The sequence below is a fragment of the Streptomyces sp. NPDC005878 genome, from assembly GCF_040629815.1.
Taxonomy (GTDB): Bacteria; Actinomycetota; Actinomycetes; order Streptomycetales; family Streptomycetaceae; genus Streptomyces.
Genome location: NZ_JBEXWK010000009.1, coordinates 1 through 57,134, shown reverse-complemented (window position 1 = coordinate 57,134; position 57,134 = coordinate 1). Strand labels below are relative to the sequence as shown.

Genomic DNA, 57,134 nt, shown 5'->3' with positions numbered 1-57,134 from the left:
GGGGTCGCGCCGGGGGTCGCCGTACGTGGCGAGCTGCTCCAGATGGGCACCGTTGCCCGGGGCCGGGGCGGTGGCCGCCGGGTCCTGGGCGCAGAGTCCGGTCTCCTCGGTCAGCTCGCGGGCCGCCGCCGCCGACAGGTCCTCGTCGCCCCGGACGAAGCCGCCGGGCAGCGCCCACCGCCCCTGGAACGGCGGCTCCCCGCGACGGACGACCAGCGCGCACAGGGCGTGGCGGCGCACGGTGAGCACGACCAGGTCGACGGTCACGGCGAAGGGCGGGTAGGCCGACGGGTCGTAGGGAGACATGGAGCGATCATAGTCGTCTCCCTGACGATAAACACGCCCTCGGGCACGGCCGGTCGTACCTTCTTCCCCGGCCGCCCCACGCGCTCCCGCCGGGTCGGCCCCGCCACGGTTCCTCACCGCGTCGGGCCCCGCTCCCCCGACGCCCTCCGCCCGCGTCTCGACGGCCGGCGCGGCCTCCCGCCCGGTCCCGGATTCACCCAGCACTCCGTTCAGCCTCCCAACTGGAGCCGGTCGGCGGCCTGCTCGACCATGCCGACGCCGAGCCTGCTGACCCGTACGGCGAAGGGCTCCCCCGCCACGCTCAGCCCCGACAGCCGCACCGCGCCGAGCGGCGCCGACCGGACGGGGCAGAGGGCGACCGTGCCCGCCGGTGCGTCCGGACGGATGCCCGCGAGCGTGGTGAGCAGCTGGAGCGCCGAGGCGGCGGCGACGGCTGCCGGGCGGCACGCCGCCGGGTGCGGCAGCGGAGCGCTGTTCGCGGTGCGGTGCTCCCCCGCGAACATCTCGGGCAGCCGGTAGCCGAACGCCTCGGCCGCGTCCAGGAGTCCGCGCAGCAGGCCGCTCGCCTCCTTCTCGTACCCGGCGGCCGCGAGGCCCGCCACGGCGACGGCCGTGTCGTACACCCGCACCGCGCCCGCGCGGTGGCCGAACGGGTTGTAGCCCGCCTCCTTGGCACCCAGGCCGCGCAGCCCCCAGCCGGAGTCCATGGCCGGGCCGCCCAGGAGCCGGGCGAGCTGTTCCGTCTGCACCTTGTCGAGCAGCCCCGGGGCGAGCCGTCCCGCGCCGAGCAGGCCGGTGTCCAGGAGGTGGGCGGCGCCCGCGCCGAGCGGGGGCAGCCGACGGCCGTCGGCGGTGCGGGCGGCGGCGGGGCGCCCGCCCGCCAGGTCCTCGATCCAGAACTCCTCCCGGAACCGCTCCCGCAGCCCCGCAGCCCAGGCGGCGCACTCCTCGGCCCCCGGTCTGCCGCACTCGCGCAGCAGCTCGGCGCCCAGGACGGCGGCGCGGTGGGCGTGGGCCTGGGTCTCGGCCCGCGCGAGCCCCACCGCCGGGCCGGGCTCGCCCAGATACCCGTCGTCACCGGTGCACGCCCGCAGCCAGCGCAGACACCGCTCGGCCGTCGGCAGCAGCTCGGCCACCTCGGTCTCGGCCAGCCCCCAGCGCCGGGCCTCGGCGAGCACCACCGGGAACGCGAGGGTGGCCTCCACTCCGGTGCAGCTGGGCGGCAGATGCGGCCCCGCGTCCCGCAACGGCCCCGGGATACGGCCGAACTCCCCTACTGGCCCCTCCAGTTGGGTACGGGCAACGGCCCGCAGGGTCGCCGCCGCAAGCCGGGTGGAGAGCGGCAGGGCCATCCGGGCGGCCCAGAGCGCCTCGGCCGGGGCCGGGCCGGTGCGCCAGGGGACGCCCGCCGCCACGTGCACGTCCAGCGGGTGCGCCGGGTCCCGTACGAGCAGGGCCCGCAGGTCGTCCAGGCCACTCTGGAGCAGCGGACCGACCCGGGGGTCGTCGCCCTCCGCCTCGGCCTGCGGCAGCGAGTGGGTCGCGGCCTGGCCGGGCGGCCGGGCGGGGCGGTCGGTGCGGATGTGCAGCTCGATCGTGTACGAACCGCCCGGGGGCAGCTCCACGTCCCAGCGCAGGACGCCCGCCGAGGCGAGCGCGTCGGCCGGGGAGGGGTGGGCGCTCACCACGGCGTGCGCGTCCGCCGTGGTCCAGCGCATGCCCGAGTCGTGGACGCTGCCCGGCAGTTCGGGGCCGCCCCGGCCCGCCGCGACCGCGCCCAGTTCGGCCAGGTCGGTGCCGAGCTCGATCTCCACGGGGAGCCGCAGGGGGCGGGGCGAGGAGCTGCGCAGGGTGATCCGCTCGCTGCCCTCGGCCTGGCGCAGCCGCTCGACGGTGATCTCGGGGTCGGGACCGCTGTCGGCCGGGGTGCGCACCACCGCGAAGAAGCGGGCGCGGTCGGCCGATATGGGTCTGCCCTGAAGGGCGATCGGCTCCCGCCCGGCCACCTTCAGCTGACAGCGCGCGAGCAGCCGGCGCCCGTGCCGGTAGAACCCCTCAAGTCCGTGCCCGGTGAGCTGGCCGTGCTCGGCCGAGACGACGAGACCGGGGAGGGCGACGGAGATCAGGGCGGCGTGGAGCGGCGGAAGTCCGGCGAACCCGGGGCCGGGGGGCGCCCCGGGGGGCCGGGTGGTGGGCGTGGGTGCCGATGCCGCTGCCGGGCGCCGCCTCGGACCTGGGGAGGGCACGGGCCCGGCCCCGCGCCGCGTTTCGGGCGGACCGCTTGGGGCGGGGGCGCGAAGGGGGACGGTACCGGGGGTGGGGGCGCTGACTCGGGGAGGCGTGACTGCCCCGGGGACGCTGGCGCTCCTGGGAAAGGCATGGGCGCGAGCAGGGTGATCGGGTTGGCCATCACTCCCGGGAGGGGCGTCTCTCGGCACATCGGCGCAGGCTGACGCATCAGCGCGGGAAGACCCACCGGTGTCGGGAAGCGCGTCGCCCCAGGGAAGGGGCGCGTCCCCCGGTGGCTCGTCGGCCCGGGAGAGGGGGTTCGCCCGGGACGGGGCATTGGCCCGGGGAGGGACATTGAACGCCATACCTTGCCTTCCGAGCGCTCCGGCCGCATGCGTGGATCGGGCGGACCGCCCTCGCGCGGTGCCCTCCTCGTGAACGCGGCGGGCCGTGCACGGGTCACGGAGCGACACGGCGTGGCGTCGGCCCGGCCTCATTGGTCCGTCCCGTCCCGCCGCCCCGTCCGGCTGATGCGCCTGGCCCCGCGCCGGGCGGACCCAGCCGTCGTGGACCCGTTGCCATCGGGAAGGGTGGATGCGGGCATCCCGCCCTTCCGGTTGACCGGAGATTTCCCCGAAGCCTTGCGGCGCGGCCTGAACCGGCGCGGGGGCACGGCGGCGTCCGGATCGAGCGAGGAGACCGGTACCGGGGCGCCGGGCCCGGAGGCCGGTACCGCCTCGGCTCCCGCGCCGAGCGCGGCAGACGACCCCGCTGCACCAGGCCCGCACTCCGCCCCCGCCCCCGCACCGCTCGACGCACCGGCCACCGAACCCGAAAACGGACCTGGACCTGGACCTGGGCCGGGAGAACCAGGCCCGTTCCCTGGGGCCGCCCCCGCGTCCGCCCGCGCGATCGACCCCGGAACGCCGCCTCCGGGCTCCCACCCCGCCTCAACCCCCGTCCCCAGCTCGGGAATCCACCCCGAGGCACCCGCCCCGTACACCCGAGCCATTCCCGCGTCGGCTCCCCGCCCCGGTTCCGGGGTGCCGGGCGCCCAGACCGCGCCGTCCTCCGTCAGGGGCGCTCCCTCCCGCTCCCGCCTCTCCTCGCGCAGGCACCTGCGCAGCGCTTCCGGGTCCAGGCCCTGGTTGCAGGCCTGGTGGAGGAGTTGGGCGAACTGGTAGTCCGGGTCCGCGCGCAGGGCCAGGCCGAGGGCGACCCGGGCGGCGGGCTCGTCGCCCGTCGACCAGGCCACCCAGCCCGCCAGCGTGAGCGGGGCCGCCGCGTGCTCCCCGTAGCGGCCCACGCAGCGGCGGGCCAGGGCGCGCCACAGGCGCAGGGCCGGGGCCGCGTCCGGGCCCTCCATCCATTCGGCCGCGCGGTCCCGGGTGGTGCGGTCCTGCAGGCCGAGGAGCAGGGCCGCCGCTTCCTCGTGGGTGATCAGGGCGTCGTCCAGCGCGTCCGCGTCTGTGCGGCCCGTGGCCGGGGGCGCGCCGGAGAGGCGGCGCATCACGCGGCCCGCGAGGTCGAGGGTGTTCCGGCCGACCCGCAGCCGTTCCTCCTCGTCCAGAACGCGGGGCACCAGCGCCGCCTCCTCGGCCGCGAGCGCCCGCTCCTGGTCGACCGCCGCCGGGCGCCGCCACGGGGCGAGGCGTGCCTCCATCTCCCGCAGCGAGCCCCGGACCTGGAGGCCCGCGAAGGTCGCGGCCGCCGCCAGCACAGACGTACCGGGCAGTGCCAGTACGTTCCCCTCCGGCGGGCAGCAGCGCGCGTCCGGGCAGCAGTACGACCAGTACCTCCCGTCCGAGATGCACAGCGCCTCCAGGACCGGGACGTCCAGGGCGCCGCACGCCGTCCGCAGCAGTTGCGCCAGCGGGCGGAGCCTCTCCATGACGTGACCAGCCGTCGTGTCCCCGAGCGGGTCCGGGTCCTGGCAGAGGAACACGATGATCCCGTCCGGGCGCGGCCCCCGCCGCTCGCTCCCCGCCACCAGGCACTCGGCCAACTGCTCGGCGACATGCGGCCATTCGCCCGGCGCACGCGGGATGCCGAGCCGGAGCCGCCCGCCGAAGCGGCCCCGGCGACCGTGGAGGGCGACCATCACGATGGAGTCGGTCGGATGGAATCCCATCAAATACGGGAGGGCGTCGGCCAGATCGGCCGGGTTGCGCAAGGTGAGCTGCGGGTCGTCTTCGGGCAGGCCGTGGGAGCCGTGCGGTTCGCGGTGCTTGTTCATGCCCCGACGGTCCCGCGCCGGGCCACCCCTCACCAGCCCTGTGGATAACCTTGTCCACAGGCGAGAACAAGCCACCGGGAAACCCTTCACACTGAGGGGCGGTGGGGTTGTCGCGTCTCGTCGCGCGACCGCCGCACCGCCCCCTCGGTCCAGCTCCGCGGCCGAAGCCGCAGCCACGACTGCCCGGTCCCGCGGGGCCGTGCCGCACACCCCGCTAGACCGCGCCTACCACTTCTGGCCGGCCTGCTGCTTCGTCGTGGCGTTGAGCCGGTTGAACAGGTTGCTGACGGCGATGTGCAGCACGAGCGACGCCAGCTCCTGCTCGTTGAAGTGCTTGGCCGCCTCGTTCCACACCGCGTCCGGGACCGGGTCCTCGCGGTCGTTCAGGCGCGTGACGTGCTCGGTGAGCGCCAGCGCGGCGCGCTCGGAGTCGGTGTAGAACGGGGTCTCGCGCCAGGCGCCGACGGAGAAGATCTTCTCGTCGCTCTCGCCCGCCTTGCGCGCCTGGCCGGACGCGGACTCCACACAGGGGCTGCAGCCGTTGATCTGGCTCGCGCGCAGGTGGCTGAGCGCCAGCAGACCCGCCGGGACACCGCCCGCGTACGTGGCCTTGTACAGGCTCTGGATGGCCTGCATCGCGTCCGGGAGGACCATCGCCGGGTTCTGCATGCGTGCTTCCATGACTGCTCTCCTTCAGAGATCTCCAGCGATCGTCCTGCGGCGATCGCTCAGCGGTGACACCGGCTCGATCCCGTCGGTCGGAATCCCGTGTCACAGAACTGACGGGTCCCGCCTCAGGAGTGTGACCGCGGAACGGGAAGAATTTTTTCCGCGACCTTGTCCCCATCCCTCCCGCGGCCTTGCCCCCACCCCTCCCGCGGCCTTGTCCCCATCCCTCGCGCACCCCTCGCCCCGCCCCTCCCGCGGCCTTCCCGCGCGGACGACGAAGCGGCCCCGCAAGGCGTCAGGTGCCTTGCGGGGCCGCACGTCGCACACCGGCCGGAACCGACCGGCCGGCGCCGCTCCCGGCGTCAGGACCGGGACCGGAGTAGGACTACTACGGGGTGACCTTGATCAGCTGGCCCTCGGTGCCGACCGAGTTGTTGGTCACGTAGATCTCGTTGTTCGGACCCACGGCCAGACCGGTGGACATCGCCAGCTTGCCGTCGGTCGGGATCTCGGTGACGGCCTTGGTCTTGAGGTCGATCCGGTTCAGCTTGCCCGGCAGCGGCGGGCCCTGCTGCTGGAAGCCGCCGGTCAGCGTCAGCGCGATCAGGTTGCCGTTCTTGTCCGCCGCGAGGTCGGTGACCGCGGTCAGACCGCTGGCGAAGACCTCGGCGCGGTGACCCGGCACCAGGCGCCAGATGCGCGAACCGCCGGGGCGCAGACCGCCCATGTCGGCGATGTAGAACGCGCCGTCCGCACCCTTGACGATGCCGCTGGGCACCGCCTGGACCTTGACCGTGCCGTCGGCGGCGACCGTCTTGGTCTGCGGGGCGAGCGACTCCAGGACCTTCTTCTCCTTGGCCGACGGGGCCGCGCCGGCGCCCGGGGCGGGGAGCTCGTTGTCCGGGAAGATCGCCTCGGTGGTGGTGCGGCCGCCGAAGCCGACGCCGACCAGGTCGTTGGCACCGGCGTCCGTGACCAGGAAGCCGCGGCCGTTGCGGGCGAAGCGCCAGGCGTTGCTGTGGACCGACGCCTCCTCCGGGTTGGCCGGGTGGCCCAGCACCCAGTCGGGGTCGAGCAGCGTCTCGTGCTTGACCGGGTCGCCGACGACCCAGCCGCTGCCCGTCTGCAACGTGCCGAGCTTGGCCGCGTCCGCGCCCAGCTTGGCGCGGTCGTCGGTGCTGCCGCCGAAGCCGCTGAGGACGAGGTAACCCGACCCGTTGGCCTCCACGTCGTTGGGGCCGGCGGCCGAGATCGGCTCGTACGGGTTGGTCGGGGCCACCGCGGCGGAGGCCAGGCCGGTGACGACGCGGCCCTGCTGGGTGCCCTTGACACGGTAGACGGAACCGGTCAGTCCGACGCACTTGGTGCCCGGCGCGCAGCCCGGCTTGCCCACGCCCGACTCGGCGATCAGGATCGTCCCGTCCGCCTGGACGGAGAGGCCGCGGGGGTTGTTGAGCTTGCTCGCGATGACCTCGATGGACGCGGCAGCGGCCTTGGCCTCCTTCGGCGAGGACGGCGAGGCCTGTGCCGGGCCGGGGATCAGCGTGACGGCCAGGGTGCCCACGGCCGCCGCCGCCACGAAGGCCCCACTCCAAGACCTGCGTATTCTCGACATGTCTCTCCCTCATCATGGCGTGCCCCCGTCATTGGGAGCCGTCTCAACGGGCGCCACGATAGACGCTTCTACCTCAACCGTCCTGTATTCGCAGGTAAGTTGTAAGCCTGTCCGACTGCGATCCATCCGCAGTTGCACACTTGATTCGCACTCGGAATTCACTGGGGTCGAACTCGTGCGGGCAATTTCGGCCAACCGGCCCCCGGTTTTCGCGCGTTGAGTGGTTGTTCGGCGCGGTGCGCGGCTCTAGAGTCTGCCGGGCGACGCCCATAGTCGGCGACATAGTCGACGCCGTAGTTTCCGGTATCCCGGTAATTGAGACTCTTGATACCGCTGCGCAACCGCCCACGGAGGATACGCATGCCCCCAATTCCGCCCGCCCGAGTCGTCCGCATCGTCGAAGGGGTGCGCGCGCGGGTGCAGCGCCTCGCCCAGCTGATGGTGCCCGCGCCGATCGCCGTCCTCGAACTGGCCCAGGGTGCCTGGGTGTCCCAGGCGATCTACGTGGCGGCCGAGCTCAGGATCGCCGACCAGCTCGCCGACGGCCCGCTGTCCTCGGAGGAGATCGCCCGGCGGATCGAGGCCGACCCGGACGCGGTCCACCGCCTGCTGCGCGCCCTCGCCAGTTACCGCATATTCAGCGAGCAGAGCGACGGCCGGTTCAAGCTGACGCCGATGGCCGACGCGCTGCGTACCGGTACGCCGATGTCGATGCGCGACATGGCCCTGTTGACAGGCCACCCCGCGAGCTGGGAGGACTGGGGTGCGCTCATCCACACGGTGCGCACGGGCCAGCCGAGCCTGGAGAAGAACCGCGGGATGCACGCGTACGAGTACCTGGGCCAGAACCCGGAATTCGCGGAGATCTTCCTCAACGGCATGGGCACGCTCTCGAATATGGAGACCGAGCCCATTCTCGCCGCGTACGACTTCTCCAAGTACAAGACCCTCGTGGACGTCTTCGGCGGCCGTGGCGGTCTGCTCTCGGCGATCCTGAAGAAGACGCCCCAGTCGAAGGGCATCCTCTTCGATTCCCGGGCGGACGAGCTGGGCGCCCACGCGTTTCTTTCGGACGAGGGCGTCGTCGACCGGGTGGAGATCGACAAGGGTGATCTCTTCGGTCCGCTGCCGGCCGGCGCTGACGCCTATCTGCTGAAGCACATTCTGCATGAATGGCCGGAGCCGAAGGCGCTGGAGATCCTCAAGAACACACGTGAGGCAATCAGCCCCGACGGCCGGCTGCTCGTCATGGAATTCGTTCCTCCGGAGGGCAACGCGGCGCACCCCGCCAAGCTCGTCGACCTGTGGCTGATGATCCTGGTCGGCGGCAAGGAGCGCACCGCCCGCCAGTACGCGGAGATCCTGCGGGCCACCGGCTTCCAGCTCGACCGGGTGGTGCAGACCGCCGCGGGCGTCTCGATCGTCGAGGCGCGCCCGGTCTGACCGGCCCCGGGCTCTCGCCGCCCGTACGAAGAGGCTCCCGGCGGATCGTTTCCGCCGGGAGCCTCTTCCGTCTTCCGTCTTCCGTCTTCCGTCTCCCGTGCCGGAAGCTTCTTCCGTCACGGGCGCGCGCGTTACCCCAGCCCCGCCAGCCTCAGCAGCAGCCCCTTCACCTCGGTGGCCGCCACCTCCTCGCCCACCGCGTCCGGAGCCGAGCACAGCAGCAGCGGCCCGTCCCGCGGGTCGTCGGGCAGCCGCCCGTGGCTGCCGCGCACCGGTGAGGGGTCCAGCGGGACGACCGCCATCCGGTAGCGCATCCCGAGCTTCTTGCGGGCCAGCGCCTTCGCGGCCTTGACCTTCACATACGGGTCGAGGGGGTCCATGAACAGCTCGACCGGGTCGTATCCGGGCTTGCGGTGGATCTCGACGAGCTGGGCGAAGTCCGGGGCCCGGTCGTCGTCGAGCCAGTAGTAGTAGGTGAACCAGGCGTCCGGCTCGGCGACCGCGACCAGTTCGCCCGAGCGCGGGTGGTCGAGGCCGGAGCTCTTCTTGCCCTCGTCGTCGAGGAGCCGCTCGATTCCGGGGACGTCCGCGAGGGCCTCGCGCACGGCGTCGAGGTCCTCGGGGCTGCGGACGTAGACGTGCGCGAGCTGGTGGTCGGCCACCGCGAAGGCGCGGGAGGCCATCGGGTCCAGGTACTCCATGCCGTCCTGGGTGTGCACCTCCAGCAGACCGGCGCGGCGCAGGACGCGGTTGATGTCGACGGGCCGGCTGACACGGGTGATGCCGTACTCCGACAGCGCCACCACCGTGCGCCCGGCCGCCTCGGCGTCGTCGAGCAGCGGTGCCATGGCGGCGTCCAGGTCGGCGGCGGCGCGGTAGGAGCGCGGGTCGTCGGGACCGTACCGCTGGAGGTCGTAGTCCAGGTGCGGCAGGTAGCACAGCGCGAGGTCGGGGGCGCGGGTCGCCAGGATGTGGCGGGTGGCGTCGATGATCCACTGGGAGGAGACGAGATCGGCGCCGGGGCCCCAGAAGTGGAAGAGGGGGAACGTGCCGAACTTTTCGTGGAGTTCGTCGTGCAGGGCCGGCGGCCGGGTGTAGCAGTCGGGCTCCTTGCGGCCGTCGGCGTAGTAGACCGGGCGGGGGGTGACCGTGATGTCGGTGTCCGCGCCCATCGCGTACCACCAGCAGATGTTGGCGACCGTGTAACCGGGGTGGGCGCGCCGCGCCGCGTCCCACAGCTTGTCGCCCTGGACCAGGCCGTTGTGCTGGCGCCAGAGCAGGACCTCGCCGAGGTCGCGGAAGTACCAGCCGTTGCCGACGACGCCGTGCTCGGCGGGGAGCGTGCCGGTGAGGAAGGTCGACTGGGCCGCGCAGGTCACGGCGGGCAGCACCGTGCCGAGCCGGGCCAGGGAGCCCGAGCGGCCGAGCGCCCTGAGCCGGGGCATGTGCTCCAGCAGCTTGGGGGTGAGGCCGACGACGTCCAGGACGAGGAGCGGGGTGGGCGCGGGGGCGTCGGTCATGGCAGTTCCTTGAGGCCGAGGTCGGTCAACAGGTCCCGGGCGAGGCCGATTTCGGCGGCGATGCCGTCGGCGAGCTGGTCCCGGTCACGCGGGCGCAGCTCGGCGGGCAGGGCCTGCCAGGTGTACGTCTCGACCTCCAGGTGCCGGGTGCGCGCGACCGGGCCGCCGACCAGGACGGCCAGGGCCTCGCGCAGGACGGGCAGCGTGGAGGTCAGCGGCGCCGCGGGCCGCGCGTGCAGCGGTACGTGGAAGTGGGAGCGCCAGGGGGCGGTGTCGGGCAGGGCCCGGCCGGTGAGCGCCTCGTCGAGGTCGTCGGTGCCCAGGAGCGCGGCGCCGCCGCGGGTGCGGGTCTGGTGCAGGAAGCGCGGTTCGGCGAACTGGGCCAGCGCGGCGCGCACGTCGGGCCTGCCGGGCTCCTCGGCGTGCAGCGCGGCCGACAGCTGGGCCTTGGGGACGGTGATCCCGGCGGCGTGCAGCGCGTCCAGCGCCGGGCCCGGGTCCTCGAAGGAGGTCGCCAGATGGCAGGTGTCGACGCAGACGCCGATCCTGGGCGAGCCGATCGCGGTGAGCGGGGCGATGGCGTCGGCGGTGGTCTCGACCGTGCAGCCGGGCTCCGGTTCCAGGCCGATCCGGACGGACTTTCCGGTCTCCTCCTCCAGCGCGTCGAGGCGCGCGGCCAGCGTGCGCAGCGCGGTGTGCGCCGCCTCGGCCGCGGCGCCGTCGAAGCCGGTGCGCCAGGCGAGCGGGAGGGTGGAGATGGTGCCCTCGGTGACGTCGTCGGGGAGCAGTGCGGCGAGCAGCCTGGCCAGGCCGGTCGTGTACGCGAGCCGTTCGGGGTCGGTCCAGTCCGGCTTGTAGACGCGGTACTTGACCTCCTCGGCGCCGAACCCCTCGTACGGGAAGCCGTTGAGAGTGACGACCTCCAGGCCGCGGGTGTCGAGGGCGCGGCGCAGGCCGCGCAGCGCGGCCTGGTCGGCGTTCAGCTCGCGGGCGGCGTCCCGGGCCAGCCAGAGTCCGATGCCGAGCCGGTCGGTGCCCAGCCGTCGGCGGACCGGCTCGCAGTGGTCGCGCAGTTGCGCGAGGATCCCGTCGAGGGTCTCGGCGGGGTGGACGTTGGTGCAGTACGCGAGGTGGAGCGTGGAGCCGTCGGGGTGGCGCAGTCGCATGGGCTACTCGCCGCCGCGCAGGATGGAGTTGCCCTCGTGCAAGGCCTCCGGCGCCGCCACCGACAGGTCGAGGCGGCCGCTCAGCCCGTAGAAGGCGACCGGGTTGCGCCACAGCACCAGGTCCACCGCGTCCTCGTCGAACCCGGCCTTCAGCATGGCGTCCGCGACCTTGCGGGTCTTCAGCGGATCGCTCCTGCCCCAGTCGGCGGCCGAGTTGACCAGCACCTTCTCCGGGCCGTACTCGTCGAGGATCGCGACCATCCGGTCCTCGTCCATCTTGGTGTCCGGGTAGACGGAGAAGCCGAGCCAGGCGCCGCTGTCCTTGGCCTCGCGCACGGTCGTCTCGTTGAGGTGGTCGAGCAGCACCCGGTCGGGGGCGAGCGCCGACTCGCGGACGACGGCGACGGTGCGGCGCAGACCGGTGAGCTTGTCGCGGTGCGGGGTGTGCACCATCGCGGGCAGGCCGTGCTCGGCGGCGAGCTGGAGCTGTACGGCCAGGGCGTGGTCCTCGGCGGGCGTCATCGAGTCGTAGCCGATCTCGCCGACGGCGACCACGCCGTCCTTGACCAGATAGCGGGGCAGCTCGTCGAGGACGGGCGTGCAGCGCGGGTCGTTCGCCTCCTTGGGGTTGAGGGCGATCGTGCAGTGGTGGGCGATGCCGTACTGCGCGGCCCGGAACGGCTCCCAGCCGAGCAGCGCGTCGAAGTAGTCGAAGAAGCTCGCGGGCGAGGTACGGGGCTGGCCCAGCCAGAAGGCGGGCTCGACGACCGCGCGCACGCCCGCCGCGTACATCGCCTCGTAGTCGTCGGTGGTGCGGGACGTCATGTGGATGTGCGGGTCGAAGATACGCATGGTCAGGACTCCTCGGCCCCGGTGAGGGCCAGTACGCGGTGCAGGTCGTCGGGGACGGGGCGGCCGGCGGCGGCGCGCTCCTCGGCGTAGTCGCGGAGCATCCGGGCGAGTTCCGTGTCGCCGTGGGCGCGCTCGCGCAGGGAGGCGACGGCGGCCACGGGCACGGCGGTGAACAGGCACTTCAGTACGGCGTGCCGCCAGGCGTGCGGGTCCAGGTGGGCCGCCGCGTAGGGGCCGACGGCCGCCGCCACCAGCCGGGTGTCGTTGGCCCGCAGCGCGTCCTCGACGAGCGGCACCCCGGCCGCCGGATCGATGCCGAGGCCGGGCAGGGCCAGCAGCACCGCGCGGCGCTCGGCGGCGCTGCCCTGCTGGTAGATCCGGGTCGCGGTGGCCGCGTCCACCCGGGCGGTGCGCAGCAGCAGGACGCGGGCCTCGTCGACGGCGTCGGCGCCGAGGTGGCGTCCGGCCGAGGCGAACCGCAGCTCCCAGGGGGCGGTGCCGTATCCGGCGGAGGGGCGCTCGGCGGTGTGGGCCGCCTCGGCGAGCGCCTCGTCGAGCCAGGCGCGGGCGGCGCCGCCCAAGCGCGCGTCGAGTTCCGCACGAGACATCACGGCTAGGCTCCCTTCGGGGCCGAGGCGGCACCGGCGGTCAGCGGGCGCAGGAACTCCATGGAGCGGCGGGCCTGTTCGGGGCCCGCGTGGGAGTGGCGGGGCAGCTCGACGACGGTCAGACCGTCGTATCCGGTGGCGGCCAGCGCCGCCAGGACGGGCGGGAAGTCGATCTCTCCGTCCCCGAACGGCAGGTGCTCGTGGACCCCGCGCCGCATGTCCTCGATCTGGACGTGCCGCAGCCAGGGCGCGGCGGCACGCACGCACTCCGCGGGCGACTGCGGCTCCAAGCACTGGCAGTGGCCGATGTCGAGGGTCAGCCCCAGCGGTTCCGGGTCGCCCAACTGCTCGCGCAGCCGGTGGAAGTCGGCCACGGTGGCCAGGAGATGACCGGGCTCGGGCTCGATCGCCAGCGCCACACCCGCCTCCGCGGCGGCGTCGACGACCGGGCCGAGCGCCTCGCCCAGAAGCTTCCAGGCGGTGTCGTCGTCGGTGCCCTCGGGCGTGATGCCGCTGAAGCAGTGCACGGCGTGCGCGCCGAGGTCGGCGGCGACGCGGACGGCCGTCACCAGCAGTCCGGTGCGGCGGGCCCGGGCGTCCGGGTCGGGGTCGAGCAGGGACGGCCCGTGCTTGCGCCGGGGGTCCAGGACGTACCGGGCGCCCGTCTCCACGGTCACGCCGAGGCCGAGCTCGTCGAGGCGGCGGGCCACCGCCCGGGTGCGCGCGGCCAGTCCGGGCGCGAGCGGGTCGAGGTGCATGTGGTCGAGGGTGAGCCCCACGCCCTCGTACCCGAGGTCCGCGAGGAGGGCGAGGGCGTCGTCGAGGCGCAGGTCGGTGAGGCCGTTGGTGCCGTAGCCGAGGCGGAGGCTCATGTGGGGCTGACCTTTCGTGCGAGCGTGCGGGCCACGGGGATGAGCCCGGCCAGCGCGGCGGCGGTACGCACCGAGCCCGCCCGCGCCGCGAGGGCCGCCTGGAGCGGGATCATCGCCTTGATCCCGCCGCCGACCGCCCGCTGGGTGAGCGGGGGCGAGGGGTTGAGGACGGCGTGGAGGAGGGGCCTCGCGGCGGTGGCGGCGTAGGTCGCGGCCAGGCCCGCCCGCGCCAGGTCGGCGGGTGCGGGGCGGGACCCCGGCGACGGCACGGGCCGGGCCGTGAGCGCCCCCAGGGTGAGCGCTCCGGCCAGGGCCGCCAGCGGCGCGGCCACCGCGCCCCCTTGCGTCTCGTGCCGGGAGACGGAGGTGACCGCGTAGGTGTGCGCGCCCAGCGCCGCGGCGGGGAGCAGGGAGGGCCTCGCCACCGTGCCGCCGGTGGCCGTCGCGCCCAGGAGGAGGTCGAGGGAGCGGGCCGCGGCCATCGCCGCCGGGCCCGCCGCGGTGTGCTTCAGACGCAGGTCGTACGCCCACACCGTGCTCGCGAGCGCGGTGGCCACCAGACCGGCGGGGCGTCCCGCGCGGTGGGCGAGCGCCAGGCCGGCGGCGGTGAGGCCGGCCGCCGCCGCCAGGGCCGCGGCGGGCTTGACGCGGCCGGACGGGATGGGCCGGTGCGGGCGGTCGACGGCGTCCTCGGCGCGGTCCGCCCAGTCGTTCAGGGCCATGCCCGCCTCGTACAGGCACAGCGAGGAGCCCACGGCGAGCGCGGTGCGGCGGTCGGGGCGCAGCCCGGCGGACGCCGCCCCCGCGAGGGCGTCTCCGGGAACGGTGAACAGGGCGGAGATACGCAGGAGTTCGGCCCAGTCGCGCAAGCCCTGCCTCACCGGGCCTCCCGCAGCCGCTCGGCGAACGCCAGCAGGGCGCCGTACTGCTCGGCGAGGGCCGAGGAGCCGCCGTCCGGGTCCTTGAAGTAGAAGCCCAGCTCGGGGCGGGGGCCGGTGAGGCCGGCCTCGTGGGCGCGGGCGGTGAGGCGGGCCAGGTCCAGGACGAGCGGCGCGGCGAGCGCCGAGTCGCAGCCCTGCCAGATCGTCTGGAGGACCATCCGCGAGCCGAGGAAGCCCTCGAAGGCGATGTGGTCCCAGGCGGTCTTCCAGTCCCCGAGCGCGGGCACGTCGTCGATGTGCACCTCCCCCTCGGGCAGCGTGCCGAGGTTGTCCTCCAGGACACGGTTCTTGCCCGCGTTCTTGGCGGCGGCCGCCGCCGGGTCGGCGAGCGAGGCCCCGTCTCCGCCGCCGAGCAGATTGCTGCCCGACCAGGCCCGTACGGCCAGGGCGCGCTGGCGGAACATCGGCGCGAGCACCGCGCGGAGCAGGGTCTGGCCGGTCTTGCCGTCGCGGCCCGCGTACGGGACGCCGGCCGCCTCGGCGGCGCTCTCCAGGGCCGGGTGGCGCAGTCCGGTCGACGGGGTGAAGTTGACGTACGCGCATCCGGCGCGCAGGGCCGCCGCCGCGTAGAGCGAGGAGGCGGGCAGCCGGGGGTCGCCCTCGGCGGGCGCGGGCTCGGTGGAGGAGACGTTGACGACGACGGTGCGGGCGACGCCCGTACGACGGGCGAAGTCCGTGAGGTCGGCCGCGAACGCGGCGATGAGCTCCTCGTCGTCGCGGGTGTCGCCGGGCAGCGGGCCGCCCATGCGTATCTCCTCGTCCGCGGCGGCGAGTTCGGCGCGCACGGCGGCGGGCAGGGTGTGCGGGAGGACTCCCCCCGCGGCCAGTTCCTCGGCGCGCTTGGGCAGCGGGCTGCTGGCCACGTCGTGGCCGCCGAAGACGAAGGACGACAGCTCGGGAAGGCCGGCGCCGGCGAAGTCGGGGCTCTCGGTGACCAGGCCGGTGGCGGGCTGGAGTCCGGCGGCGACGGCGGCGCAGCCGGCGACCGCCGTGGTGGCGACGGAGCCGCGGGCTCCGATGAACCAGACCCCCGTCCTGGGGCCGTTGTCGCGGGTATCTGCGTAAGGGGACACGGACAGCCTCCTGGTTACGTCAGCGCGTTGAAGCCTTTCCAACCTGACGGTGGTGGCGGCTGGTTGGGCAGCTGTTCGAACGTATCGATGATCCGCCCGCCGGCGGACGGATGCGGGTGTGCCGCAGTTGCACGGACCAACGCGAGGAGTGCCGGTGCGGGCGTTCCTCCCGCGACCAGCACTCCTCCTCGTCGTTCCGCACGTGTACGCGGTGTTCAGCGCGTGGCGGCGCTGCCACGGCCGGTGCCCGGCCGGCTCACTCGGCCCGCTGCTGGAGCTGCTCGGCAAGGGTCTGCCAGGCGGCGGCGCAGCTGCGTGCGAGGTCGGCGACCTCCGGTGCCCAGTGGCCGGGCAGACCGCGGCCGAGGGTCTCCATGCCCTCGCCGTCCACCGTGTAGTGGTGGAGCCAGCGCAGGGTGCGCCGGCCGGCCTCGTTGAGCCGCAGCGAGGGGTCCTCGCTCAGCTTGGCGAGCAGCTTCTGCCGGTCGACGGTGATCTCCCGCCGCTCGCTGCGGGCGCTCACCGCCCGCTGCGTCTGCCGGGGCACCACGGGCGTGCCCGGCGCCGGGCTCTGGCCCGCGGCCGTGCGGTAGCGGCCCGGTACGGGGTCCTCGCCCCGGTCGATGCGCTGGCGCACGTCCCGCACGGTGGCCGGGGAGAGGCCGGTCGCCCGGGCCACCTCGCGCAGCCCCGCGTCGGGCCGCTCGTGGATCATCGCGGCGGCCTGCTGGCGGCGGTATCCGCTGTCCAGCGGGCGCAGCCGGCCGTCGCGGCCCAGGCGCGCGTTCGACTGCGGAGCGTCCGCCGAGGAGCGGGACCGGATCCGGGAGATCGTCTTGTCGGAGAGGCCCACCGCGGCGGCGACGGCCCGGTCGGACCACTGCGGGTGGGTCATGATGATGCGCGCGGCGGCGACCGAGCGGTCGGAGCGCGACAGCGGCAGACCGTGGGTGACGTTGGCCTTGACCGCCAGGACGTAGGCGGCGCCCTCGTCGCAGTCGACCATCCGGGCCTGGATGGTGGTCCGGCCGTTGAGGAGCGCGGCGCGCACCCGGTGGGTGCCGTCGATGACGCGCATCGACGAGCGGTGGACGGTGATCGGCGGCAGCGAGTCGCCGGCTTCGGCGAGCACGCGCACGTGGTCCTCGTCCGCACCGCCGAGACGGGGCGAGTCCTCGAAGACCAGGGAGTCGATGCGTACTTCACCGGCGGGATGCGACTCGATCCAGACCATGGAGGTCACGACCTCGTCGAGGTCCGCCGCGTGGATCTTCAGTAACTGATCGTCAATTGATTGCTCGGCCAGACTCACTTTGCGCCCCCTCGCAATGAATCGGAACCGGAATCCACTTCCGGTGTGCGAAATGAAAGGCGACGGGAGAAGCCTTGTCAACCACCCCGGAGCCGGTTCGCCGGGCGCCCGATTCCCTTGTGGGACAAGGCTGTTCACGCGCGCGCAAGGCGTGGACCGGGCAGCCCGAAGGGCCCCCGGAGGAGCGCGGAGGGCCTCGCTGTACGGGGGCAAACGGCGGACGAACAGAGCGGAAGTTCAGGTTCCGTCAAGTGCGGACAACCTTCTGTACCGTCGGAGGTGAACAGTCGGGGGAATCGATCCACCGAGGAGGACCGGACGTCAGGGAGCGTCAGAAGCCGGGCCGGAATCGCACATTCCGGGGTGGTGATCCGCTTCGCACTCGTGATGCGGCCGGTCCGCTTCCCCGCCGCCGGGGTCGGCGCCGCTCGCGTTCCCGTCCCGCGGCGACGACCCGGCTGACGCCAAGTGGCGTGAACTTGGCCGGTTTTATGGCCGAGAACAGACCCGGAACCCGTCACATCGGCGTGACGGGCCCCGGGCCCGTGCGGCGTCACTCGCCGCAGATGCCCTCGACCGCGACCTTCTCGTACAGATGGGGCGAGACCGTGCAGCCCTCCGGGTACCCCGAACCGCCGGGACGGGCCTGGAGGTTGCCGTGCGCCGCCGCCAGATGGGCGGCGGACTGCCAGACCGCGATGTTCACCAGGTTGCGGCTGCCGGCGATGCCCCGGTGCATCTGCGTGGAGACGAAGCCGGGCTGCCGCGTGAAGTATGCGGCGTCCTCGCGCCAGAGCGCCAGGAACTCCTCGGTCCTGCCCCGCGGAACGGTGAACGTGTTGACCAGCACCACCTGGCCGGTCCGTTCCCGGAGTTGCTCCGTATAAGGAGTGGTCTCGTCTGCCTCCACGAATTCGATCACAAGGCCTCCTGCGGGTGGGCGGGTCGAGCCGGAGCGCCGCCTCAGCGCGGCGAGCCGAACCAGCGCGCGAGCGCGTCGAGCAGCTCACCGCCGTCCGGGGCGACCCAGGCTACGTGCCCGTCGGGACGCAGGAGGACGGCGTCCGGCGTCGTCCCCTCCGCCGTGTCGGCCGGGACCCAGCCGTCCGGGACGATGTCCACCCGGTCCGACCAGCTCGCCCCGGTGACGATGTCGATCCGGTCGGACCAGCCCTCGGCGAGCCGGGCCGGCTCCGTGCTGCCGTCCGCGACGACCAGCACACCGCGCGCCCGGTGCAGCAGCTCCGAGACCCGGGTGGTGGAGCCGTCCCCGAGCTTGACCTCGCGGTCGGGCATGCGCAGCCCGAGCAGCGGATGCCCCGCGGCCCCGCCCATGTCGTACCGGATGCCGAGGCCGCTGACGTGCCCGGCCAGGCGCCGCGCGGCGTCCGGCGACTGCACCAGCTCGCGCATCACCTCGCGCATCGGCTCCATCTCGTCGCCGGTGAGATAGAGGGAGGCCTGGGCGAGGGTGTTGCGCAGCAGCTTCTCGCCCACCGGGTGCCGTTCGGCGTGGTAGGTGTCGAGCAGTCCCTCGGGCGCCCAGCCGTTCACGGTGGCGGCCAGCTTCCAGCCGAGGTTCACCGCGTCCTGGACGCCGACGCTCAGCCCCTGGGCGCCGGCCGGGATGTGGATGTGGGTGGAGTCGCCGGAGAGCAGCACCCGGCCGCGCCGGTACTCGGCGGCCTGGCGCGTGGCGTTGGTGAACGCGCTGACCCACTTCGTCTCGGCCCCGTGCAGCGACTGCCCGGTGAGCTCCTGCCAGGAGTCCGCGATCTCGGTGAAGGTCACCTTGCTGCTGTCGCGGGGAGTGAGCTTCGCCGGGTGGATGATGATCCGGGTCACCCCCTCCTCCAGGCGGATCGCCATCACCATGCCGCCGTCGACCCGTTCGCCGATCACCCGCGGCTTGATGTCGGGGCGGTCCACGACGTCCGCCACGTACATCCCGCGGGTGGCCTCGCGTCCGGGGAAGTCGATGCCGGCCAGCTTGCGGATCCGGGAGCGCCCGCCGTCGCAGCCCACCAGGTACCGCGCGGTGTGCTCGGCGCGGCCGTCCGGCCCGTCCACCACCACGGTGATGTCGTCCGGCCCCTCCCGGTAGTCGACCACCTCGTATCCGCGGCGCACGTCCGCGCCCAGGTCCGTGGCCCACGCCTCCAGGATCTCCTCGATGCGGTACTGGGGCACTCCGCGGATGCCGAAGTGGTTGTCCTCCAGGGCGGTGAAGTCGATGCGCACACCGCCGAAATGGCCCTCGTTGCCGATCTCGATGTTCCCGAAGCGGGCCAGCAGTCCGCGCTGGTGGAAGACCTCCGCGGCCCGCCGGGTGAACCCGACTCCGCGCGACTCCCCGCTCGGGGTGGCTCTCTGCTCGTAGACGACGACGTCGACGCCGTTCAGCCGCAGTTCGCCGGCCAGCATCAGCCCGACGGGTCCGGCACCGGCAATGATCACGCCAGTTCCCATGGTTCGTCCTCCTGGATGAGATATGCGAGATCGAATTCAGCGGTTCGGGAATCCACTCGCAACGCCCCGCGACGGCGCTCAATCGGCCTGTCGAGATCGAAAACGGAGCGTTGAATGTGATCATGCTCAGCGGCTCCCACCAAAGACCTTTCGGGCCGCCGAAGAAGTCTGCAACTCGTCGATCAGGGGCGTCAAGGGGAATGGGTCCTGCTGTTTTCCATGGCCCCGGTGAACGCCTCTCCGGCCCCTTTCGTCAACCTTCTTGAAATACGCCCCGGGACTCCCGGTGATCCTTTTCCGCCCTTCGGAAGGGGAGTGATAAACGGAATAGGAATGACGTATTCAACAGACCGAAGTGCCTTGTTCCGGATACGCGCCCCGAGATCAAGATCCAATGGGCCGCTCGACCTCGACTTTCCGCGGTTGCCCTCTTGACTCGGAGAAATGGATGTTGGAATGGTGATCCACGCAGAACACCAGACTTAATAAGGAGAGCGATGTCCTCCGCAGTCACGCAGAAGCTCACGGTTTTTCTGGCGTTCCCGCAGGATGCCGAGGAGGCGGTGACCTTCTACACGTCCCTCTTCGACGGCTCAGAGGTGATCAACACCATTCGCGCCCGGGCCGGTGAGCCGGGCTGGGTGGAGGGAACCCTGCAACACGCGGTCTTCACCCTGGCCGGCCAGCAGTTCATGTGCATCAACATTCCGCCGGAGGGCGCCCGGGGCTCCGACCACGCCCCGTGGGACACGTACGCGTTCTCCCCCGCGATGGCGGTGTACGTGCAGTGCGACTCGGACGAGGAGTTCGACCGGGTCTTCGAGGGCCTCTCCGAGAAGGGTGAGGTGATCATGCCGGTCGGCACCTACGGGTTCAGCGCCAAGTTCGCCTGGGTCAACGACCGCTTCGGCGTCTCCTGGCGGATCAACCTCTCCGAGAGCAAGACCGCGTAACCGCACGTCCCCGCTCCACCGTCGGCCATGAGGCACTGCCGCCTCATGGCCGACGCTTCCCTGCGGAAACGTTTTTTCAATGGCCGCCTACTTACCGGTCGGTCACGTGTTCGCGGAACTCTCCGCACGGCGATCCGCAGCGCCGCCCTCCACCGCTCACCCGCCCCACACGGCACGGCTCTTCGCCGCCCTTTTCACCCTCCGCGCGCTTTTCCCTGCCCGGATTACGCGCGACTGGATCACCTGGGGCCGGAATACCCGTGCCCGTATGCGTTGCCCTCGCGAGATGCACGACATCCCTCGGACGTCCCCCTTGACCACGGGAGAAGACATGATCTTGGTAACCGGCGCGACCGGGAACGTCGGCAGAAACATCGTCGACGAGCTGCTGAAATCGGGAGAGCGGGTGCGGGCCATCGCCCGCGACCCCGCCAAGTGCACCCTGCCGGGCGACGTGGAGGTACTGGCCGCCGACCTGAGCCGGCCCGAGACCCTGGGCCGGGCACTGCGGGGAGTTGAACGGCTCTATCTGTGGCCGGTGTTCGGCGAGCTCCAGGGAGCGGTCGACGCCATCGCCCGGGCCGGGGTGCAACATGTGGTCATGCTGTCTTCCGAGGCGGTCACCTATGCTGCCGAAGAGCCGCACATCGCGTGCGAGAAGGCAGTCGTCGAGTCGGGAATGTCATGGACGTTCCTGCGGCCGAGCGCGTTCATGTCCAACGATCTCCTCTGGATACCCCAGATCGCCAAAGACGGAGTGGTGCACGGTGTGTACGGAAGTTCCGCGATGGCGCCGATCCATGAGCGCGACATCGCGGCGGTCGCGGTGAAGTCCCTGCTCGCGGCGGAATCCGGCACGATCCACGCGATCACCGGGCCCCAGTCGCTCAGCCAGGAGGAACGGGTGCGCCTCCTCGGCGCCGCGCTCGGCATCCCCACCCGCTTCCAGGAGGTGCCGCGCGAACGCGTCCGCGCCGCGATGGTCAACTACCTCTCCGGGTACGTGGCCGACCAACTCCTGGACCGGCGCGCGAAGTTGCTGGGCATGGAGGCGGAGGTCCTGCCCACCGTCGAGCTCGTCACCGGCCGCCCCGCCTACACGTACGCCGAGTGGATCACCCACCACGAGGCGGAGTTCCGCCCCGTACTCAAGATCTGACCCTTTGTGAGGTGCACTGTGCATTCCGCCGTCAACGAGACCCTGAGCTCGCTGGACCGCACACGCCGGCCCGTCATCGGCATCACGGCCGTCGTGACCCAGATCAAGTTCGCGATCTTCGAGATGGACGCGACGTTCGTTCCGCAGACGTTCGTCCAGAAGGTCGCCGACGCCGGTTGCATACCGGTGCTGCTGGCTCCGCAGCCGGGTGTGGAGCAGACCATCGGCGGGCTCGACGGTCTGCTGCTGCTCGCGGGTCCCGACGCGGACCCGGCGCTGTACGGGCAGGACAAGCACGAGAAGACCGGTTGGAACGACACCACCCGCGACCGGGCCGAACTCGCCCTGATCGAGGCCGCGTTGGCGGACGACCTGCCCACGCTCGGCATCTGCCGCGGTGAGCAGCTCATCAACATCCTGCGCGGCGGCACCCTCCACCAGCACCTTCCGGAGATCGTGGGCCACGACAGCCACTCCCCCGGCGGCAAGGAGTACGGGCAGCAGAAGGTGCGGCTCGAACCCGGCAGCCACCTCGCCGAGTTCCTGAAGAAGGATGTCGTGCCCTGCCACCACCACCAGGTCATCGACCGGGTCGGCGAGGGTCTGACGGTGACCGCTTGGTCCGAGGACGGGACGGTGGAGGCGATCGAGGTCGACGGCCACCCGTTCGCGGTCGGTGTGCAGTGGCACGCCGAGGAGTCCGACGACGACAGCCCGTTCACGGCGCTCGCCGAGGCGGCGCGGCAGCGGATGGCGGTCCGGCGCGGCTGATCCGCGCCGGCTCGGAGTCCGCTCAAGGAACGACAGAGGCGCAGCACGGCCGGATGGCCGGGCTGCGCCTCTTGGTGTTGCATGGAACGTGCCGGGCGGAGCGGGGGTTCGGGGGGTGTTCGCCGTGGGAACCGGAGAGTTCTCGCGCGGAGAAACCCTCGGAAACAGGGAGCGTTCCCGGTTTCCCGGCCCCTTCCGCGCCCGCGTCCGGGGGACCGCCGGCTACTCCGCCAGGATCTTCACGTCCATTTCGTCCAGGTGTCCGGGGTCCGCGAGCATGTCGATCGCGGCGATCCGGCCGTCCACGACGATGAAGTCGAACACCACCTTCACACTGCCGTTCGGCGCCCAGACCATGCCCGGGGCCCCGTCCACCAGGGCGAGCTGGGCGACCTGGGCCCGGCCGGAGAACGTCTTGGCGACCGCCTGGGCACCGAGGGCTCCGCTCGCGCCCATCGCCAGGGCGGCGCCGTCGACCCGGACGACGACCTCGGGGTCGAGCAGGGCGAGCAGTTCGTCGAACCGGCCGCCGCGCGAGGCGGCGAGGAAGGCGTCGACGATCTGCCGCTGGCGGCCCCGGTCCGCGGTGGGCGCGGCCTCGGCGTTCTGCACCCGGCGGCGCGCCCGGCTGGCGAGCTGCCGGGTGGCGATGGTGGAGCGCCCCACCACCGGGGCGATGTCGTCGAAGGGGACGGCGAACATGTCGTGCAGGACGAACGCGAGCCGCTCGGCCGGGGAGAGCGTGTCGAGCACCACGAGCAGCGCCGGGCCGACCGAGTCGACCAGGACCGCCTCCTGTTCGGGGTCCGCGCTCTCGTGCGCGCCGTGGTGGACGGGCGGTGGCCGCTCGCCCAGCAGGTCCTCGCGCCGCGACTCGCGCGAGCGCAGCATGTCCAGGCAGACGCGCGCGACGACCGTGGTCAGCCAGCCGCCCAGGTTCTCCACGGCGCTCACGTCCGCGCGGCTGAGCCGGAACCAGGACTCCTGCACGGCGTCCTCGGCCTCGCTCAGCGAGCCCAGCATCCGGTAGGCGACCGCCCGCAGATGGGGGCGGTACGCCTCGAAGCGCTCCGCCAGCAGTTCGGTCTCGTCCATGGTCAACATTCCTCCACCGGGCCCGTCGTCACGCACTGCGAAACCCAGCCTATGGGACAAGTCACATCACGTTCATAATGCGGATGTTCGGTATCCAGTTCGGTCATTGCCTAGGAAATGGGCCTTCGGGGAGGTGGGCCGTCCGCCCGCTGCCCCCGCCCGGACCCGGTCAGCCGAGCCGGGAGGCCAGGAACTCCTCCCAGGTCACCCGGGCCGTGTCGTAACCCTCGCGCGGGCCCTTGGGCAGCAGGCCGCCGGCCCGGATCCTCCCCAGGCCCGGCATCCACACCGGGACCACCGGAGAGCCGCGGTGGACGGCCTTGAGGTAGGCGCGGATCATCGCGACCGCGTCGGTGGCCTGCGGCCCCACGAGGTCGGGCACCCGCCCGGCCGGCTTGTCCAGGGCCAGCTCGGCGAGCCGGGACGCCACCTCCTCCGGGTCGATCGGCTGCACCTTGAAGCCGGCGGGCACCGGGACCAGCGGCAGCTTCTTCGCCTTCCGGGCCCCGTTGAGGATGAAGTCGTAGAACTGGGTGACGCGCAGCAGCGTCCACGGCACCTCGGACCCGGTGACCACCCGCTCCGACTCCAGCTTCGCCTTGAAGTAGCCGAACGAGACGTCCTCGACGCCGACGATGGAGATGTAGACGAGGTGGGCGACGCCCGCCGCCCCGGCCGCGCGGACCAGGTTGCGGGTGGCCTCGGCGTCGCCCTTCTTGTCACTGGCGCAGTGCACGAGCGTGCCCACGCCCTCGACGGCGGGGCCGATGCCCTGGTCCTTGGCGAGGTCGCCGGTCACGTAGGTGACACCGTTCTGCGCCGGGCGGCTCTTCCTGCTGAGCACCCGGACGTCGGCGCCGGCGTCCCGCAGCCGCGAGACGACCAGTCGTCCCAGCGTGCCGGTGCCGCCGGTCACCAGGATGGGCGACGTCATGGCTCCTCCTTCGTTGAAGTGTCGCCACACTGACGATGCGGCCCGCGAAAGTGTGACGTCCGGGTTCCGGACCGGCCCCGGACGCACGACGGGCGCACCGCTTCCCGGAGGAAACGGTGCGCCCGCGATCGAGGTCGGGGACGAGCCGGTGCGCTCTCGTCCGTACGGGGTCAGCCCAGCCGCGCCGACTCGGCGCGCGGCCCGACCGGGAGGTCCGCCTCGTCGCGCTCGGGGTGGCCCGGGCGCCAGAACTTCGGCCCGAGCTCCAGCGCGAGCGCCGGGATCAGCAGGCTGCGGACGATGAACGTGTCCAGCAGGATGCCGACGGCCACCAGCAGGCCCTGCTGGAGCGAGGCCACCGTCGGGATGGCCGCGAGGACGCTGAAGGTGGCGGCGAGGACCAGGCCCGCCGAGGTGATCACACCACCGGTGACGGTGAGGCTGGTGAGGACGCCGTCGCGGTGGCCGCGCTTGCCGACCTCCTCCCGGGCCCGGGTCATCAGGAAGATGGTGTAGTCGACACCGAGGGCCACCAGGAACAGGAAGCCGAACAGCAGCAGCCCCCGGTCGATCCGCGGATACCCCACGGCGTGGAAGAGCAGGGCCGCCGCGCCCACGGCCGCGGTGTACGAGAGCACCACCGACAGCAGCAGCATCAGCGGTGCCACCAGCGCCCGCAGCAGGATGATCAGCATGATCAGGACCACCGCGAGGATGAGCGGGATCAGTACCTTCTCCTCCTTGCCCTGGGCGTCGGAGGTGTCGAGCGCGATCGCCGTCTGCCCGCCGACCACCGCGTCCTGGGCCTCGCCGGAGGCCCGGTCGAGCGCGGTGCGCATACGGTCGACGGTCGCGCGAGCGGCCTCGGTGTCCGGCGCGTTCTTCAGGACGGACTCGATGTGCGTCCAGCCGTTCCTGGACGCCACGGTGGTCGCCTTGGTGACGCCGGGCACGCCCTGGACCGTGGAGAGCGCGGAGGCCGCGCCCGCGTCCTTGACGTACACGTCGGCGGGGGCCGAGGAGCCGGCCGGGAAGTGCTCGGACAGCAGCTCCTGGCCCGCCACCGAGTCGACCTTCTTGGTGAACTGCTCGGCCTGGGTCTGGCCGGTGGACAGCGACATCGCGCCGAACGCCAGCGCGCCGAGCACCAGGACCGTACCGATCCAGATCGGGCGCGGCCTGCGGCCCACGAAGCCGGAGATCCGTCCCCAGAAGCCGTGCTCCTTCTCGACGCTCGCGTCCACGTACTGCGCCGAGTAGCGCGGGGTGAACGGCCAGAAGACCCAGCGGCCCAGGATCACCAGGAACGCGGGCAGCAGCGTGGTCATCGCGAAGTAGACGATGACGACGCCGAGGGCGACGACCGGGCCCAGACCCCGGGTGGAGTTCATGGAGCCGAACACCAGGCAGAGCGTGGCGATGCCGACGGTCGCCGCGGAGGCGGTGATCGCGGGCAGGCAGCGGCGCAGCGCGTACACCATCGCCTCGTGGCGGTCCTCGTGGCGGTGCAGCTCCTCGCGATAGCGCGCGATCAGCAGCAGCGCGTAGTCGGTGCCGACGCCCAGGACCAGGACGATCAGCACATAGGCGCTCTGGCCGTTGACCGTGAGCCCCGCGTGTTTGGCGAGGAGGTAGACGACGGCGCTGGCGACCTGGCTGGCCAGGCCCACCGAGAGCAGCGGGATCAGCCACAGGATGGGGCTGCGGTAGGTGAACAGCAGGAAGATCGCGACGAGTCCGAGCGTGGCACCCATCAGGGCGCCGTCCATACCGGAGTAGACATCGATGAAGTCGGCGATGCTGCCGGCCGGGCCCGTGATCCTGACGTCGAGGCCGTCCGGCGCGTCCTTCTCCGCCGCCTTGCGCAGGTCCTTCACGCCGTCGCCCAGGACGCTGTTGTCACTCTTGTCCGACTTGATGGGGACGCTGAGGAAGGCGGCCTTGTTGTCGGAGGCGACCGTGACCGGCGGGATCTCCGCCGCGGCGATCCGGTCCGTGACGAACCGGACCCGGTCGGCGTTGACCTTGGCCAAGTCGGCGCCGCTCAGGCCGTCTTCGCGCGCGTAGACGACGACCGCGCCGAGGCGGCCCTTGTCCTGGAAGTAGTCCTCGGCGATCTTCACCGCCTTCGTCGCCTGCGCGTTCTTCGGCAACCAGGTCTGGGCCTCGTTGTTCTGTACGTCACCGAGCTTGGCCGCGAGGGACCCGCCCACGACGATGAGCAGCACCCACAGCACGAGGACGGCCCACTTGGAGCGGCGGCCGGCGACGGCCCTCGCGTACGTGTGGGCGAACGAAGACGTGGCTGGGGGCGGCGGCTCCTCGATGGACTGCCTCGGTGATGGAGGATGCGTCGTCATGACTGCTCGCTAAGGGTCGGGAGCCCCGCGCGGCCGTGCGGCGCTCAGGGCTCGGTCGAACTCGGTCTGTTCGAGGGGCCTCCCCTGTACGACCCGATCGCCTCGACCCGATCGGGGTACCTCTTCCTGTCACATGAGCTGGGTTTTGTTCGTCACTGCTATGACGGAACGTGGCCAGAGGGTGTGACCGTGACGCGTTCGTCACTCACTGACGGAGCGCGACGAAGGAATGTGACCGATGGACGACGGCGAATGGCTGGCGCGGCGTTTCGAGGAAAGCCGCCCGCATCTGCGGGCCGTGGCATACCGGATGCTGGGCTCGCTGAACGAGGCCGACGAAGCCGTCGAGGAAGCGTGGTTACAGATCATCGACAGCGGCGACGACGCCACGGACGAGGGGGTCCGGGGCCTGCCCGCATGGTTGATGACGGTGGTCGCCAACGTCTCCCTCGACCGGCTGCGCTCGCGCAGGACGGTCTTCCCCGGCACGCTGCTGCCGCGGGTGCCGGCGGCGCGCCGGGCGCCGGACGATCTGGCGGCCCCGGTGCCGGCCGCGCTGGCGGCGGACCTGGCCCGGATGGGCCCGGCGCACCAGGAGTTGCTCGCGGACTCGGTGGGCCTGGCACTGCTGGTGGTCCTGGAGACGCTGGACCCGGCCGAGCGGATGGCGTTCGTCCTGCACGACCTGTTCGGTCTGCCCTACGAGGAGATCGCGCCCATCGTCGGCGCCGCCGGGGCCGGGGCCGCCCGCGAACTGGCGGGCCGGGCGCGGGTGCGGGTGCGGAGCGTGGACCCGCTGCCCGAGGCGGGCCCGGACCGGATGCGGCGGATCGTGGACTCCTTCCTCACCGCCTCGCGCGGCGGTGACTTCGACACGCTGGTGGCGATGCTCGACCCCGAGGTGGTGCTGCACGCCGACCCGGAGGCGGTGGCGGCGGGCGCGCCGGGCGCCGAGGTGCGGGGGGCCGCCTCGGTGGCCAGGACCTTCTCGGGCCGGGCCCGTTACGCCCGACTGGCGCTGGTGGACGGGGCGGTGGGCGCGGTGTGGGCGCCGCGCGGACAACCCCGGGTGGTCTTCGGCTTCACGATCGTGGACGAGCGGATCACCGGGATCGACATGCGGGCCGCTCCCGACCGGCTCAGCCGGACGGATCTGACGATCCTGGGCGAGTGAGGGGACGCCACGAGGCGTACTCCAGCGGCTCCAGCCGACGTCCGGACCAACAGCGGCGCGTCACCGGGAGGAAGACCCGGTGGCGCGCCGCCCGCGTGCGGCCACGGGCGCCATCCGCCTCCGGCGCCGTCCGCGCGGCTGCCTCGTTGAACAATTGACGTCCCGGGGAAATCCTCCCCCGTTTTCCGGCCGCATACGCAGGCGCCTCTTACCGGCCCCGCTTACCGCCCCCTCTTACCGGGTGGCGTCGATCACTTTATGCGCCGCGTCGATCAAGGGATTCCCTTTTCCTCGCCCCCGTTCCGGCGAGACGGAAATGCGCACGTGAATGGATAGCGGACACCGCGCCCGTAAACCGGTGCGGTGACAGCCGCGAGCGGCGGCGCGCACAGGTGCCGTACCAGGGGGTGCGCGCAAGGTGTTCGACTGCGAAAGTTCCGCGGTTGCACGGGCGCCCTTCGCGTATACCTTCGTACGGAGCATCCGCCGAGGCCCCCGGCCCGCGGCTCGCCGGTCGGCCAAGATCCCTTGGTTCTCGCAGGTCAGAGACGTTCCCTGGGGGTGTCCGCGCCGCCTCCGCCGCGTCCGCGCGGTGCTGACTCGAGCATATTGCATCCCCTTGCCCCACCGGGGATTATCAGGAGTCCGCGCGATTCAAGATTCCCTCCAGCAGGAATCCACCGAACGTTTTGATCCGCGCCTGCACACCGCTCGCCCGCCGTTCCCATGAAGCGGGCCTCCGTGTAATTCTGGCCGACGTCGCCACGGTGCGGCGCGCTATTGATGCTCTCTTACGTGGTCACGAGCGAAACAGGACAAGAGGGGGGCCACATGCCCACGAATACTTCGGACGACTCACTCGACGAGGTGGAAGGCTCGGTATCCGGGCGCAACAAGGTGATCGCCGAGCGCAAGCGCAGCGAGACCTGGAAGAAGCCCCCGCGCCGCATCGAGCGGGCCGAGTGCATCACCTGCGACACCTGCCTGCGTGCCTGCCCGCCCGAGTTCAACGCCATCTTCGACAACGGGCTCGACGTCGTCATCATCCCCGAGCTCTGCTCGGGCTGCCCCAAGTGCGTCCTGGAGTGCCCCGTCGACTGCATCTACGTGGACGAGGACTGGACCCCGACGTCCGACGCGATGTGGAACCACATCGGGCTTACCGCTGAGGGTGTGTCATGACCAGTTTCGCCGAGCGCAACGGCACGTCGCGCCGCGCCATCAACGCCAAGAAACGGCAGAGCCGCCGGCCCAGCCGCCTGGGCGCGGTGGCCGGGGCCACGCCGAAGCCGGACCGCGTCAAGGACGAGGAGGCGGGCTTCCCCACCCTCCTGAAGAACGCCTGGGAGAAGGCCGTCGAGGCCCGGGACCTGCGGACCGCGGTGAACACCCTGCTCACCCTGGACGGCCATGTCCCCGCCGACGTCCAGCTGCGCGCGCTGCGCACCGCGGACGAGGCGGCGCTCAAGGTGCTCTGCGGCATCTCCTGGCGCGAGGAGGACCTGCCCGCCCCGGTGCGCGACTCCCAGGAGCGCCCCGCGTTCCTGGGCGAGCTGGGCCTGACCACCACCGGCCGCATCGTCGTCCGCGTCCCCTCCCAGGGCTCGCTCGCCGACGAGGAGAACCTGGTCGACGGTGTGATGAGCGTGCCGTGGTCGGCGCAGGACCTGCTCGACTACGAGAGCGAGGTCAACCGCGCCGCCGCCCGCTACGCCGACCAGGTCGTCGACTGCCGCCAGTGGCTGGCCGCGCTCGGCACCCCGGCCCGCGACGAACTCCTGGAGACCGTACGGGAGTCGGCGCTGCGCACCGCCCCCTTCGTCCTCCACCAGGAGGGGAAGCTCTACACCAACTTCCGCGAGGGCAACAACCTCATCGGCAAGACCCTGTGGGCGGGCCACCCCAGCGAGACGTTCAGCAGTCTGCTGGGCGTCGAGATGGAGCGCTGGTCCGACCACGACGCGATGCTGGTCGTCTGCCTCACCCTGCTCGTCCGGTCGGCGGGCGCCGGCCGCATCGAGGAGGCCAACGGCACCCAGCTCAGCCTGGACCACCTCGCGTATCTGCTGGAGCGCACCCGGCGCAACTACAACGCGGTGCCCGGCGGCGAGCCGGTCCCGGCCGCGCCCACCCACCGGGTCGAGGCGCTCAACACGCTGGCGAAGGCGCTGCGCGAGCGGCGCGTCGGGCACGTCCTGCCCAACGCCCAGCTCTACCGCGAGATCCACGGCGCGCTGATGCACAAGATCGAGCGCCTGGCCGGGCCGTACGGCGAGGAGTCGATGCGGCGCGAGGCGGAGCTTGTGGAGCGGCTGCGCGAGCGGCTCCCGGTCGCGGGCGCCACCTTCGAGGAGCTGAGCGCGAGCCTGACCGCCTCCCCCGACTGGCTGGCCCGCCCGTACGGCGACTTCGGCACCGGCCTCGAAGCCCTGGTGTACGAGACGGTGGCCGGGGCGACCGACGTCTTCGAGGCCGACTTCGCGATGAGCCGCGGCATGCGCTCCCTGCCGGAGCTGATGCGCGCCCTGCGCGAGCAGAGCTACGCCGAGATCACCAAGTGGGACATCACCGACTTCTTCTGCTGTGTCGTGCCGGCCCCCGCGGCCAAGCGCTACTTCGAGGACTCGGTGCCCCAACTCGCCGACACCGCCTGGGCGATGTCGTCGCGGATGCAGTACAACTCCTGGCACTTCATCGCCGGCAACCTGCCCAAGGTGCCCGCCGTGGTGGAGCGCGACCACTTCATCCCGCCGACCATCCCGGACGTCGCCTTCTACTCCGACCAGCACCACCACGGCCACGTCGCGGCCAAGGTGCGCTTCAGCATCCGCAGCCCGCAGGCGGTCGAGGTGCTGGGCCGGACGTTCAACGGGTTCATGGACCTGCGCCTGCTGCGCTGCGAGGGCCGACCGTTCGACGAGAGCGACCTGCTCGCCGCCCACCGGACCTCCGCCTTCATCGCCAGCGCCATGAGCGCGGCCGCCGCGCTGGTGGCCGCGGGCGAGGACATCGAGGTCACCGCCTTCGACTCCGCATGGCACCTCACGTCGGTCCAGGCCGCGGCGGCGAAAGCCAGGCAGCCGCACCCGGTGTCGTGACCGGCGCCCCACCTGTCCTTGCAAGGAGATCCGTTGACCTCCATCGGTGACATACGCGAGCTCCTCGCCCGGGGCGAGCTCACCGCGGCCGAGCACGTCCAGTCGGTCCTCACCGCCATCCAGAAGACCGACATCGAGCTCGGGGCGTTCGTCTCGGTCGCGGGCGACGAGGCCGTACGGGAGGCCGAGCTGGCCGACGCCCGGATCCGGGAGCTCGGCCGGGCGGCGTTCGAGCGGCAGCCGCTGCTCGGCATCACCGTCTCGGTGAAGGACCTGATCCAGACCGGGGACCTGCCCACCGCCCGGGGATCCCTCCTGGAGAACCGGCGGCCCCGCGCCGACGCGCCCTCGGTGGCGCGGCTGCGGGCCGCCGGGGCGATCGTCGTGGGCAAGACCACGACGTCGGAGTACGGCTGGAGCGCCTCCACGGTGAGCCGGGTGGCTCCGCCCACCCGCAACCCGTGGGACCCCGAGCTCACCGCCGGCGGCTCCAGCGGCGGCGCCGCGGCCGCGGTCGCGGCGGGCCTGGGCTCGGGGGCGCTGGGCACCGACGGCGCGGGCTCCATCCGCATTCCCGCCGCGTTCTGCGGGGTCGTCGGCTACAAGCCGTCGTTCGCCAAGGTGCCCTATGTGCCCGCCTGCGCCGACCGGCTCTCCCACCAGGGGCCGATCGCGCGGACCGTGCCGGACGTCGTCGAGCTCGCCTCGGTGATCACCGGCGGGCATCCGGGCGACCCGGACTCGCTGATCGGTACCGTCGACCTGCCGGGCCAGCGCCGCTCGCTGCGGATCGGCTGGATCGAGTTCCCGGGCACCTCCGCGGAGGTCCGCCGGGTCAGCGAGCAGGCGCTGCCCGCGCTGCACGCCCAAGGCCACCGCGTCGAGCGGATCGAGGTGCCCTTCCGCGACCCGTATCCGGCGCTCGTCGACATCCTCGCCGCCAGCGACGCCGCCTCCACCTCGCCCGCCGACGAGGAGTGGTGCGACCCGGGCCGCCTCGCGATCGTCCGGCACGGGCGCACGCTCAGCGGCGCGACCGTGATGCGGGCCGAGGAGGTGCGCCTCGCGCTGCGCACCACCCTGCACGAGATCTTCGACCGGTACGACCTGCTCGCCATGGCCACCGTGCCCATCGAGCCGTTCGACCCGTACGCGATCGGCCCCCAGTGGGCGAGCCGTCCACAGGACCTGCTCTGGCTGGCGTGGACACCCGCCACGTATCCCTTCAATATGACTGGCCAGCCGGCCGTTTCCCTCCCGGCCGGGCTCACCCGCGCCGGACTCCCGGTGGGGCTCCAACTCGTGGGCCCGTTCGGGGCGGACGATCTGGTCCTGTCCGCGGCACGCCGTCTCGAGGCGGACCTCGGTCCCCTGCCGGCCGCACCGGACCGAGTAACCGAAAGGATCCTGTAACCCATGTTCTCCCGGTCGTGGTCCCGCCCCTTCTCCGAGTCGGGCGGCGTCGGACGCCCCGCGTTCGTCACCGAGTTCGGCCTGTGGACCGATGAACAGGCCGCCGCCGCCGAGCAGATCGAGGCCTCCCTGAACGAGGTCGACCTCGTCCGCCTGGCCTTCGGTGACCCGCACGGTCTGGCCCGCTCCAAGACGCTGACCGTCGACGCGTTCCGCTCGGTCCTGCGCAACGGCATGGACTTCAGCTCCGGGCCCTTCATCTTCGACACCGGTCACGCCGCGGCGCTCGACTACCTCGCCGACCCCGGTGTGGGCGTCGACGAGATCGCCGGCGCGGGCAGCTTCGTGCTGGTGCCGGACCCGCTGACCTTCCAGATCCTGCCGCACGAGGGGCCGCGCACCGCCTGGGTGCTCGGCGACGAGTACCTGCGCGACGGCTCCCCGCACCCGCTCTCCGCGCGCAACGTGCTGCGCCAGGTCCTCGCCCGCTACGCGGCCCGCGACCTCACCCCGGTGCTGGGCCTGGAGGTCGAGTGGTACCTCACCAAGCGGCTGCCCGGCCCGCCCGGGAACGCGGGCAACGGCTTCGGCCTCCAGGGCGCGGCTCCCCAGGTCGAGGCGGTGAACTCCGGCTACCAGTTCAACCTGGACTCCCACTACGACTCGGTCGCCCACTTCACCAGCCCGCTCGCCCTCAAGCTCCTCCAACTCGGCCTGCCGCTGCGGTCGATCGAGCACGAGTCGGGTCCGGGCCAGATCGAGACGACCTTCAACCCGATGCACGCGATGGACACCGCCGACGCGATGCTGCTGTTCCGCACCGTGGTCAAGCAGACCGCGGCGCGCCAGGGCTACCACGCCACCTTCATGTCGCTGCCGCGCGTCGACAGCTTCGATCCGAGCGGCTGGCACCTGCACCAGTCGGTGATGGACGCGACCGGCCGCAACGTCTTCGCGGCCCCGGAAGGCGGTATCTCGGACCGGGGCCGGGCGTACATCGACGGTCTGCTGGCCCGCGCCCGCGACCTGTGTCTGCTCTCGGTGCCCACGGTCAACGGCTACCGCCGCCTCAGCTCGGAGTTCTCGCTCTCGCCGACCCGGATCGGCTGGAGCTACGAGGACCGCAGCGTGATGCTCCGCGTCGTCGGCGGCGGCTCCGCCACCCACGTCGAGAACCGGACCGGCGAGCCCACCGCCAACCCCTACCTCGCCATCGCGGCCCAGCTCTCCGCGGGCTTCGACGGGCTCACCGCCACCCCCGGCACGGCCCCGCGCTCGGCCGGCGCCGAGGGCGCTACCGAGACGCTGCCGCAGTCCCTCGACGAGGCTCTGGAGGCCTTCCGGGCCGGTCAGGGCGCCGAACTGCTCGGCAAGCCGCTCGCCGCCACGCTGGCCAAGCTCAAGGCGAGCGAGGTCTCCCGCTTCGAGGCCTGGCGCGCCCAGGAGCGGCCCGCCGAGGGCCAGGTCACCGAGTGGGAACAGCGCGAATACTTCGAGGCCTACTGATGGCCCCTGCGAACCACCTGTCGACAAGCTCACCCTGGGGGTGCTGGCCCATATGATTCCCCGCTATACCCTGCCCGCGATGGCGGACATCTTCTCGGACCAGGCGCGGTACGCGACCTGGGTCCGGGTGGAGATCCTCGCCTCCGAGGCCCAGGTGCGCCTGGGCCGGGTGCCCGAGGACGCCGTCGAGGACATGCGGCGGGCCCCGGTCCCAACGCCCGAGCGGGTGCAGGAGATCGAGCGGGAGCGGGACCACGAAGTGCTCTCGTTCCTCGCCGCCTACTGCGAGGGCATCCCCGACGAGTCGGCCCGCTGGGTCCACCTCGGCATGACGAGCTACGACCTCGTCGACACCTCCCTCGGGTACAACCTGGCCCGCGCCACCGACCTGGTCCTCGCGGCCGGCGCGGAGCTGCGCAAGGTCCTGGTCGAGCGGGCCCTTGAGCACTGGGAGACGGTCATCGTCGGCCGCACCCACGGGGTGCACGCCGAGCCGACCTCCTTCGGCCACAAGCTGGCGCAGTTCGCGTTCTCCGTGGACCGCTCGCTCACCCGCCTCAAGGCGGCCCGCAAGGCGGTGGCAGTGGGCACCGTCTCCGGCTCGGTCGGCACGTACGCGCTGATCGACCCCTCGGTGGAGGCGTACGTCTGCGAGGAGCTCGGGCTGGGAGTGGAGCCGGCGCCGAGCCAGGTCGTCGCCCGCGACCGGCACGCCCAGCTGCTCCAGGCCGTCGCCCTGCTGGGCGCGGGCATCGAGCAGATCGCCCTGGAGCTGCGGCTGCTCCAGCGCACCGAGGTCCGCGAGGTGGAGGAGCAGCGCACCTCCGCGTACCAGGGCTCCAGCGCCATGCCGCACAAGCGGAACCCGACCACCAGTGAGCGGCTGAACGGTCTGGCGCGGCTGCTGCGCGGGTACGCGGCCACCGCCCTGGAGAACGTGGCGCTGTGGCACGAGCGCGATCTGGCGCACCAGTCGGTGGAGCGGGTGATCCTGCCCGACGCGCTGGCGGTCGGCCACTTCCAGGCCACCATGGCGACCCGGCTCGTGCGCGACCTCAAGGTCTTCCCGGACCGGATGCGGGCGGGCATCGACCGCACCGACGGGCTGGTGTACAGCTCCGCCGTCCTCGCCGACCTGCTGGCCGACGGGGTGGAGCGGGAGAAGGCCTACCGCGCCGTCCAGGCCGCCGCGAACCGTACGATCGCCACCGGCGAGCACTTCGGGGACACGCTGCGCCAGGAGGGCATGGACATCGGCCAGCTGCGCCCTGAGCGTTTCCTCGTCAACCACGGCGTGATTCTCGATCGATTGGAGCAACTTCGTGACCTGGAAGATTGAGCGTGTGGACGGTGCGGACCTGGACCTCGAGGAGGTCCTGGAGGTCTACCGCTCCTCCGGGCTCGGGGAGCGCCGTCCGATCGAGGACGTGGAGCGGTTCGCCGCCATGGTGCGAGGCGCCAATCTCGTGGTCGTGGCGCGCGCGGAGGGCAGGCTGATCGGCATCGCGCGCAGCATCTCCGACTTCAGCTACGCCACCTACCTCTCGGACATCGCGGTGAGCGGCGACCACCAGCGCTCGGGCATCGGCCGGGCGCTGATCGAGGCCACCCGGCAGGAGGCCCCGCGGGCGAAGGTGATCCTGCTGTCGGCGCCTGCGGCGGTGGACTACTACCCGCACATCGGGTTCACGCAGCACAACTCCGCCTGGGTCCTCAACCCGTAGGCAGCGAGCGGCAGTTCACGAAGAAAGGCCCCCGCGCCGGCCGAGCCGGTCCGCGGGGGCCTTTTTTCGTGTGGTCGAGGTGTGCGAGGCCGATGTTGCACACCATGGATATCCCGGCGGATTACTGGTAAAGGAACGGGGCCCCCGGGGTATTCATCTCACCCCGGGGGCCCCGCCGTAAACCCGTCTCACCGCGGGCGGCCATTCACGGCCGCCGTCCGAAAGAATTCCTCGGACTTATGACGGTTGTTCAACTTGTTTTTCTCTTGCTGCGGTCGGGGCGAAAGGCGGAAATTACCCGTTGCCCAGCTTGAAACCGACCCCGCGCACGGTAATGATCCAACCGCTGTCGCCGAGCTTCCCGCGTAGACTGCTGACATGAGTGTCGACAGTGCGACGCGACCATGAGTCACCCCATACCTGCTGAAGCAGGCGTTTGCGCGGAATGACCGTGTCCGGATGCGAGGCGAGCAGGCAGAGCAGATCGAATTCCTTGCGGGTCAGCCCCACCTCGCGGCCGTCCAGGCTCACCTCGCGGGAGCTCACGTCAATGCGCAACCGCCCGTGCAAGATCTCTCTGGCAACGGGCGGCTGGAACCTCGCTCGGCGCATGACGGCTTCGATCCGTGCCATTAATTCGCGGAAGCCGTAGGGCTTGACCACATAGTCGTCCGCGCCGGCCTGGAGGCCGAGGACGCAGTCGAGCTCGGAGCCGCGGGCCGTCACGATGATGACCGGGATGCCGCTGACCGAGCGGATGGCCCGGCAGACCTCCAGGCCGTCGAGGTCCGGCAGCTCCAGGTCCAGCAGGACGAGGTCGACGTCCTCGTACGCCTGAAGGGCGGTGCTGCCGCTCTTCACGCCGATGGCCTCGTGGCCGTGCCTGCGCAGCCGGCACACCAGGGACTCCGCGCCGTCGACGTCGCTGTCGACCACGAGGATCCGCCGGCCCCGGGAGAGGCCGGCCACCCTGCGCACCGCTTCCGACACGCCCTCTTCGATCAGGTGTGGTCCTCCTGGACCACGCTGGACAGGTATATGAGGCTCCAGCACTGCCTCTGACGAACTCTGAGTCATGCCTCCCCCGCGAGTCATGTCCCTCCCCCATCTGAGTGAGTCCACTGTGAGATCCGATCCGGATGTCACCGACGAACAACGACGAACCTACAGACCGCTGCTACGGAATTCAAAGAGGTTCGAGCAAATAACAAATAAACTGTGTCGGTTATTGAGCGAGATCGGACAGGGCGCCCTCTTCGTTTCCCTACGTGATCACGACGGGGAGCCCTCGTCAACCAGTCCTCGCCATGCGGAAGCGGAACACTGGCAGGTCCGTTGATTCAACCAAGGGTAACGCGCCGCGACTCGCATAATCCGGCCATCTTGGCGCACCTCTGACGTTGACGTAGCCATGACATGATGTTGGCCACAGCAGCCTGGAGGTTTACGGAATTGGGGCGGGTCCGCTGACAACAAGTTAAATAACAGGTGTCCAAGTGGCGTCTCGATGGCCGGTGGCTTGAAGAGACCGGTACTGCGCCTCAGTCGGGCGCGTCCCGCGCCTCCCAGCGCTCCCTGTGATCGGGCTGTAGCTTGCAGTACGCCAACACCTGCATGACGAAGACCCCCATTCACCGCACAGAATGGTCGGCGGGGAGAGTGTGTGTCAAGTAAAGTCCGGCGGCCTGAACAGCGCTGCGCCCCGGGCGGGGCCGCCCCGGTCCGGACGGCCCCACCCGGGGCGGTGCGCACCACTCGGTGCGCGGAATGCGCCTCTGCGGACCGTAATTGACGGCCCGTCAGTAATAGGGTCAGGCCAGCACCGGGCCGCCGGCGCGCCAGGTGCGCGGGCCGTCGAAGCCCGTCGCCCGGTCGGTACGGCGCCAGCTCGCCGAGCGCCGCTGCCGGGGGATCATCACCCGGGCCGCCTCCGCCCGCGCCTCCATGGCGGAGAAGTGCGCGAAGAACAGCGCGGCGAGCGCCGCCAGTTCCTCCGGATCCGGATTACCGCGCTCCACTCTCAGTAGCTCACGGCAGTGCTCCAGGGTCATCCCGGCGGGCTCGGCGGCGCTCCGGGCGGTCTCGGCGGTCTCGGCGGTCTCGGTGATCCGGGTCATCTCGCTCATGTCGGTCCCCTCATCTCGTAAGTCGTGCCTACTGGGGCGGGTTGCCGTGCTTGCGGCGCGGCAGTTCGGCGTCCTTGGCGATGAGCATCGCCACCGAACGGCACAGCACCGAACGGGTCTCGCGCGGGTCGATGACGTCGTCGACCAGACCGCGCTCCGCCGCGAAGTAGGGGTGCACCAGCTCGTTCTTGTACTCCTCGATCTTCTGCGCGCGCATCGCGTCGGGGTCGTCGGCCGCGGCGATCTCGCGGCGGAAGACCACGTTCGCCGCGCCCTCGGCGCCCATCACCGCGATCTCGTTGGTCGGCCAGGCGAACGCGAGGTCCGCGCCGATCGAGCGCGAGTCCATCACGATGTAGGCACCGCCGTACGCCTTGCGCAGCACCACCGAGATCCGCGGCACGGTCGCGTTGCAGTAGGCGTAGAGCAGCTTCGCGCCGCGCCGGATGATGCCGTCGTGCTCCTGGTCCACGCCCGGCAGGAAGCCGGGGACGTCGACCAGGGTGATCAGCGGGATGCTGAAGGAGTCGCAGAACTGGACGAACCGCGCGCCCTTCTCGCTCGCCTTGATGTCCAGGACGCCCGCCATCGCGGAGGGCTGGTTGGCGACGATGCCGACGACGTGGCCGTCGAGCCGGGCCAGCGCGACGACCAGGTTGGGCGCCCAGTTGGCGTGGATCTCCATGTACTCGCCCTCGTCGACGAGCTCCTCGATCACCGAGCGCACGTCGTAGGAGCGGTTGCCGTCGGCCGGCACCAGGTCGAGCAGGGCCGTGCCCTCGCGGTCCACCGGGTCCGAGGTCTGTGCCAGCGGCGGCATCTCCCGGTTGTTGGACGGCAGCAGCGACAGCAGGTAGCGGACCTCGGCGAGGCAGGTCTCCTCGTCGTCGTACGCGAAGTGCGCCACGCCCGAGACCCCGGCGTGCACGTCCGCGCCGCCGAGCCCGTTCTGCGTGATCTCCTCGCCGGTCACCGCCTGCACCACGTCCGGGCCGGTGATGAACATCTGCGAGGTCTCGCGGACCATGAAGACGAAGTCGGTCAGGGCGGGCGAGTAGGCGGCGCCGCCCGCGCACGGCCCCAGCATCACGGAGATCTGCGGGATCACCCCGCTGGCCCGGGTGTTGCGCTGGAAAATGCCGCCGTAGCCCGCCAGCGCCGAGACGCCCTCCTGGATCCGGGCGCCGGCGCCGTCGTTGAGGGACACCAGGGGCGCACCGGCCGCGATGGCCATGTCCATCAGCTTGTGGATCTTGGAGGCGTGGGCCTCCCCCAGGGCGCCGCCGAAGATCCGGAAGTCGTGCGCGTAGACGAAGACCGTACGGCCCTCGACCGTGCCCCAGCCGGTGATGACACCGTCCGTGTACGGCTTCTTGGCCTCCAGGCCGAAGCCGGTCGCCCGGTGCCGGCGCAGCTGCTCGACCTCGGTGAAGCTGCCCTTGTCCAGGAGGAGTTCGATGCGCTCGCGCGCGGTCAGCTTGCCCTTGGCGTGCTGCGCCTCGGTCGCGCGCTCGCTGGGGCCGCGGACGGCCTGCTCCTTGCGCTCGCTCAGCTCGTCCAGCCGGTCGGTGACCTCGCCAGAGGACGGTGTGGTCGGCGTGGTCGGCGTCATGTGGTGTTCCCCCTGTAGGTTGCGGATCCTTGGTGCGGAATCGACTGCCTTCACGGTCACGTCGGGTGGTGGCGCAGGGCCGCCGCGGCGGCGTAACCCGGCTGGACGGGCACGTTGCGCACCGTCCAGCCGTGCGGGCGGTCCGGGGCGTCGCGGTCGCCCAGGTAGTCCGCCGCGGGTGAGCGGGTGAGGCCGGTGCCCAGCCCCTTGAGATAGGCCTCCTTGCGGGTCCACAGCCGGGCGAACGCCACCGTCCGCTCGGCCGCGGGCAGCGCGCGCAGCTCCTCGCGCTCCTGCGGGTGCAGCCGGGGCAGCACCATCTCGACGGCCTCGGGCGACGGGACGCGCTGGACGTCCACGCCCACCGGGGCCGCCGCGACCCCGATGGCGATCAGGCCGTGGCTGTGCGAGAGGTTGAAGTGGAGCGGCAGCGGCGGATCGATCAGCCGCGGCTTGCCGTACGGGTCCTCGCCGCGGCCCAGCACGAGCCGGCCGGGCTCCAGACCGGTGTAGGCGGCGAGCAGGGCGCGCAGGGTGGCGTGCGCGGTCACGTACTGGATCCGGTCGCGGGCGGACACGTAGGACGCGGCCCGCGCCTCCTCCATCGCGTCCAGCGCCCGCATCAGCGGGCACACCGGCGCCACCTCCTCGGCGGGCGGCCGGAAGACCAGCAGGTGCAGCCGTCCCGCCGCGGGGGCCGCCCGCAGCGGCGTACGGGTCGCGTTCACCGGCCCACCGCCTCGTGGACGGGGCCGCCCTGCCCGTCGCCCTCGGGCGTCTGGAGGGCCTTGGCGGCCCCGGTGCGGGCGGGTCGGCGGTCGTACGCCAGCGCGGTGAGCGCGGCCGCCAGCGAGACCAGGCCGCCGACGTAGAAGCCCGAGCGGGCGCCCAGGTGCTCGGCGAGCCAGCCGATGAGCAGCGAGCCGAGCGGGGTCGAGCCCTGGAGGATCAGGGTGTACAGCGCCATGACCCGGCCCCGGTAGCGCGGGTCGCTGCCGAGCTGGACGCGGTGGTTGACGGCCTGGACGAAGAAGATGGTGGCGCCGCCGGTGAGCGAGAGCAGCACGATCGCGGTGGCGAAGTTCGGCGCCCAGCCCGCCACCGTCTCCAGCGCCGCGAAGACCAGGGCCGCGCCCACCACCAGACGGCTGGAGGGGCGGGTGCGCCGGGCGGTGGTGGCGAACGCGGCGATCAGCGAGCCCGCCGCGAAGCCGGTGGTGAGCAGCCCGAAGGAGGCCGCGTCGGCGTGGAAGACGGTCTTGGCGTACAGCGGCAGGGTGAGCTGGAAGTTGAGCCCGAAGAGGGAGATCACCCCGACGAGGAGGAGCGGCAGCTTCAGGTCCGGGCGCCCGGCGACGTACCGGAGCCCGTCGACCACCCGGGGCCGGGTGTCCTGCCGGGCGCCGAGCAGGAGCTCGCCGGGCCGCATCATCCGCAAGCCGATCACGGTCGCCAGATAGCTGACGGAGTTGAACAGCATCACCCAGCCCGTGCCGAAGCCCGTGATGAGCAGTCCCGCCAGGGCCGGCCCGACCACCCGGGCGGTGTTGAAGTACGCGGCGCTCAACGCCGAGGCGTTGGGCAGCAGTTCGGGCCCGACCAGCTCGCTCACGAACGACATCCGGGTCGGCACCTCGACGGCGTTGACGACCCCGAGGCCGAGCGCGCACAGCCAGATGTGCCACAGCTGGACGGCGTCCGCGAACGCCAGCACCGCAAGCACCAGCGCGAGCACACCGGACGCCAGGTTGGCGCAGGTCAGCAGCAGCCGCTTGTCGTAGCGGTCGGCGAGGCGGCCGCCGTAGAGGGTCAGCAGCAGCAGCGGGGTGAACTGGAGCGCGGTGACGACGCCGAGGGCGGTGCCGGAGTTGTCGGCCAGGCCCAGGACGATCCAGTCCTGGGCCACGACCATCATCCAGGTGCCCGCCACGGAGACGACCTGCCCGGCCGCGAAGAGCCGGAAGTTCCGTACGGCCAGGGAGCGGAAAGGATGGGCGAAGGTGCTGGTCATAGGCTCGGATGCTCAGGCATCGCGTCCCGCCCTGGTGATGCAGTCCTCCAGGAACGCGAGCGTGCGCAGGTGGTAGGAGCGGGCCGCCCAGCCGAGGCTGATGTTGTGGCCGGCGTCCGGCTGGCGGTCGACGACGATGCGGGGTGCGGAGGTGAGCTGGGCGGCGAGGTCGGCGAGGTCCTGCTCGCCGTGGAGCCACCAGCCCTCGTGCTCGGCGAAGGTGAGCCGGACGGGGATGCGCACGCGCGGTGCCAGCGCCGCGAACAGCTCGGGCCAGCGCGGCAGTTCGTCCGCCTCGCGCTCCGGCATCGGCGCCACCAGGGCGCCGCTGCTGCGGAAGGTGTTCGGCGGGTAGAGCCGCAGCGGCCCCCAGTGGCGGGCGATGTGCTTGAGGCCCTTGCGGATCACGCCCGGGGTGACGGCGTAGCGGTGGCCGCAGCCGGAGATGTCGAGGCCGAGGAGGCCGTCGCCGGTGCAGTGGGCGGCGGCGGAGAGCGCCAGCTTGCCGCCGAAGGAGTGGGCGACGAGCAGGATGCCCGCGCCGGTGGGGTAGTTGGCGGTGAAGTCGTCGATCCCGGCGCGCAGCACGTCGGTCTGGTCGGCGACGGTGAGGCCTTCGGGCAGCTGGGCGGCGGAGTGCCCGTACCCGGGCCGGTCGACGGCCAGGACCGTGTAGCCGAGCCGGGCGCCCAGGGTGAGCAGCGACAGCTCGGGGTGGGCCTGGCCGTCGAAGTACCCGGCGTTCATGCCGCCGCCGTGGACGGCGACGACGGTGGCGCGGGGTGTGCCTTCCGGCTCGCACAGCAACGCGGACAGGGTGACACCGCCCGCGTCCAGGGTGATCCTGCGGACGCCCTGGGAGACGGCGCCCGGTGCGAGCGTGCTTTCCATCAATGCCCCCGTTTGCGTTGAGGTTCGTTTCACCGCGGCCCCGCGCCCCCGAAGGGGAGCGGGGAACCGCGCGACCAGCCACCGACGGCCCGCGGACGCGGGGCCGCCTTCGGAACCGAGCTCTCCCGCGTCACGAACCCGCCGGACCGAACCACTGCCCGAGGGCGGCCTCCAGGCCCGAGACGTCGTCCCCGGCCCAGGCGACGTATCCGTCGGGCCGTACGAGCACGGCACCCGCGCCCGCGAGCGGGTCGGTACCGCCGTCCACCGGCTTGGCCGAGGCCGTGACGACATCGACCCGCCCCTGCCACGCGGCGGCGGCGCCCCGTACGGCCGAGGAGTCGCCCAGGTCGAGCAGCACCCCACGAGCCGGGTGCAGCAGCGCCGTGGTGCTGGTCTCGGCGTCCGCCAGGACCAGCGTGCGCGGCGGGATCCGCCGGCCCACCAGCGGGTGGCCGCCGCCCAGCTCGTACCGGATGTCCAGACCGCTGACGATGCCCGCCAGATGCCGCTTGACGTCGTCGTACTGGATGAGCTCACCGAAGAGCTGGCGCAGCGGGTCCGCCTCGGGGCCGCCGAGGAAGACCATCCCCTGCGCGCGGGTGTTCATCAGCAGCCGCGCCCCCACCGGGTGGCGCTCGCCGTGGTACGTGTCGAGCAGCCCCTCCGGCGCCGTCCCGGTGACCTCCGCGGCCAGCTTCCAGCCGAGGTTGGCCGCGTCCTGGACGCCGGTGCTCAGGCCCTGGCCGCCGGCCGGGAGGTGGATGTGGGCGGCGTCGCCGACCAGCAGGACCCGGCCGCGCCGGTATTCCGAGGCCTGCCGGGTGGCGTCGCTGAAGAAGCTCACCCACTCGGCGCCGCCGTGCGAGATGTCCTCGCCGGTGATCGACTGCCAGGCCGCGGCGACCTCCTCGAAGGAGACCGACTCGCCGCTGTCGCGCGCGGGCGCGTTGTCGGGGCAGACGATGATCCGGTCCACGCCCGGGGCGAGCGGGGCCGCCATCACCATGCCGTTGTTGAGCCGCTCGCCCAGGAAGCGCGGGCGCAGCTCGCAGCCGGTGACGTCGGCGAGGAACATCGCCCGGGTCGCGGAGGTGCCGGGGAAGTCGAATCCGGCGGCCTCGCGCACCACGCTCCGGCCGCCGTCGGCGCCCACCAGGTAGGAGGCGCGCAGCTTGCGTACCGCGTTGGGCGTCTGGACGGTGATCTCGACGTCGTCGCCGTCCAGGAAGCCGTCGGTCAGCTCCAGGAACTCCCAGCCGCGCCGGATGTCGACGCCCAGCTCCCGCGCCCACTCCTCCAGGACCGCCTCGGTCTTGTACTGCGGGATGCCGCGCGCCCCGAAGTGCCCGTCCTCCAGGACGGTGTAGTCGAACTGCACACCGCCGAAGTGGCCCATGGGGCTGATCTCCAGCGTCTCGCCCTGGCCGAACCGGGGCAGCAGCCCGCGCTGGTCGAAGATCTCCATGGCGCGGGCGGTGAAGCCCAGGCCCCGGGACTGCCCGGTGGGCTTCGCCAGCCGTTCGACGACGACGACCCGTGCCCCGCCCAGGCGCAGCTCGCCGGCGAGCATCAGACCGGTCGGACCCGCGCCGACGATGATGACATCGGTGTCCACGGCTGTCCCCTCCATAGTGTTCCCTTTCCTGGACGTGCCCGGTGGTTCCCTGTCCTGCTGGGAGTCGTACGGTCGTGCGCGGGGGTGGGGTGGTGCGTGAGTCAGCGCGAGGGGCCGAACCAGCGCTCCAGGGCCTCGCTCAGCCCGGCGCCGTCGGTGTCCGGCGCGCCCGCCCAGGCCACGTGGCCGTCGGGGCGGACCAGGACGGCGCCCGCACCCTGGAGGGCGCCGTCCTTCTCCGGCGCGGCGGGCAGCACGGTGACCCGGTCGGCCCAGCCGGAGGTGTCCGGCAGCGCCGCACCGCCGCCGGACAGATCGAGGAGCACACCGCGTGCGGTGCGCAGCAACTGGGCCGTGTGCACCGGGCCTTCGCCGGTGGTCAGGCCCGTGTCCGGCAGCCGGGCGCCGAGCAGCGGGTGCCCGGGGCCGCCGACGTCGTAGCGGATGTCGAGACCGCTGATCATCCCGGCGAGTTGCGCCCGGACGTCGTCGTGGGTGAGGAGCTCGGTGAGGACCGAGCGCAGCGGCTCGACCTCGGGCCCGCCGAGCAGCAGCATGGCCTGCGCCCTGATGTTGGACAGGACGCGCCGGCCGACCTCGTGGCGCTCGGTGTGGTACGTGTCGAGCAGGGCCTCGGGGGCCGCGCCGCCCAGGTGCAGGGCGAGCTTCCAGCCGAGGTTGAAGGCGTCCTGGAGGCCCAGGTTGAGGGCCTGGCCGCCGATGGGCATCTGGCGGTGGGCCGCGTCCCCGGCGAACAGGATCCTGCCGTGGCGGTAGCGGGTGAGCTGGCGGTTGGCGTCGCCGAACGCGTTCGCCCACAGCGGGGTCCCGCCGCTGATGTCCTCGCCCGTGACGCGCTTCCAGACCGCCGCGATCTCCCCGAACTCCGGGTCGGCGGTGCGCGGTTCGGCGTGGGAGCCGAACTCGTGCACCATCACCCGGGTCACCCCGTCCCGGGTCGCGGCGATGGCGAGCCCGGCCGGGAGCCGCTCGAAGCGGCGGTTGGGGATGGTGACCCCGGCCACGTCCGCCCGCAGCAGCTCGCGGCCGGCGTCGTTGCCGGGGAACTCGGCCCCGATGAGGCGGCGCACGGTGGAGTCCTCGCCGTCGCACCCGACGAGGAAGCCGCCGCGCACCACGACCGTGCCGTCGGGCCCGGCCGCCGTCGCCTCCACGAACTCGCCCCGGTCGACGACCTCGCGCAGCTCGTGGCCGCGCCGCAGGTCCACGCCGAGCGAGAGCGCCCACTCCTGGAGCAGGGCCTCGGACCGGGTCTGGGGCATCTTCCACTGCCCCGGGAAGGGGCTGGGCAGGGTGAGGTCCATGGGGATGCCGCCGAAGTGGCCGCGCGGCTCGTTCGGCGGCGTCCCGAAGACACCGAGCAGGCCGCGGCTGTCGAGGAGCTCCATGGTGCGGGCGTGCAGCGTGGAGGCCCTCGACTCCGTGGTGGGAGCGGCCCGCTGTTCCAGGACGACCACCTCGGCGCCGCCGAGGCGCAGCTCACCGGCGAGCAGGAGCCCGACGGGGCCGGCGCCGACGACGACGACCTGGGTGTCGAGGCGGTCCGTGGTGGTCATCTCCGGTTCAGCCCTTCGACTCGGCGTACGTCTTGGCGTGGTTGAGCGTGGCCGTGCTGTTGGTCGACAGCGCGGTGTGCACGTACTCACGGGCGTCCGCGACGGTGGCCTCGGGGCCGAGGATCTTCGCGATGTTGTCCGTGTTGAGGGTGACGGTGTGCTGCGAGGAGGCGGCCGTGCCCTCGGGGGTCTCCTCGAACGTCCAGATCCCGGTGTGCAGGGTCATCAGCGCGGGCAGCGTGACCTGCTTGTACGCGATCTTGTAGTTCGGGAAGGTCACCCGGTACGACTTGGTGGTGTGCACCGAGCCGTCCTTGGCGCGGGTGTCCATCTCCAGGGTCTGGAGCCCGGGGGTGTCCTCGGTCAGCCGGACCACGGCCACGTGCGGCAGCCGCTCGGACCACCGGTCCGCCTCGTTGATGAAGTCGAACAGGTCCTTGGGCGAGCCCTGGACGATGACGGTGTCGGTGAACGAGAACGTCACCTCCTCGGTCGCGTGGGCCAGTTCGACGTTCTGCTTGAGCGCGGCCAGCTCCGAGCGGCTGTTCTTGTCGACGGCCTCGTCGATCCAGGCCAGGCCCTCGGGGTCGTCGTCGATGGCCCGGTAGTCGTGGAGCAGCCGGACCCGCGAGGAGTTCTCCCCCAGGGTCTCGATGATCCAGGTGCCGCCCATCGCCGCGACCGGAGGCGTGGTGACCTCCTGGCGGAAGGTGATCCGCAGGGCCTCGGGGTCCAGCTCGCGGTGCGAGGTCCAGTTCTTGGCCTCGCCGTTGGCGGTGGCCCAGATCCGGATGCGCTCGTGGTTGCCGTTCTCCCCGACCTGGTCCACGTAGATGGTGGGCGGGAAGATCCGCGGCCAGTTGGTCACCTCCGCCAGCAGCCGGTACACCGCTGCGGCGGGGGCGTCGATGGTGATCTCGTGCTCGACCTCACGGGTCGTCATATCCGCTGCTCCTTCGGGTACGTGGCGGATCAGAAGTTGCCGAGTCCGCCGCAGACGTTGAGCGCCTGCGCGGTGATGGAGGCGGCGGTGTCGGAGGCGAGGTAGCCGACCAGACCGGCGACCTCGTCCGGGGTGGAGTAGCGGCCGAGCGGGATCTTGGCCTGGAACTTCTCCAGGATCGCGTCCTCGGAGGTGGAGTAGGCGGCCGCGTAGCCCTGGCGCACGCGCTGGGCCATCGGCGTCTCGACGTACCCCGGGCAGACGGCGTTGACCGTGATGCCGGTGGGGGCGAGCTCGTTGCCGAGCGCCTTGGTGAAGCCGACCACGCCGTGCTTGGAGGCCGAGTAGGGGGCGCCGAGCACGACGCCCTGCTTGCCGGCGGTGGAGGCGATGTTGATGATCCGGCCGCGGTCCTTGTGGCGCATGCCGCCGGTGTTCAGCACCTCGCGGGTCACCCGGAAGACGCTGTTCAGGTTGGTGTCGATGACGGCGTCCCACAGCTCGTCCTCGATGTCGGCGGTCACCCCGCCGCCCGACCGGCCGGCGTTGTTGACCAGCACGTCGACGGTGCCGAAGCGGTCGACGGCCGACTGCACGAAGGCCTTGACGCTGGCGGCGTCGGTGACGTCGAGCGCCGAGCCGTCGGCCTCGAAGCCCTCGCCCTGGAGCTGCTTGACGGTCTCGGCGACGTTGTCGGCGTTGCGCGCGCCGATGAAGACGCGGTGCCCCTGGGAGGCGAGCAGCCGGGCCACGGAGAGCCCGATGCCGCTCGTGGCACCCGTCACCAGTGCGACCCGTGCGGTGTTCTCGGTCATGTCGTTCTTCCTTGTCGAAAGGCTCAGGCGGCGGACGCGGAGGAGAGCTGGGCGTTGACGACCTCGATGAGGGCGCGCGGGGTGGTGGCGTCGGTCAGCGCGTCGTCGTCCAGCGAGATGCCGTACTCACGCTCGATCCGGCCGCCCGTCTCCAGCAGGGCGAGCGACTCGTAGCCCAGGACCTCGAACTCGGTGTCCAGGATGTCGCCGTCCAGGTCGACGCCCTCGTCGGCGCCCGCTGCCTCGAGGAGGATGCGCTTGAGGTCGTCGAGGGTGAACGTGGTGGCCATGTGGGGTTTCCCTTTCTTAGGTGTACGGCGTTGCCGGATGTCTGGGGCGGTACCGCGGAGCGCTAGGCGCGGACGACCACGGCCGAGTTGAAGCCCCCGTAACCGCGGGCCAGGACCAGGGCGGTGCGCACCTCGGCGGTGCGCGGCTCCCCCAGGACCAGGTCCAGGTCGTACTCGGCGGCGGGGTCGGTGTGGACGGTCGGCGGGATCAGGCCGTCCTTGATGGCGAGGAACGCGGCGGCCAGGTCCAGGGGTGCCGCGCCCGAGTAGAGCCGTCCGGTCATCGTCTTGGGCGCGGTGACCGCGACCCCCCGGGTACCGAAGACCGCGTTGATCGCCTCGGCCTCCTGCCGGTCGAGCTCCGGGTCGGCGGCCGCATCGGCGAAGACCACGTCCACGTCGCCCGGGGCGACCCCCGCGTCGGCCAGGGCGAGTTCGATGGCCTTGCGCAGGCCCGGCGGACGGCCGGAGCCGGCCCTGGGGTCGATGGTCGAGCCGTAGCCGGCGACCTCGCCGTAGATCCGGGCGCCGCGGGCGCGGGCCGACTCGGCGTCCTCCATGATCAGGATCGCGCCGCCCTCGCCGGGCACGTACCCCGCGGCCTCGCGGTCGAAGGGCAGGTAGGCGCGGTTCGGCTCCTCGCTGGTGGAGAGCCGGTCGCTGGCCAGCTGCGCCACCCAGCCCCACGGGCAGACCGAGGCGTCGATGGCGCCGGAGACGATCAGCGCGGTGCCCTTGCGGATCTGGCGGCGGGCCTGCGCCACGGCGTCGAGGCCGCCGGCCTGGTCGCTGACGACCACGCCGCTCGGGCCCTTCATCCCGTTGCGGATGGAGATCTGGCCGCTGTTGACCGCGTAGAACCAGGCGAAGGACTGGTACGCCGAGACGTACTGGCTGCCCTTGGACCACAGGGCCTGGAGCTCGTTCTGGCCGAACTCGAATCCGCCGGCCGCGCTCGCGGTCACCACGCCCATGTCGAACTCGGGCAGTTCGGAGGGGGTGATGCCCGCGTCGGCGAGCGCCCAGTCGGTCGCGACCAGCGCGAGGCGGGTCACCCGGTCGGTCTGCGGCAGCAGCCGGCTCGGCAGCAGGTCCTCGGCGACGAAGCCGGGGACCTCGCCGGCCAGCTTGGCCGGGTAGGACGACGGGTCGAAGCGGGTGATGCGGCCGATGCCGCTCTTGCCACCGACGGTCGCCGCCCAGTAGTCCTGGATGCCGAGCCCGTTGGGGGACGCCACCCCCAGGCCGGTGACCACCACGGACGACGTCATGCGAGGTTCCTCTCGGGACGGGCGAGCACCACGGCGCTCTGGAATCCACCGAAGCCGCTGCCGACCGAGAGCACCGCGTCGGTCCGCTGGTCGCGGGCCGTGAGCGGGACGTAGTCCAGGTCGCACTCCGGGTCGGGCGTGTGCAGGTTCGCCGTGGGGGGTACGACGTTGTACTCCATGGCGAGCGCCGAGGCGGCGATCTCGATCGAGCCGATCGCGCCCAGCGAGTGGCCCACCATCGACTTGATGGAGCTCATCGGGATCCGGTACGCGTGGTCCCCGAGGCTGCGCTTGACGGCCGCCGTCTCGTGGCGGTCGTTCTGCTTGGTGCCGGAGCCGTGGGCGTTGACGTAGTCGATCTGGTCGCCGTTCATCCGCGCCTCGTCGAGCGCCACGCGGATCGCCTCGGCCATCTCCGCGCCGTCGGGGCGCAGTCCGGTCATGTGGTACGCGTTGGAGCGCGTGGCGTAGCCGGCGATCTCCGCGTAGATGTGGGCGCCGCGCCGCCGGGCGCTCTCCAGCTCCTCCAGGACGAAGAAGGCGGTGCCCTCGCCGAGGACGAAGCCGTTGCGCGAGTTGTCGAAGGGGCGCGAGGCCGTCTCCGGCTCGTCGTGGCGGTTGGTCGTCGCCTTGATCGCGTCGAAGCACGCCATGGTGATCGGCGAGATCGGCGCGTCCGAGGAACCGGCGATCATGACGTCGGCGGAGCCCTCGCGGATCAGCTCGACGGCGTAGCCGACGGAGTCGATGCCGGAGGTGCAGCCGGTGGAGACCACGGTGCTGGGGCCCTCGGCGCCGACCGCCCAGGCGACCTCGGCCGCGAAGGAGCTCGGCACGAGGTGGTTGTAGAGGTGCGGGACGGCGTACTCGTGGTCGACCAGGTCGAGCCGGCCGCCGTCGCTGACGACCCGGTACTCCTCGTCGAGGCCCATGGTCGCGCCGACCGCGCTGCCGACGGTGACACCGATCCGGTACGGGTCGAGGGCCCCCAGCTCCAGGCCGCTGTCGGCGACCGCGCCGCGCGAGGCGACGACGGCGAACTGCCCGGCGCGGTCCATGCGCCGGACCTCCTGCGGGCTCAGGCCGTGCTCGTACGGATCGAAGTCGATCTCGGCCGCCACCCGGGAGCGGAACGGCGTGGGGTCGAAGAAGGTGATCCCACGCGTCGCCGTGCGGCCCTCGCTGAGGAGGCTCCAGAAGTTCTTGGTGCCGATTCCACCCGGGGCGAGCACCTCCATCCCCGTGATGACGACCCTGCGAGGCGTTGTCACGCGCCCGCCTCCCAGTTGTAGAAGCGCGCGGCCATGGCGTCGGCGGGTGAGCGCCAGGTGGCCGGGTCGTACGCCTGGATGAACGGCTTGAGGTCCTCGCTGATCCCGACGAACCGCGGGTCGTTCTTGGCGGCCTCGATCAGCTGACCGCCGTTGTCCACGTCGAAGTCCTGGAGGTGGAAGTAGAGGCCCCGGTAGGAGAACAGCTGGCGGCGCCGCGTCCCCATCCGGTGCGGCATGTCCGTCGCGTCGAACTCGGCGAACAGCTTGGCGACGTCGGTGCTCGAACCGGGTTCCATGCGGGCGACGATCAGCGTGCTGTGCATACGTTTTCGCTCCTCAGCGGTTGCGGTTGATCCGGCACTGGCCCGGCTCCCGGCGCGTACGACGTCGGACGCGCCCGGACAGGAGGGCCATGAACGGGAGTTGAGCGAGGAGATCAGCGGTGGCGAACCACGCCCCGGATCATGTATTCAAGGGTCTTCTGATCCCGCTCGCCGTTCAAGGCGCCCCGGTTCAGGTCTACGTCCGGTTCGGTCAGGTTCCGCAAATACACCGCAGCCATGTCAGAGAACACGCAACGAAGAGCAGCGGGGCGGTGCGTAATTGTCACGTCGGCGTCAGGTGCCGTCAGGTGGCGGACCGGAGCGTCTTGTGGGCGCGACCGGGCCGGAAATGCCGGAACGCCCGGCTCCATAAACGGAGCCGGGCGTTTCGTGAGGTGCGGTGGTGCGTTTTCGCGCCGGGTTTTACTGGCCGGCGGCGCGGGTGTGGACGACCCGGTAGGTGTTGGAGTCCACCGACGTCAGGAGCGAGCCGGTGCGCTTCTCCGCGTCCAGCCGGGCGGCGGGCTTGTCGTCCTGCGCGACGGCCTGGTAGGCGTCGAACGCCTCCTTGCTCTCCCACTGCGAGTAGGAGACCACGAAGGAGCCCTCCAGGCCGCGGGCGGCGACACCCCTGAGGACCGTGTGGGAGACGTAGCCGGGAACGTCGCTGAGGAACTTCATCGACGGGCCGAGCGCGTCCACCAGGGCGTCCTGGTTCTTCTCCTCGACACCGAAGACGGCGATCACGGTGTAGTCGGAGCGCTCCGGGGAGATCTCGACGTCCCCGCCCGACTTGGTCTGGGAGTACGCGATCTCGTTCTGGAGCAGCCGGATGGAGGTGGTCAGCTCGCCGAAGAGCGGGAGCGTGCGGTGCTTGAACTCCTCGCCGTCGTAGCGGTCCTCCAGGTCGGCGCGGCTGCGCCACTGGATGAAGTTGGCCGTGCCCGGCTTGTCCACACCGGCGTGCACGGTGGAGGACATCCAGCCCGGGTAGGCCGCCGCGTCGACGATCTCGCGCATCGCGCCGAGCAGACCCTCCTGCTTCTCCGGGGCGTCCGTGGAGAAGAGGTTGAGGACGGTGAGGTGCTTGTCATCGCTGGAGATCTTGGGCATGTTCTTCGCTTCCTTCGGGGTACGGGTATGAGAGAACCGGGCGTCGGGCCCTGCTCAGTTGGGCCGGCCGAACCATCGGTTGAGGGCGTCGACGAGCCCCTCCGTGCGCGAAGCGGAGGGGGAGACCCAGGCGACGTAGCCGTCGGGGCGCACCAGGAAGGCGTCCAGACCGGCGTCGCAGTCGTGCTGCTCGGCGGTGACCGTGGTGATACGGTCGGCCCAGCCCGCGGCGAGCGACCGCAGGTGGGAGTCGTCGGTGAGGTCGAACAGGACGGCCTTGCCGGCCGCCAGCAGCTCGAAGTTGGTGGTCTTCTCGCCGTCGACCACCAGTTCCTCGTCCTTGAGACGGCGGCCGAGGAGCGGATGGTCGCCCTCGCCCACGTCGTGGCGGATGTCGAGTCCGGTGACCATCCCGATCAGCTTCTTCTGGACGTCCTCGAACTCGGTGAGCTCGGTGAAGACGTCGAGCAGCGGGGTGATCTCGTCGCCGCCCAGGTAGAGGATCCGCTGGGCGAGGGTGTTGGTGAGCACCCGGGCGCCGACCGGGTGGCGCTCGGAGTGGTACGTGTCGAGCAGGCCCTCGGGAGCCTGTCCCTTGATCTCCAGGGCGAGCTTCCAGCCGAGGTTCACCGCGTCCTGCACGCCGGCGCTCATTCCCTGCGCGCCGATGGGCAGATGGATGTGCGCGGCGTCGCCGGCCAGGAAGACCCGGCCCTTGCGGTACTCGGCGGCCTGGCGGCTCACATCGGTGGTGGTGGAGACCCAGTGCACCGTGGCGCCGCTGATGTCCTCGCCGGACAAGCGCTTGAACGCCTCGGCCACCTCGTCGAAGGTGATCGGGTCCGGGCTCTTGCGGAGCGGCTCGCTCCGGTCGAAGTAGACGATCCGGCAGCGCTCTGGGCCGAGCGGCAGCACCATGACCATGCCGCCGGGCACCCGCTCCCCGCTGAAGCGCGGGCGCAGCGGCACCCCGCTGATGTCGGCGAACCGCAGCTCGATGGCCGGGTCGGTGCCGGGGAAGTCGATGCCCGCGAGCTTGCGCACCGCGCTGCGGGCGCCGTCCGCGCCCACCAGGTAGCGGCCGCGCAGGGTGGCCTGCCCCTCGGGCGTGGTCACCTCCACGGTGACCCCGTCGGCGCCGTCCTCCAGACCGGTGACCTCGACCCCGCGGCGGACCTCGGCGCCCAGCTGCCCGGCCCAGCCGGCCAGCACGCCCTCGGTGCGCGACTGGGGGATGCCCCGGGCCCCGTAGGAGCCGCCCTCGACCAACCGGTAATCGATGGACACTCCGCCGAAATGGCCGACCGGAATGACGTCCACGCCACCGAATCGCTCCAGCAGCCCGCGCTGGCCGAATTCCTCGATGGTCCGCGCGGAGAATCCCAGCGCACGCGACTGCTGTATCGGCTCGGCAAGGCGGTCGACGACAATCACGGACACGCCGTTCAGGCGCAGTTCGCCTGCGAGCATGAGTCCTGTGGGGCCGGCTCCCGCGATAATTACGTCCGCGTCAAAGTTATCCATCTACCCTCTTCCGACTGGCGTTTCTCCAGTATCCCGAGGGCCCCGGTGAGCGTAAATAGCTGCTAGTACAGGCCTTTGACAAGTACGTCAACTCTGCTACAAGGAGTCTTGGTCAGAGGCCTGTTCCGGCGTCATCCTCAACCATGACCTCAAGCCGATCCACCGCCGATGTCGCGGGACTGCTCGACCGCTACCTGATCAATCTGGACGACGACAAGCTCGACGACGCCTGGGCCCGGGGGCTCTTCACCGAGGACGCCGTCGTGGAGTTCCCGATGAGCCGGCACGAGGGGATCGCGGGCCTCGCCGAGTACCACAGCACCGCCCTCGCGGCCTTCGCCCGCACCCAGCACATCAACTCGCCCGCCGTGGTCGAGATCGACGGAGACCGGGCGACGCTGCGCGCCAACATCGTCTCCACCCATGTGCACCACCCCTCCGACCATCCGGAGGACGCCGAGCGCGACCCGATATTCGCCAACGGGAGCCTGGTGAGCGCCGAGGCCCGGCGCACCCCGGACGGCTGGCGGCTGAGCCTGCTGTCGCTGCGCATGATCTGGGTGACCGGCACCCCGCCCCGCAAGGGCTGAGACCCGCGACACGGGACGAGCGCGGCGGTACGGGAAGGAGGCTTCCCGTACCGCCGCGCTCGTCGTCGTCCCGCGCGCCCTCGCGTGCGTCGTTCCCTACACGTTGAGGCTCATCACCCGGTCGACCCGGATCTCGACCACCACGCGGCCGGGCGGGTTCGGCGGGCCCGAGCGGTAGCGCCGGGTGTAGCGGCGCGCGCCCTCGGTGACCCGCGCGGGCGCGTCCTGGACCGTGGCCGTGCCCTCCAGGGTGACCCAACTGAACCCCGCCACCTGGCAGATGGCGACCCGGGAGCCCGGCGCCGCGACCAGGTTGCGGGCCTTGCGGGAGGTGGACACCGTCATCACCCGGGCGAGTCCCGCCTCCGCGTCCCAGGTGAACCGCACCGGTGCCACGTGCGGGGACCCGTCGGGCCGGATCGTGGTCAGTACGCCGATGTGCGGCTCCGTCAGGAATGCCTCCACCGACGCCGACACCTCCGGCGCACTCGTACGCCCCAGGGGCAACGACATCGTGTTCGTCCTTCCGTCTCACGGCAGCTACCAGGCCATTGTCAACACCCGGGGTCCACCTGGGGAACCGACTGGGCAACTGCGAACCGCATACCCCAACTGGCGTGAAGTCGGGGCTGGTTCAGTGTGGGGAGGCAGGGCATAGTAGAGTCAAACGGAGGGAGGTTCCGTATGCCAACGTCAACGCCGGTCAGTGAGAGCGGTGGCCGCCGGCTCCGGGCTGACGCGGAGCGCAACCGGGCCCGGGTCCTGAACGCCGCGCGCGAGCTCTTCGCGGAACGCGGCGCCAACGTGTCCATGGACGAGGTGGCCCGGCACGCCGAGGTCGGCGTGGGCACGCTCTACCGTCACTTCCCCACCAAGGAAGCGATGGTCGTGGCGGCCTCCCAGCAGCGCTTCGGCGAGATCCTCACGTACTACCGCACGGTGTGCCGCGAGTCGGCCGAGCCCCTTGAGGCGCTCCAGATGCTGCTCACCCGGGTCGGCGAGGTGGAGGCGCGCGACCGGGGCTTCGCCAGCGTCATCGGCGGCACGCTCGGCTCCGAGGGACCGCCCAGCACCATGCGCGCCGACCTGGAGGCCGAGCTGGTGGACCTGGTCGGCAAGGGCCAGGCGGCCGGCTCCATCCGCACCGACATCGCCGGCGCCGACATCCTCGCCCTGACCTGCGGCCTCACCTCGATCGTGCACCGCCGCAGCGGGGACTGGCGGCGCTACATCGACATCGTGCTCGACGGTCTGCGCTCGAAGCACACGCCGTAGCGGCCCGCTCCCGGGGGCGCCGCGCGCCCGGCGGGCGCCCTCGGGCGGGCCGGATGTCAGAGGTGTCCTGTTGTATGGGGGCATGAACGACACGAGCACCACGGATCTGCGCACCCGGGCCGACGCCGTCCTGGCCCGCCTCGTCGGCGACCCCACGGGGGCGGCCCGGCTGCGCGAGGACCAGTGGCGCGCCATCGAGGCGCTCGTCGCCGAGGGGCGCCGGGCGCTGGTCGTCCAGCGCACCGGCTGGGGCAAGTCCGCGGTGTACTTCGTGGCGACCTCGCTGCTGCGCGAGCGCGGCAGCGGCCCCACCGTGATCGTCTCCCCGCTGCTCGCCCTGATGCGCAACCAGGTGGAGGCCGCCGCCCGCGCGGGCATCCGCGCCCGCACGATCAACTCCTCGAACACCGAGGAGTGGGAGACCGTCCAGGCCGAGGTGGCCGCCGGCGAGGTCGACGTCCTGCTGGTGAGCCCCGAGCGCCTCAACAACCCGGACTTCCGCGACGAGGTGCTGCCCAAGCTGTCGGCGGCCACCGGTCTGCTCGTGGTCGACGAGGCGCACTGCATCTCGGACTGGGGCCACGACTTCCGCCCGGACTACCGCAGGCTGCGCACCATGCTCGCCGAGCTCCCCCCGGGCGTCCCGGTCCTGGCGACGACGGCGACGGCCAACGCGCGCGTGACGGCCGACGTGGCGGAGCAGCTGGGGACGGGCGCGGACACCGACGCGCTGGTGCTGCGCGGCCCCCTGGACCGCGAGAGTCTGAGTCTGAACGTGCTGTCGCTGCCGGACGCGGCGCACCGGCTGGCCTGGCTCGCCGACCACCTGGACGAGCTGCCGGGCTCCGGGATCATCTACACGCTGACGGTCGCCGCCGCCGAGGAGGTCACCGCGTATCTGCGCCAGTGCAACCACACGGTCGCCTCCTACACGGGCCGCACGGAGAACGCAGACCGCCAGCAGGCCGAGGACGACCTGCTGGCCAACCGGGTCAAGGCGCTCGTCGCCACCTCCGCGCTCGGCATGGGCTTCGACAAGCCGGACCTCGGCTTCGTGGTCCACCTGGGCTCGCCCTCCTCCCCGATCGCCTACTACCAGCAGGTGGGCCGCGCGGGCCGCGGGGTGGAGCACGCGGAGGTGCTGCTGCTGCCGGGCAAGGAGGACGAGGCGATCTGGAAGTACTTCGCCTCGGTGGCCTTCCCGCCCGAGGAGCAGGTCCGCCGCACCCTGGACGTGCTGGCGCGGGCGGAGCGCCCGCTGTCGCTGCCCGCCCTGGAGCCGCTGGTGGAGCTGCGGCGCACCCGACTGGAGACCATGCTCAAGGTCCTCGACGTGGACGGCGCGGTCCACCGCGTCAAGGGCGGCTGGACGTCCACCGGCGAGCCGTGGGTGTACGACGCGGAGAGGTACGCGTGGGTGGCCCGCCAGCGGGAGGCCGAACAGCAGGCGATGCGGGACTACGCCTCGGCGACGGGCTGCCGGATGGAGTTCCTGCGGCGCCAGCTCGACGACGAGGAGGCGGCCCCCTGCGGGCGCTGCGACAACTGCGCGGGCGCCCGCTTCACGGCCGGTGTCTCGGGGACGGCGCTGGAGGCGGCCAGGGGCGAGCTCACCCGGCCGGGGGTCGAGATCGAGCCCCGCAAGATGTGGCCGACCGGGCTCGCGGCGGTCGGCGTGGACCTCAAGGGCCGTATCCCCGCCGGCGAACAGGCCTTCGCGGGCCGGGCGCTCGGCCGTCTCTCGGACATCGGCTGGGGCAACCGGCTGCGGCCCATGCTCGCCCCCCAGAGCCCCGACGGACCGGTTCCGGACGATGTGGTCGACGCCGTGGTGACGGTCCTGGCGGACTGGGCCAAGGGCCCCGGCGGCTGGGCCTCCGGCTCCCCCGACGCTCCGCCCCGGCCGGCCGGGGTGGTCACGGTCGCCTCGCTCACCCGCCCCCGGCTCGTGGAGTCGCTGGGCGCCCGGATCGCGGAGATCGGCCGCATGCCGCTGCTCGGCCGCGTCGAGTACGGGGAGGAGGCCGCCGGGTCCCGGGTTCCGGCGTCCAACAGCGCCCAGCGGGTGCGCGCCCTGCACCACGCGTTCACGGTGCCGGACGAGGTGGCCCGTGCGGTGCGGGAGGCGGGCGGCCCGGTGCTGCTGGTGGACGACCGGGCGGACACCGGCTGGACGCTGGCGGTGGCGGCCCGGCTGCTGCGCCGGGCGGGTGCGCAGGGGGTGTTTCCGCTGGTCCTCGCCGTCCAGGGATGACCGGCGGGGCCGGGGCGTGAGCGGGGGCGCGGCTGGGCAGGGATATGAGCGTCATACCCTCCGATTCCAGTCAGCTGGTCCATTTGCTCGTTGCCGCGTGCCCGTGAGCCAGCGAGAATTGGAGCCGCG

The 57,134-nt window shown here is 72.0% G+C and carries 49 protein-coding genes (1 of these 49 running past the window's edge); 14 read left to right on the top strand and 35 right to left on the bottom strand.

The features are described 5' to 3' along the window. The 5 genes from ABZ404_RS16335 to ABZ404_RS16315 all read right to left on the bottom strand — a co-directional run. Positions 1-306, bottom strand: the beginning of a protein-coding gene (locus ABZ404_RS16335) for an NUDIX domain-containing protein (RefSeq protein ID WP_358837398.1). It extends 465 nt beyond the left edge of the window; only the first 306 of its 771 coding nucleotides appear in the window; its start codon is at positions 304-306; its stop codon lies off the left edge, out of view. Between the two features lie 209 nt (positions 307-515). Next, positions 516-2,432 carry a glycogen debranching N-terminal domain-containing protein gene (locus ABZ404_RS16330; RefSeq protein WP_358990513.1) on the bottom strand — a complete coding sequence of 639 codons (1,917 nt, stop codon included), beginning with the start codon at positions 2,430-2,432 and terminating at the stop codon, positions 516-518. A 596-nt stretch (positions 2,433-3,028) separates the two neighbouring features. Then, positions 3,029-4,771 carry a DUF4192 domain-containing protein gene (locus ABZ404_RS16325; RefSeq protein ID WP_358990482.1) on the bottom strand — a complete coding sequence of 581 codons (1,743 nt, stop codon included), beginning with the start codon at positions 4,769-4,771 and terminating at the stop codon, positions 3,029-3,031. Between the two features lie 225 nt (positions 4,772-4,996). Beyond that, positions 4,997-5,452 (bottom strand): carboxymuconolactone decarboxylase family protein, encoded by a 456-nt coding sequence (locus ABZ404_RS16320; RefSeq protein ID WP_358837865.1) that lies wholly within the window; start codon positions 5,450-5,452, stop codon positions 4,997-4,999. Between the two features lie 376 nt (positions 5,453-5,828). After that, a complete protein-coding gene (locus ABZ404_RS16315) occupies positions 5,829-7,055 on the bottom strand; it encodes a ScyD/ScyE family protein (protein ID WP_358833921.1) in 1,227 nt (408 codons plus the stop codon). A 360-nt stretch (positions 7,056-7,415) separates the two neighbouring features. On the opposite strand from ABZ404_RS16315, the gene ABZ404_RS16310 reads away from it, so the two are divergent. Beyond that, positions 7,416-8,498 (top strand): methyltransferase, encoded by a 1,083-nt coding sequence (locus ABZ404_RS16310; protein ID WP_358833920.1) that lies wholly within the window; start codon positions 7,416-7,418, stop codon positions 8,496-8,498. A gap of 131 nt (positions 8,499-8,629) precedes the next feature. On the opposite strand, the gene ABZ404_RS16305 is transcribed toward ABZ404_RS16310, so the two are convergent. The 10 genes from ABZ404_RS16305 to ABZ404_RS16260 all read right to left on the bottom strand — a co-directional run bounded on the left by ABZ404_RS16305 (position 8,630) and on the right by ABZ404_RS16260 (position 19,311). Next, positions 8,630-10,018: a nucleotide pyrophosphatase/phosphodiesterase family protein gene (locus ABZ404_RS16305; RefSeq protein WP_358833919.1), complete on the bottom strand. Its 1,389-nt coding sequence runs from the start codon at positions 10,016-10,018 to the stop codon at positions 8,630-8,632. Further along, positions 10,015-11,184 carry a metabolite traffic protein EboE gene (gene eboE / locus ABZ404_RS16300; protein WP_358833918.1) on the bottom strand — a complete coding sequence of 390 codons (1,170 nt, stop codon included), beginning with the start codon at positions 11,182-11,184 and terminating at the stop codon, positions 10,015-10,017. The genes ABZ404_RS16305 and eboE overlap by 4 nt, the downstream gene beginning before the upstream one ends. Before the next feature lie 3 nt (positions 11,185-11,187). Next, positions 11,188-12,036, bottom strand: coding sequence for a TatD family hydrolase (locus ABZ404_RS16295; protein WP_358833917.1), 849 nt, complete (start codon positions 12,034-12,036; stop codon positions 11,188-11,190). Positions 12,037-12,038: 2 nt separating this feature from the next. Next, complete coding sequence (locus ABZ404_RS16290; RefSeq protein ID WP_358833916.1) at positions 12,039-12,644, bottom strand: EboA domain-containing protein; 606 nt, start codon at positions 12,642-12,644, stop codon at positions 12,039-12,041. A 5-nt stretch (positions 12,645-12,649) separates the two neighbouring features. Next, complete coding sequence (locus ABZ404_RS16285) at positions 12,650-13,516, bottom strand: sugar phosphate isomerase/epimerase family protein (protein ID WP_358833915.1); 867 nt, start codon at positions 13,514-13,516, stop codon at positions 12,650-12,652. Continuing rightward, entirely contained in the window at positions 13,513-14,397 is an 885-nt protein-coding gene (locus ABZ404_RS16280; protein ID WP_358990479.1) for an SCO3242 family prenyltransferase, read from the bottom strand. Before ABZ404_RS16280 ends, ABZ404_RS16285 begins: the two co-directional genes overlap by 4 nt. Beyond that, the gene (locus ABZ404_RS16275) at positions 14,394-15,536 is read right to left on the bottom strand and encodes an inositol-3-phosphate synthase (RefSeq protein ID WP_358832664.1); all 1,143 of its coding nucleotides are present in this window, start codon (positions 15,534-15,536) and stop codon (positions 14,394-14,396) included. Before ABZ404_RS16275 ends, ABZ404_RS16280 begins: the two co-directional genes overlap by 4 nt. Before the next feature lie 250 nt (positions 15,537-15,786). Then, positions 15,787-16,842: a ParB/RepB/Spo0J family partition protein gene (locus tag ABZ404_RS16270; RefSeq protein ID WP_358832662.1), complete on the bottom strand. Its 1,056-nt coding sequence runs from the start codon at positions 16,840-16,842 to the stop codon at positions 15,787-15,789. Positions 16,843-17,395: 553 nt separating this feature from the next. Continuing rightward, the gene (locus ABZ404_RS16265; RefSeq protein WP_358832661.1) at positions 17,396-17,764 is read right to left on the bottom strand and encodes an antibiotic biosynthesis monooxygenase family protein; all 369 of its coding nucleotides are present in this window, start codon (positions 17,762-17,764) and stop codon (positions 17,396-17,398) included. 41 nt (positions 17,765-17,805) lie between these two features. Then, a complete protein-coding gene (locus ABZ404_RS16260) occupies positions 17,806-19,311 on the bottom strand; it encodes an FAD-dependent monooxygenase (RefSeq protein WP_358832660.1) in 1,506 nt (501 codons plus the stop codon). Positions 19,312-19,808: 497 nt separating this feature from the next. Here ABZ404_RS16260 and ABZ404_RS16255 point away from each other — a divergent pair, with 497 nt between their 5' ends. From ABZ404_RS16255 to ABZ404_RS16245, 3 genes are all read left to right on the top strand, one after another. Continuing rightward, the gene (locus tag ABZ404_RS16255) at positions 19,809-20,264 is read left to right on the top strand and encodes a VOC family protein (RefSeq protein WP_358832659.1); all 456 of its coding nucleotides are present in this window, start codon (positions 19,809-19,811) and stop codon (positions 20,262-20,264) included. 331 nt (positions 20,265-20,595) lie between these two features. Continuing rightward, positions 20,596-21,423, top strand: coding sequence for an NAD(P)H-binding protein (locus ABZ404_RS16250; RefSeq protein ID WP_358832658.1), 828 nt, complete (start codon positions 20,596-20,598; stop codon positions 21,421-21,423). Positions 21,424-21,441: 18 nt separating this feature from the next. Continuing rightward, positions 21,442-22,194: a gamma-glutamyl-gamma-aminobutyrate hydrolase family protein gene (locus ABZ404_RS16245; RefSeq protein ID WP_358832657.1), complete on the top strand. Its 753-nt coding sequence runs from the start codon at positions 21,442-21,444 to the stop codon at positions 22,192-22,194. Positions 22,195-22,416: 222 nt separating this feature from the next. Here ABZ404_RS16245 and ABZ404_RS16240 read toward each other — a convergent pair whose 3' ends face one another. From ABZ404_RS16240 to ABZ404_RS16230, 3 genes are all read right to left on the bottom strand, one after another. After that, positions 22,417-23,289, bottom strand: coding sequence for a sigma-70 family RNA polymerase sigma factor (locus ABZ404_RS16240; RefSeq protein WP_358832656.1), 873 nt, complete (start codon positions 23,287-23,289; stop codon positions 22,417-22,419). 169 nt (positions 23,290-23,458) lie between these two features. Next, positions 23,459-24,223, bottom strand: coding sequence for an NAD(P)H-binding protein (locus ABZ404_RS16235; RefSeq protein ID WP_358832655.1), 765 nt, complete (start codon positions 24,221-24,223; stop codon positions 23,459-23,461). A gap of 170 nt (positions 24,224-24,393) precedes the next feature. Beyond that, positions 24,394-26,583, bottom strand: coding sequence for an MMPL family transporter (locus ABZ404_RS16230; protein WP_358832654.1), 2,190 nt, complete (start codon positions 26,581-26,583; stop codon positions 24,394-24,396). Between the two features lie 238 nt (positions 26,584-26,821). On the opposite strand from ABZ404_RS16230, the gene ABZ404_RS16225 reads away from it, so the two are divergent. The 7 genes from ABZ404_RS16225 (at position 26,822) to ABZ404_RS16195 (ending at position 35,498) form a co-directional block, all read left to right on the top strand. Next, positions 26,822-27,757 (top strand): sigma-70 family RNA polymerase sigma factor, encoded by a 936-nt coding sequence (locus tag ABZ404_RS16225; RefSeq protein ID WP_358832653.1) that lies wholly within the window; start codon positions 26,822-26,824, stop codon positions 27,755-27,757. An 831-nt stretch (positions 27,758-28,588) separates the two neighbouring features. Beyond that, positions 28,589-28,939, top strand: coding sequence for a 4Fe-4S dicluster-binding protein (locus tag ABZ404_RS16220; RefSeq protein ID WP_358832652.1), 351 nt, complete (start codon positions 28,589-28,591; stop codon positions 28,937-28,939). After that, positions 28,936-30,855 (top strand): hypothetical protein, encoded by a 1,920-nt coding sequence (locus tag ABZ404_RS16215; RefSeq protein WP_358832651.1) that lies wholly within the window; start codon positions 28,936-28,938, stop codon positions 30,853-30,855. Before ABZ404_RS16220 ends, ABZ404_RS16215 begins: the two co-directional genes overlap by 4 nt. Before the next feature lie 33 nt (positions 30,856-30,888). Further along, positions 30,889-32,268 (top strand): amidase family protein, encoded by a 1,380-nt coding sequence (locus tag ABZ404_RS16210; protein ID WP_358832650.1) that lies wholly within the window; start codon positions 30,889-30,891, stop codon positions 32,266-32,268. 3 nt (positions 32,269-32,271) lie between these two features. Continuing rightward, positions 32,272-33,774, top strand: a complete 1,503-nt coding sequence (locus ABZ404_RS16205) for a glutamine synthetase family protein (protein ID WP_358832649.1) — start codon at positions 32,272-32,274, stop codon at positions 33,772-33,774. 52 nt (positions 33,775-33,826) lie between these two features. After that, a complete protein-coding gene (purB, locus tag ABZ404_RS16200; protein ID WP_358832648.1) occupies positions 33,827-35,113 on the top strand; it encodes an adenylosuccinate lyase in 1,287 nt (428 codons plus the stop codon). Then, positions 35,097-35,498: a GNAT family N-acetyltransferase gene (locus ABZ404_RS16195; protein WP_358832647.1), complete on the top strand. Its 402-nt coding sequence runs from the start codon at positions 35,097-35,099 to the stop codon at positions 35,496-35,498. Before purB ends, ABZ404_RS16195 begins: the two co-directional genes overlap by 17 nt. Before the next feature lie 294 nt (positions 35,499-35,792). Here ABZ404_RS16195 and ABZ404_RS16190 read toward each other — a convergent pair whose 3' ends face one another. The 16 genes from ABZ404_RS16190 to ABZ404_RS16115 all read right to left on the bottom strand — a co-directional run bounded on the left by ABZ404_RS16190 (position 35,793) and on the right by ABZ404_RS16115 (position 52,886). Then, the gene (locus ABZ404_RS16190) at positions 35,793-36,575 is read right to left on the bottom strand and encodes a response regulator transcription factor (RefSeq protein WP_067166387.1); all 783 of its coding nucleotides are present in this window, start codon (positions 36,573-36,575) and stop codon (positions 35,793-35,795) included. A gap of 734 nt (positions 36,576-37,309) precedes the next feature. Next, positions 37,310-37,624 (bottom strand): acyl-CoA carboxylase epsilon subunit, encoded by a 315-nt coding sequence (locus tag ABZ404_RS16185; protein ID WP_358832646.1) that lies wholly within the window; start codon positions 37,622-37,624, stop codon positions 37,310-37,312. A 28-nt stretch (positions 37,625-37,652) separates the two neighbouring features. Beyond that, on the bottom strand, positions 37,653-39,236 hold the full coding sequence (locus ABZ404_RS16180) for an acyl-CoA carboxylase subunit beta (protein ID WP_358832645.1): 1,584 nt from the start codon (positions 39,234-39,236) through the stop codon (positions 37,653-37,655). Positions 39,237-39,292: 56 nt separating this feature from the next. Next, entirely contained in the window at positions 39,293-39,964 is a 672-nt protein-coding gene (locus ABZ404_RS16175; protein WP_358832644.1) for a 4'-phosphopantetheinyl transferase superfamily protein, read from the bottom strand. Continuing rightward, a complete protein-coding gene (locus ABZ404_RS16170; protein WP_358832643.1) occupies positions 39,961-41,247 on the bottom strand; it encodes an MFS transporter in 1,287 nt (428 codons plus the stop codon). The genes ABZ404_RS16175 and ABZ404_RS16170 overlap by 4 nt, the downstream gene beginning before the upstream one ends. Positions 41,248-41,259: 12 nt before the next feature. Next, complete coding sequence (locus tag ABZ404_RS16165; protein ID WP_358832642.1) at positions 41,260-42,138, bottom strand: alpha/beta fold hydrolase; 879 nt, start codon at positions 42,136-42,138, stop codon at positions 41,260-41,262. Between the two features lie 130 nt (positions 42,139-42,268). Then, complete coding sequence (locus tag ABZ404_RS16160) at positions 42,269-43,771, bottom strand: FAD-dependent monooxygenase (protein ID WP_358832641.1); 1,503 nt, start codon at positions 43,769-43,771, stop codon at positions 42,269-42,271. Positions 43,772-43,857: 86 nt separating this feature from the next. Continuing rightward, positions 43,858-45,333 (bottom strand): FAD-dependent monooxygenase, encoded by a 1,476-nt coding sequence (locus tag ABZ404_RS16155; protein ID WP_358832640.1) that lies wholly within the window; start codon positions 45,331-45,333, stop codon positions 43,858-43,860. A 7-nt stretch (positions 45,334-45,340) separates the two neighbouring features. Continuing rightward, positions 45,341-46,276, bottom strand: coding sequence for an aromatase/cyclase (locus ABZ404_RS16150; RefSeq protein WP_358832639.1), 936 nt, complete (start codon positions 46,274-46,276; stop codon positions 45,341-45,343). A 29-nt stretch (positions 46,277-46,305) separates the two neighbouring features. Further along, a complete protein-coding gene (fabG, locus tag ABZ404_RS16145; protein ID WP_358832638.1) occupies positions 46,306-47,091 on the bottom strand; it encodes a 3-oxoacyl-ACP reductase FabG in 786 nt (261 codons plus the stop codon). Between the two features lie 23 nt (positions 47,092-47,114). Continuing rightward, positions 47,115-47,381 (bottom strand): acyl carrier protein, encoded by a 267-nt coding sequence (locus tag ABZ404_RS16140; protein WP_358832637.1) that lies wholly within the window; start codon positions 47,379-47,381, stop codon positions 47,115-47,117. 62 nt (positions 47,382-47,443) lie between these two features. Next, positions 47,444-48,652, bottom strand: a complete 1,209-nt coding sequence (locus ABZ404_RS16135) for a ketosynthase chain-length factor (protein WP_358832636.1) — start codon at positions 48,650-48,652, stop codon at positions 47,444-47,446. Further along, entirely contained in the window at positions 48,649-49,923 is a 1,275-nt protein-coding gene (locus tag ABZ404_RS16130) for a beta-ketoacyl-[acyl-carrier-protein] synthase family protein (RefSeq protein ID WP_358832635.1), read from the bottom strand. The genes ABZ404_RS16135 and ABZ404_RS16130 overlap by 4 nt, the downstream gene beginning before the upstream one ends. Continuing rightward, positions 49,920-50,249, bottom strand: coding sequence for a TcmI family type II polyketide cyclase (locus ABZ404_RS16125; RefSeq protein ID WP_358832634.1), 330 nt, complete (start codon positions 50,247-50,249; stop codon positions 49,920-49,922). Before ABZ404_RS16125 ends, ABZ404_RS16130 begins: the two co-directional genes overlap by 4 nt. Positions 50,250-50,672: 423 nt before the next feature. Further along, the gene (locus tag ABZ404_RS16120; protein ID WP_358832633.1) at positions 50,673-51,362 is read right to left on the bottom strand and encodes an antibiotic biosynthesis monooxygenase family protein; all 690 of its coding nucleotides are present in this window, start codon (positions 51,360-51,362) and stop codon (positions 50,673-50,675) included. A 54-nt stretch (positions 51,363-51,416) separates the two neighbouring features. After that, positions 51,417-52,886, bottom strand: coding sequence for an FAD-dependent monooxygenase (locus ABZ404_RS16115; protein ID WP_358832632.1), 1,470 nt, complete (start codon positions 52,884-52,886; stop codon positions 51,417-51,419). A 143-nt stretch (positions 52,887-53,029) separates the two neighbouring features. Here ABZ404_RS16115 and ABZ404_RS16110 point away from each other — a divergent pair, with 143 nt between their 5' ends. Then, positions 53,030-53,476, top strand: a complete 447-nt coding sequence (locus ABZ404_RS16110) for a nuclear transport factor 2 family protein (protein WP_358832631.1) — start codon at positions 53,030-53,032, stop codon at positions 53,474-53,476. A gap of 96 nt (positions 53,477-53,572) precedes the next feature. On the opposite strand, the gene ABZ404_RS16105 is transcribed toward ABZ404_RS16110, so the two are convergent. Then, the gene (locus ABZ404_RS16105) at positions 53,573-53,989 is read right to left on the bottom strand and encodes a PPOX class F420-dependent oxidoreductase (RefSeq protein ID WP_358836600.1); all 417 of its coding nucleotides are present in this window, start codon (positions 53,987-53,989) and stop codon (positions 53,573-53,575) included. Between the two features lie 171 nt (positions 53,990-54,160). Between ABZ404_RS16105 and ABZ404_RS16100 the strand changes: the two genes are divergently transcribed. Both ABZ404_RS16100 and ABZ404_RS16095 read left to right on the top strand, forming a co-directional pair. Then, positions 54,161-54,751, top strand: a complete 591-nt coding sequence (locus tag ABZ404_RS16100; RefSeq protein ID WP_358836599.1) for a helix-turn-helix domain-containing protein — start codon at positions 54,161-54,163, stop codon at positions 54,749-54,751. Between the two features lie 82 nt (positions 54,752-54,833). Next, a complete protein-coding gene (locus ABZ404_RS16095) occupies positions 54,834-57,005 on the top strand; it encodes a RecQ family ATP-dependent DNA helicase (RefSeq protein WP_358836598.1) in 2,172 nt (723 codons plus the stop codon). The last annotated feature ends 129 nt before the right edge of the window (positions 57,006-57,134 follow it).

Bases quoted from the DNA above. Each gene is read 5' to 3' on its own strand.
- ABZ404_RS16325 (WP_358990482.1), bottom strand. From the start codon at position 4,771: ATGAACAAGCACCGCGAACCGCACGGCTCCCACGGCCTGCCCGAAGAC.
- ABZ404_RS16320 (WP_358837865.1), bottom strand. From the start codon at position 5,452: ATGGAAGCACGCATGCAGAACCCGGCGATGGTCCTCCCGGACGCGATG.
- ABZ404_RS16315 (WP_358833921.1), bottom strand. From the start codon at position 7,055: ATGTCGAGAATACGCAGGTCTTGGAGTGGGGCCTTCGTGGCGGCGGCG.
- ABZ404_RS16310 (WP_358833920.1), top strand. From the start codon at position 7,416: ATGCCCCCAATTCCGCCCGCCCGAGTCGTCCGCATCGTCGAAGGGGTG.
- ABZ404_RS16305 (WP_358833919.1), bottom strand. From the start codon at position 10,018: ATGACCGACGCCCCCGCGCCCACCCCGCTCCTCGTCCTGGACGTCGTC.
- eboE (WP_358833918.1), bottom strand. From the start codon at position 11,184: ATGCGACTGCGCCACCCCGACGGCTCCACGCTCCACCTCGCGTACTGC.
- ABZ404_RS16295 (WP_358833917.1), bottom strand. From the start codon at position 12,036: ATGCGTATCTTCGACCCGCACATCCACATGACGTCCCGCACCACCGAC.
- ABZ404_RS16290 (WP_358833916.1), bottom strand. From the start codon at position 12,644: ATGTCTCGTGCGGAACTCGACGCGCGCTTGGGCGGCGCCGCCCGCGCC.
- ABZ404_RS16285 (WP_358833915.1), bottom strand. From the start codon at position 13,516: ATGAGCCTCCGCCTCGGCTACGGCACCAACGGCCTCACCGACCTGCGC.
- ABZ404_RS16260 (WP_358832660.1), bottom strand. From the start codon at position 19,311: ATGGGAACTGGCGTGATCATTGCCGGTGCCGGACCCGTCGGGCTGATG.
- ABZ404_RS16255 (WP_358832659.1), top strand. From the start codon at position 19,809: ATGTCCTCCGCAGTCACGCAGAAGCTCACGGTTTTTCTGGCGTTCCCG.
- ABZ404_RS16250 (WP_358832658.1), top strand. From the start codon at position 20,596: ATGATCTTGGTAACCGGCGCGACCGGGAACGTCGGCAGAAACATCGTC.
- ABZ404_RS16240 (WP_358832656.1), bottom strand. From the start codon at position 23,289: ATGGACGAGACCGAACTGCTGGCGGAGCGCTTCGAGGCGTACCGCCCC.
- ABZ404_RS16235 (WP_358832655.1), bottom strand. From the start codon at position 24,223: ATGACGTCGCCCATCCTGGTGACCGGCGGCACCGGCACGCTGGGACGA.
- ABZ404_RS16230 (WP_358832654.1), bottom strand. From the start codon at position 26,583: ATGACGACGCATCCTCCATCACCGAGGCAGTCCATCGAGGAGCCGCCG.
- ABZ404_RS16225 (WP_358832653.1), top strand. From the start codon at position 26,822: ATGGACGACGGCGAATGGCTGGCGCGGCGTTTCGAGGAAAGCCGCCCG.
- ABZ404_RS16220 (WP_358832652.1), top strand. From the start codon at position 28,589: ATGCCCACGAATACTTCGGACGACTCACTCGACGAGGTGGAAGGCTCG.
- ABZ404_RS16215 (WP_358832651.1), top strand. From the start codon at position 28,936: ATGACCAGTTTCGCCGAGCGCAACGGCACGTCGCGCCGCGCCATCAAC.
- ABZ404_RS16205 (WP_358832649.1), top strand. From the start codon at position 32,272: ATGTTCTCCCGGTCGTGGTCCCGCCCCTTCTCCGAGTCGGGCGGCGTC.
- purB (WP_358832648.1), top strand. From the start codon at position 33,827: ATGATTCCCCGCTATACCCTGCCCGCGATGGCGGACATCTTCTCGGAC.
- ABZ404_RS16190 (WP_067166387.1), bottom strand. From the start codon at position 36,575: ATGACTCAGAGTTCGTCAGAGGCAGTGCTGGAGCCTCATATACCTGTC.
- ABZ404_RS16185 (WP_358832646.1), bottom strand. From the start codon at position 37,624: ATGAGCGAGATGACCCGGATCACCGAGACCGCCGAGACCGCCGAGACC.
- ABZ404_RS16180 (WP_358832645.1), bottom strand. From the start codon at position 39,236: ATGACGCCGACCACGCCGACCACACCGTCCTCTGGCGAGGTCACCGAC.
- ABZ404_RS16170 (WP_358832643.1), bottom strand. From the start codon at position 41,247: ATGACCAGCACCTTCGCCCATCCTTTCCGCTCCCTGGCCGTACGGAAC.
- ABZ404_RS16165 (WP_358832642.1), bottom strand. From the start codon at position 42,138: ATGGAAAGCACGCTCGCACCGGGCGCCGTCTCCCAGGGCGTCCGCAGG.
- ABZ404_RS16160 (WP_358832641.1), bottom strand. From the start codon at position 43,771: ATGGAGGGGACAGCCGTGGACACCGATGTCATCATCGTCGGCGCGGGT.
- ABZ404_RS16155 (WP_358832640.1), bottom strand. From the start codon at position 45,333: ATGACCACCACGGACCGCCTCGACACCCAGGTCGTCGTCGTCGGCGCC.
- ABZ404_RS16150 (WP_358832639.1), bottom strand. From the start codon at position 46,276: ATGACGACCCGTGAGGTCGAGCACGAGATCACCATCGACGCCCCCGCC.
- fabG (WP_358832638.1), bottom strand. From the start codon at position 47,091: ATGACCGAGAACACCGCACGGGTCGCACTGGTGACGGGTGCCACGAGC.
- ABZ404_RS16140 (WP_358832637.1), bottom strand. From the start codon at position 47,381: ATGGCCACCACGTTCACCCTCGACGACCTCAAGCGCATCCTCCTCGAG.
- ABZ404_RS16135 (WP_358832636.1), bottom strand. From the start codon at position 48,652: ATGACGTCGTCCGTGGTGGTCACCGGCCTGGGGGTGGCGTCCCCCAAC.
- ABZ404_RS16125 (WP_358832634.1), bottom strand. From the start codon at position 50,249: ATGCACAGCACGCTGATCGTCGCCCGCATGGAACCCGGTTCGAGCACC.
- ABZ404_RS16120 (WP_358832633.1), bottom strand. From the start codon at position 51,362: ATGCCCAAGATCTCCAGCGATGACAAGCACCTCACCGTCCTCAACCTC.
- ABZ404_RS16115 (WP_358832632.1), bottom strand. From the start codon at position 52,886: ATGGATAACTTTGACGCGGACGTAATTATCGCGGGAGCCGGCCCCACA.
- ABZ404_RS16110 (WP_358832631.1), top strand. From the start codon at position 53,030: ATGACCTCAAGCCGATCCACCGCCGATGTCGCGGGACTGCTCGACCGC.
- ABZ404_RS16105 (WP_358836600.1), bottom strand. From the start codon at position 53,989: ATGTCGTTGCCCCTGGGGCGTACGAGTGCGCCGGAGGTGTCGGCGTCG.
- ABZ404_RS16100 (WP_358836599.1), top strand. From the start codon at position 54,161: ATGCCAACGTCAACGCCGGTCAGTGAGAGCGGTGGCCGCCGGCTCCGG.
- ABZ404_RS16095 (WP_358836598.1), top strand. From the start codon at position 54,834: ATGAACGACACGAGCACCACGGATCTGCGCACCCGGGCCGACGCCGTC.